The organism is Synechococcus sp. Cruz-7E5 (assembly GCF_024345995.1).
In the GTDB taxonomy this organism is placed as follows: Bacteria; Cyanobacteriota; Cyanobacteriia; order PCC-6307; family Cyanobiaceae; genus Regnicoccus_A.
The window spans coordinates 55606-110928 of record NZ_JAGQCE010000002.1 but is presented as its reverse complement, the minus strand read 5'-3'; the positions used below and the strand labels follow the sequence as shown (position 1 = coordinate 110928).

General features: G+C 67.8%; 55 protein-coding genes, 3 tRNA genes and 1 pseudogene (2 of these 59 cut by a window edge). 26 read left to right on the top strand and 33 right to left on the bottom strand.

Translation table 11 applies throughout. The annotated features are described in order from the left end of the window. A protein-coding gene (locus KBY77_RS03275; protein WP_255102447.1) for an AbrB family transcriptional regulator crosses the window boundary here: on the top strand, positions 1-234 show its 3' portion. Its footprint begins 159 nt before the window's first position; 234 of the gene's 393 nt are visible here — the last part of the coding sequence; its start codon lies off the left edge, out of view; it ends in the stop codon at positions 232-234. A gap of 27 nt (positions 235-261) precedes the next feature. Here KBY77_RS03275 and KBY77_RS03270 read toward each other — a convergent pair whose 3' ends face one another. Continuing rightward, positions 262-858 carry an HdeD family acid-resistance protein gene (locus KBY77_RS03270; RefSeq protein ID WP_255102167.1) on the bottom strand — a complete coding sequence of 199 codons (597 nt, stop codon included), beginning with the start codon at positions 856-858 and terminating at the stop codon, positions 262-264. 110 nt (positions 859-968) lie between these two features. Further along, positions 969-1619 carry a riboflavin synthase gene (locus tag KBY77_RS03265; protein WP_255102166.1) on the bottom strand — a complete coding sequence of 217 codons (651 nt, stop codon included), beginning with the start codon at positions 1617-1619 and terminating at the stop codon, positions 969-971. A 55-nt stretch (positions 1620-1674) separates the two neighbouring features. Between KBY77_RS03265 and KBY77_RS03260 the strand changes: the two genes are divergently transcribed. Together KBY77_RS03260 and KBY77_RS03255 are read left to right on the top strand one after the other, a co-directional pair. Further along, the gene (locus KBY77_RS03260) at positions 1675-2298 is read left to right on the top strand and encodes a bifunctional nuclease family protein (protein WP_255102165.1); all 624 of its coding nucleotides are present in this window, start codon (positions 1675-1677) and stop codon (positions 2296-2298) included. Next, on the top strand, positions 2264-3442 hold the full coding sequence (locus KBY77_RS03255) for an aldo/keto reductase (RefSeq protein WP_255102164.1): 1179 nt from the start codon (positions 2264-2266) through the stop codon (positions 3440-3442). The genes KBY77_RS03260 and KBY77_RS03255 overlap by 35 nt, the downstream gene beginning before the upstream one ends. On the opposite strand, the gene KBY77_RS03250 is transcribed toward KBY77_RS03255, so the two are convergent. From KBY77_RS03250 to topA, 5 genes are read right to left on the bottom strand one after another with little or no spacing between them, the layout of a single operon-like run. Further along, positions 3439-4506, bottom strand: a complete 1068-nt coding sequence (locus tag KBY77_RS03250; RefSeq protein WP_255102163.1) for a hypothetical protein — start codon at positions 4504-4506, stop codon at positions 3439-3441. The genes KBY77_RS03255 and KBY77_RS03250 overlap by 4 nt on opposite strands. 20 nt (positions 4507-4526) lie before the next feature. Beyond that, entirely contained in the window at positions 4527-5702 is a 1176-nt protein-coding gene (locus KBY77_RS03245) for a nicotinate-nucleotide--dimethylbenzimidazole phosphoribosyltransferase (protein WP_255102162.1), read from the bottom strand. A 6-nt stretch (positions 5703-5708) separates the two neighbouring features. Further along, on the bottom strand, positions 5709-6371 hold the full coding sequence (locus KBY77_RS03240) for a DUF2232 domain-containing protein (protein WP_255102161.1): 663 nt from the start codon (positions 6369-6371) through the stop codon (positions 5709-5711). A 10-nt stretch (positions 6372-6381) separates the two neighbouring features. Further along, positions 6382-6969 (bottom strand): hypothetical protein, encoded by a 588-nt coding sequence (locus tag KBY77_RS03235; RefSeq protein ID WP_255102160.1) that lies wholly within the window; start codon positions 6967-6969, stop codon positions 6382-6384. Then, complete coding sequence (topA, locus tag KBY77_RS03230) at positions 6969-9719, bottom strand: type I DNA topoisomerase (protein WP_255102159.1); 2751 nt, start codon at positions 9717-9719, stop codon at positions 6969-6971. The genes KBY77_RS03235 and topA overlap by 1 nt, the downstream gene beginning before the upstream one ends. Before the next feature lie 122 nt (positions 9720-9841). Between topA and KBY77_RS03225 the strand changes: the two genes are divergently transcribed. Continuing rightward, positions 9842-11407, top strand: coding sequence for an NAD(P)H-quinone oxidoreductase subunit N (locus KBY77_RS03225; RefSeq protein ID WP_255102158.1), 1566 nt, complete (start codon positions 9842-9844; stop codon positions 11405-11407). Then, positions 11404-12135 (top strand): ABC transporter ATP-binding protein, encoded by a 732-nt coding sequence (locus tag KBY77_RS03220; RefSeq protein WP_255102157.1) that lies wholly within the window; start codon positions 11404-11406, stop codon positions 12133-12135. Before KBY77_RS03225 ends, KBY77_RS03220 begins: the two co-directional genes overlap by 4 nt. 31 nt (positions 12136-12166) lie before the next feature. Here KBY77_RS03220 and KBY77_RS03215 read toward each other — a convergent pair whose 3' ends face one another. The 5 genes from KBY77_RS03215 to KBY77_RS03195 all read right to left on the bottom strand — a co-directional run bounded on the left by KBY77_RS03215 (position 12167) and on the right by KBY77_RS03195 (position 16566). Beyond that, a complete protein-coding gene (locus tag KBY77_RS03215; protein ID WP_255102446.1) occupies positions 12167-13348 on the bottom strand; it encodes a M23 family metallopeptidase in 1182 nt (393 codons plus the stop codon). Positions 13349-13415: 67 nt separating this feature from the next. Then, the gene (locus KBY77_RS03210) at positions 13416-14174 is read right to left on the bottom strand and encodes a biotin--[acetyl-CoA-carboxylase] ligase (protein ID WP_255102156.1); all 759 of its coding nucleotides are present in this window, start codon (positions 14172-14174) and stop codon (positions 13416-13418) included. Positions 14175-14181: 7 nt separating this feature from the next. After that, complete coding sequence (locus tag KBY77_RS03205) at positions 14182-15411, bottom strand: aminotransferase class I/II-fold pyridoxal phosphate-dependent enzyme (protein ID WP_255102155.1); 1230 nt, start codon at positions 15409-15411, stop codon at positions 14182-14184. Further along, positions 15398-15718: a thioredoxin domain-containing protein gene (locus KBY77_RS03200; RefSeq protein ID WP_255102154.1), complete on the bottom strand. Its 321-nt coding sequence runs from the start codon at positions 15716-15718 to the stop codon at positions 15398-15400. Before KBY77_RS03200 ends, KBY77_RS03205 begins: the two co-directional genes overlap by 14 nt. Positions 15719-15792: 74 nt before the next feature. Then, the gene (locus tag KBY77_RS03195) at positions 15793-16566 is read right to left on the bottom strand and encodes a PspA/IM30 family protein (RefSeq protein ID WP_255102153.1); all 774 of its coding nucleotides are present in this window, start codon (positions 16564-16566) and stop codon (positions 15793-15795) included. Positions 16567-16656: 90 nt separating this feature from the next. Between KBY77_RS03195 and KBY77_RS03190 the strand changes: the two genes are divergently transcribed. After that, on the top strand, positions 16657-17190 hold the full coding sequence (locus KBY77_RS03190; RefSeq protein ID WP_255102152.1) for a DUF721 domain-containing protein: 534 nt from the start codon (positions 16657-16659) through the stop codon (positions 17188-17190). Here the strand turns inward: KBY77_RS03190 and KBY77_RS03185 are convergent. The 3 genes from KBY77_RS03185 to KBY77_RS03175 all read right to left on the bottom strand — a co-directional run bounded on the left by KBY77_RS03185 (position 17184) and on the right by KBY77_RS03175 (position 21122). Further along, entirely contained in the window at positions 17184-18977 is a 1794-nt protein-coding gene (locus tag KBY77_RS03185; protein ID WP_255102445.1) for a glycosyltransferase family 39 protein, read from the bottom strand. The genes KBY77_RS03190 and KBY77_RS03185 overlap by 7 nt on opposite strands. An 85-nt stretch (positions 18978-19062) precedes the next feature. Next, entirely contained in the window at positions 19063-20154 is a 1092-nt protein-coding gene (locus KBY77_RS03180; protein ID WP_255102151.1) for a glycosyltransferase, read from the bottom strand. After that, complete coding sequence (locus KBY77_RS03175; protein WP_255102150.1) at positions 20151-21122, bottom strand: DMT family transporter; 972 nt, start codon at positions 21120-21122, stop codon at positions 20151-20153. The genes KBY77_RS03180 and KBY77_RS03175 overlap by 4 nt, the downstream gene beginning before the upstream one ends. 53 nt (positions 21123-21175) lie before the next feature. Between KBY77_RS03175 and sppA the strand changes: the two genes are divergently transcribed. The 9 genes from sppA to KBY77_RS03130 all read left to right on the top strand — a co-directional run bounded on the left by sppA (position 21176) and on the right by KBY77_RS03130 (position 27407). Beyond that, entirely contained in the window at positions 21176-21988 is an 813-nt protein-coding gene (gene sppA, locus KBY77_RS03170) for a signal peptide peptidase SppA (RefSeq protein WP_255102149.1), read from the top strand. Beyond that, on the top strand, positions 21985-22365 hold the full coding sequence (gene aroH, locus KBY77_RS03165; protein WP_255102444.1) for a chorismate mutase: 381 nt from the start codon (positions 21985-21987) through the stop codon (positions 22363-22365). The genes sppA and aroH overlap by 4 nt, the downstream gene beginning before the upstream one ends. A gap of 104 nt (positions 22366-22469) precedes the next feature. Next, the gene (locus KBY77_RS03160) at positions 22470-23102 is read left to right on the top strand and encodes a DUF2808 domain-containing protein (RefSeq protein ID WP_255102148.1); all 633 of its coding nucleotides are present in this window, start codon (positions 22470-22472) and stop codon (positions 23100-23102) included. A 53-nt stretch (positions 23103-23155) separates the two neighbouring features. Beyond that, the gene (rpmH, locus tag KBY77_RS03155; RefSeq protein WP_006170261.1) at positions 23156-23293 is read left to right on the top strand and encodes a 50S ribosomal protein L34; all 138 of its coding nucleotides are present in this window, start codon (positions 23156-23158) and stop codon (positions 23291-23293) included. Between the two features lie 25 nt (positions 23294-23318). Then, positions 23319-23708, top strand: coding sequence for a ribonuclease P protein component (locus KBY77_RS03150; RefSeq protein WP_255102147.1), 390 nt, complete (start codon positions 23319-23321; stop codon positions 23706-23708). Continuing rightward, the gene (locus KBY77_RS03145; RefSeq protein WP_255102146.1) at positions 23705-24133 is read left to right on the top strand and encodes a PH domain-containing protein; all 429 of its coding nucleotides are present in this window, start codon (positions 23705-23707) and stop codon (positions 24131-24133) included. Before KBY77_RS03150 ends, KBY77_RS03145 begins: the two co-directional genes overlap by 4 nt. A 120-nt stretch (positions 24134-24253) precedes the next feature. After that, complete coding sequence (yidC, locus tag KBY77_RS03140; RefSeq protein ID WP_255102145.1) at positions 24254-25390, top strand: membrane protein insertase YidC; 1137 nt, start codon at positions 24254-24256, stop codon at positions 25388-25390. Continuing rightward, on the top strand, positions 25390-25929 hold the full coding sequence (locus tag KBY77_RS03135; RefSeq protein ID WP_255102144.1) for a DUF177 domain-containing protein: 540 nt from the start codon (positions 25390-25392) through the stop codon (positions 25927-25929). Before yidC ends, KBY77_RS03135 begins: the two co-directional genes overlap by 1 nt. Then, complete coding sequence (locus KBY77_RS03130; protein WP_255102143.1) at positions 25926-27407, top strand: AAA family ATPase; 1482 nt, start codon at positions 25926-25928, stop codon at positions 27405-27407. Before KBY77_RS03135 ends, KBY77_RS03130 begins: the two co-directional genes overlap by 4 nt. On the opposite strand, the gene KBY77_RS03125 is transcribed toward KBY77_RS03130, so the two are convergent. The 3 genes from KBY77_RS03125 to KBY77_RS03115 all read right to left on the bottom strand — a co-directional run bounded on the left by KBY77_RS03125 (position 27352) and on the right by KBY77_RS03115 (position 31221). Then, on the bottom strand, positions 27352-28458 hold the full coding sequence (locus tag KBY77_RS03125) for an acetate/propionate family kinase (protein WP_255102142.1): 1107 nt from the start codon (positions 28456-28458) through the stop codon (positions 27352-27354). The two genes, KBY77_RS03130 and KBY77_RS03125, sit on opposite strands and share 56 nt — an antisense overlap. Positions 28459-28460: 2 nt before the next feature. Next, positions 28461-30848 carry a phosphoketolase gene (locus KBY77_RS03120; RefSeq protein WP_255102141.1) on the bottom strand — a complete coding sequence of 796 codons (2388 nt, stop codon included), beginning with the start codon at positions 30846-30848 and terminating at the stop codon, positions 28461-28463. A gap of 130 nt (positions 30849-30978) precedes the next feature. Further along, positions 30979-31221 carry a hypothetical protein gene (locus KBY77_RS03115; RefSeq protein ID WP_255102140.1) on the bottom strand — a complete coding sequence of 81 codons (243 nt, stop codon included), beginning with the start codon at positions 31219-31221 and terminating at the stop codon, positions 30979-30981. A gap of 201 nt (positions 31222-31422) precedes the next feature. Between KBY77_RS03115 and KBY77_RS03110 the strand changes: the two genes are divergently transcribed. Next, positions 31423-31581: a hypothetical protein gene (locus KBY77_RS03110; protein WP_255093049.1), complete on the top strand. Its 159-nt coding sequence runs from the start codon at positions 31423-31425 to the stop codon at positions 31579-31581. Between the two features lie 998 nt (positions 31582-32579). Beyond that, on the top strand, positions 32580-33773 hold the full coding sequence (locus KBY77_RS03105) for an aminotransferase class V-fold PLP-dependent enzyme (protein WP_255102443.1): 1194 nt from the start codon (positions 32580-32582) through the stop codon (positions 33771-33773). A gap of 116 nt (positions 33774-33889) precedes the next feature. Here the strand turns inward: KBY77_RS03105 and aqpZ are convergent, their stop codons facing one another. From aqpZ to yidD, 4 genes are all read right to left on the bottom strand, one after another. Further along, positions 33890-34609 (bottom strand): aquaporin Z, encoded by a 720-nt coding sequence (gene aqpZ / locus KBY77_RS03100; RefSeq protein ID WP_255102139.1) that lies wholly within the window; start codon positions 34607-34609, stop codon positions 33890-33892. Positions 34610-34732: 123 nt separating this feature from the next. After that, positions 34733-36259, bottom strand: a complete 1527-nt coding sequence (locus KBY77_RS03095; RefSeq protein ID WP_255102138.1) for a UDP-N-acetylmuramoyl-L-alanyl-D-glutamate--2,6-diaminopimelate ligase — start codon at positions 36257-36259, stop codon at positions 34733-34735. A gap of 51 nt (positions 36260-36310) precedes the next feature. Next, complete coding sequence (locus KBY77_RS03090; RefSeq protein WP_255102137.1) at positions 36311-36616, bottom strand: glutaredoxin family protein; 306 nt, start codon at positions 36614-36616, stop codon at positions 36311-36313. Then, on the bottom strand, positions 36613-36909 hold the full coding sequence (yidD, locus tag KBY77_RS03085; RefSeq protein ID WP_255102136.1) for a membrane protein insertion efficiency factor YidD: 297 nt from the start codon (positions 36907-36909) through the stop codon (positions 36613-36615). Before yidD ends, KBY77_RS03090 begins: the two co-directional genes overlap by 4 nt. A gap of 72 nt (positions 36910-36981) precedes the next feature. On the opposite strand from yidD, the gene rpsD reads away from it, so the two are divergent. Continuing rightward, positions 36982-37590 (top strand): 30S ribosomal protein S4, encoded by a 609-nt coding sequence (gene rpsD / locus KBY77_RS03080; RefSeq protein ID WP_094554269.1) that lies wholly within the window; start codon positions 36982-36984, stop codon positions 37588-37590. 73 nt (positions 37591-37663) lie between these two features. Here rpsD and KBY77_RS03075 read toward each other — a convergent pair whose 3' ends face one another. From KBY77_RS03075 to KBY77_RS03050, 6 genes are all read right to left on the bottom strand, one after another. Then, positions 37664-38800, bottom strand: coding sequence for a sialidase family protein (locus tag KBY77_RS03075; protein ID WP_255102135.1), 1137 nt, complete (start codon positions 38798-38800; stop codon positions 37664-37666). Between the two features lie 98 nt (positions 38801-38898). Further along, positions 38899-39783 (bottom strand): indole-3-glycerol phosphate synthase TrpC, encoded by an 885-nt coding sequence (gene trpC / locus KBY77_RS03070; protein WP_255102134.1) that lies wholly within the window; start codon positions 39781-39783, stop codon positions 38899-38901. A 63-nt stretch (positions 39784-39846) separates the two neighbouring features. Next, positions 39847-41295, bottom strand: a complete 1449-nt coding sequence (lpdA, locus tag KBY77_RS03065; RefSeq protein ID WP_255102133.1) for a dihydrolipoyl dehydrogenase — start codon at positions 41293-41295, stop codon at positions 39847-39849. Next, on the bottom strand, positions 41292-42164 hold the full coding sequence (locus tag KBY77_RS03060; RefSeq protein WP_261351793.1) for an RNA methyltransferase: 873 nt from the start codon (positions 42162-42164) through the stop codon (positions 41292-41294). The genes lpdA and KBY77_RS03060 overlap by 4 nt, the downstream gene beginning before the upstream one ends. After that, positions 42139-42387 carry a hypothetical protein gene (locus tag KBY77_RS03055; protein WP_255102131.1) on the bottom strand — a complete coding sequence of 83 codons (249 nt, stop codon included), beginning with the start codon at positions 42385-42387 and terminating at the stop codon, positions 42139-42141. The genes KBY77_RS03060 and KBY77_RS03055 overlap by 26 nt, the downstream gene beginning before the upstream one ends. A gap of 77 nt (positions 42388-42464) precedes the next feature. Then, positions 42465-42548: transfer RNA gene (locus tag KBY77_RS03050), tRNA-Leu, on the bottom strand. Between the two features lie 194 nt (positions 42549-42742). Here KBY77_RS03050 and murA point away from each other — a divergent pair. From murA to KBY77_RS03025, 5 genes are all read left to right on the top strand, one after another. Then, the gene (gene murA / locus KBY77_RS03045) at positions 42743-44044 is read left to right on the top strand and encodes a UDP-N-acetylglucosamine 1-carboxyvinyltransferase (RefSeq protein ID WP_255102130.1); all 1302 of its coding nucleotides are present in this window, start codon (positions 42743-42745) and stop codon (positions 44042-44044) included. A 32-nt stretch (positions 44045-44076) separates the two neighbouring features. Continuing rightward, positions 44077-44158 (top strand) — tRNA-Leu (locus KBY77_RS03040). A gap of 80 nt (positions 44159-44238) precedes the next feature. Next, entirely contained in the window at positions 44239-45426 is a 1188-nt protein-coding gene (locus tag KBY77_RS03035) for an aspartate aminotransferase family protein (RefSeq protein WP_255102442.1), read from the top strand. Positions 45427-45457: 31 nt separating this feature from the next. Then, positions 45458-46729 carry a folylpolyglutamate synthase/dihydrofolate synthase family protein gene (locus KBY77_RS03030; protein ID WP_255102129.1) on the top strand — a complete coding sequence of 424 codons (1272 nt, stop codon included), beginning with the start codon at positions 45458-45460 and terminating at the stop codon, positions 46727-46729. Between the two features lie 38 nt (positions 46730-46767). Further along, complete coding sequence (locus KBY77_RS03025) at positions 46768-47403, top strand: pentapeptide repeat-containing protein (RefSeq protein ID WP_255102128.1); 636 nt, start codon at positions 46768-46770, stop codon at positions 47401-47403. Between the two features lie 5 nt (positions 47404-47408). On the opposite strand, the gene KBY77_RS03020 is transcribed toward KBY77_RS03025, so the two are convergent. Genes KBY77_RS03020 through KBY77_RS03010 form a run of 3 tightly spaced genes read right to left on the bottom strand, consistent with a single transcriptional unit; the run spans position 47409 to position 50682 of the window. After that, positions 47409-48854, bottom strand: a complete 1446-nt coding sequence (locus KBY77_RS03020; protein ID WP_255102127.1) for an FAD-binding oxidoreductase — start codon at positions 48852-48854, stop codon at positions 47409-47411. A 53-nt stretch (positions 48855-48907) separates the two neighbouring features. Then, positions 48908-50239: an amidohydrolase family protein gene (locus KBY77_RS03015; RefSeq protein WP_255102126.1), complete on the bottom strand. Its 1332-nt coding sequence runs from the start codon at positions 50237-50239 to the stop codon at positions 48908-48910. Further along, positions 50233-50682: a DUF4359 domain-containing protein gene (locus KBY77_RS03010; protein ID WP_255102125.1), complete on the bottom strand. Its 450-nt coding sequence runs from the start codon at positions 50680-50682 to the stop codon at positions 50233-50235. Before KBY77_RS03010 ends, KBY77_RS03015 begins: the two co-directional genes overlap by 7 nt. A 42-nt stretch (positions 50683-50724) precedes the next feature. Between KBY77_RS03010 and KBY77_RS03005 the strand changes: the two genes are divergently transcribed. After that, positions 50725-50797, top strand: a tRNA-His gene (locus tag KBY77_RS03005). Positions 50798-50841: 44 nt separating this feature from the next. Here the strand turns inward: KBY77_RS03005 and KBY77_RS03000 are convergent. Together KBY77_RS03000 and KBY77_RS02995 are read right to left on the bottom strand one after the other, a co-directional pair. After that, a pseudogene (locus KBY77_RS03000) lies at positions 50842-51780 on the bottom strand (DUF1611 domain-containing protein); the annotation flags it as partial. A 71-nt stretch (positions 51781-51851) separates the two neighbouring features. After that, a complete protein-coding gene (locus KBY77_RS02995) occupies positions 51852-52991 on the bottom strand; it encodes a dipeptide epimerase (RefSeq protein ID WP_255102124.1) in 1140 nt (379 codons plus the stop codon). A 34-nt stretch (positions 52992-53025) separates the two neighbouring features. On the opposite strand from KBY77_RS02995, the gene miaB reads away from it, so the two are divergent. Both miaB and KBY77_RS02985 read left to right on the top strand, forming a co-directional pair. Then, a complete protein-coding gene (miaB, locus tag KBY77_RS02990; protein WP_255102123.1) occupies positions 53026-54456 on the top strand; it encodes a tRNA (N6-isopentenyl adenosine(37)-C2)-methylthiotransferase MiaB in 1431 nt (476 codons plus the stop codon). 50 nt (positions 54457-54506) lie between these two features. Next, positions 54507-55323 carry the 5' portion of a D-alanine--D-alanine ligase family protein gene (locus tag KBY77_RS02985; protein WP_255102122.1) on the top strand. It continues 305 nt past the right edge of the window, so only the first 817 of its 1122 coding nucleotides appear in the window; it begins with the start codon at positions 54507-54509; its stop codon lies beyond the right edge, outside the window.

The following is a 55323-nucleotide window of genomic DNA, read 5'->3' as shown; positions in this document are numbered from 1 at the left end:
GGAAGTGCGGCCAGCTCCGGGGCGAGCAAGGGGCGTCAGGCCGAGTTCCGCACCCGCGTGCATGGCAACGGCAACCTGCTGATCGGCCATGCCTACACCCGTCGCATGGGGTTGGAGCCCGGGCAGGAGTTTCACATCCAGATCCACCATGAAACCGGCTCTATCTGGTTGCTCTCCGTTGATGGCGACGCTGGAGATGCCGAAACCGGCCCTACATCACCGGCCCATCCCTGAAGATCGGGGCAGCAACCAGGCTGCGATTCAATCCTCGTCAGGATGGAATCCGGCGCCGAAGGCCAGCAGGTCGACACCGCTGAACAGGAAGCTCACCCCCACCAGGATCCCCAGCACCGAGAGCTGACCCCCCAGTTTCATCGACAGGATCAAGGCTCCGAGCACCAGGGTGACCAGGCCGTTGAGCAGGCCCCAGGCCCAGCCAGGCGCGCCCCGATGGCTGATCGCCACCAGCACCGCCACCAGACCTTCCACCAGAAAGACCACGCCTACTGCCAGGGAAAGGGCCGCCACCTGATCGGCCACCTGCAGCGGCCCTCCGCGGAACTGGGAGATCATCCAGCCGCCGGTCACCAGGAACAGGGTCGAAACCACAAGCCGCCAGAAGGTGTGGCGGCGGCTGAGCTGACGGGCCCTCACCAGGTTGTCGATCCAACCCACCAGACCACCCACCAGGAAGGCCAGGGCAACCATCGCCGTGATCCAGAAGGAGGCCACAACCGGAAACAGCAGCGCCAGCACCCCCAGCACCAGCATCAGCACCCCTTCGGCGATGGTGAAGGTGCGCAGGGCGGCCACCTGACGCTGATCGAGAGGGCGCAGGGGCGGGAGCGGCGTGGTCATGGTTGCCCAGTCAGCGTCGACGTCAATCAGGCTAGGGCGAGTCTCAGGGCCGACCAGCCTGAGCAGCGCCAGAAGCCCCGGGAACCCATGCCGGTCCTGGCTGCCCCTGTTCAGCCCCAACCATGCTCCGCCAGCCAGGACCGGTTCAGGGGCGGCGCCGAAGCCCGAGGGTGCGATTCATGCTGCAGCAAGCGTTCTGTGTACTTCGCCAGGAGATCCGCCTCCAGGTTGACCCGGTCGCCCACCTGCCGCTGCAGCAGGGTGGTGCTCCCCCAGGTGTGGGGGATGACAGCGATCCAGAAGCGCTCCCCGGCAGGGCTGCTGCCCGCCACCGTCAGGCTGATGCCGTCGACGGCCACGCTGGCTTTGTCGCAGACATAGCGGCCATAGGCGGGATCCTCCCAGGCAAGCTCCAGCCGCCAGGAGCCAGCGGCCTGCATCACCGCCAGCACTTCACCCACGCCATCGACATGGCCGCTGACCAGGTGCCCCCCCAAGCGATCCGAAAGCCGCAGCGCCGGCTCCAGATTCACGGCCGCACCGGCCTCGGCCTTGGCGGCCAGGGTGCTGCGCCGCAGCGTCTCCTCACTGACATCGGCTCGGAAGCCATCCACCATCAGGGCACTGACAGTGAGGCAGACCCCGTCCACCGCCACGCTGTCACCAAGGGCCAGGGGATCCAGGCCGCTCAGGCCCTCGATGGTCACGCCATGGGCGTGGCGCCGCAGGCGGCCCACCGCCTGAACCAGACCGGTAAACATTGGAGGTTGCGGCGCTGCTAGTCATAATCGGATAAAGGGCCAGCGCTTCAGGACAATGGTGGAGATGCGCGTCGCCGGAATCGCCCTGGATGCGGCCAGCCGCAGCCCGATCGTGCTGCTGCGGGACCCCTCCGGCCGCCGGCAGGTGCCGATCTGGATCGACCAGGCCCAGGCTCAGAACATTCTCGCGGGCCTGGGGGGAACGACTCCGCCCCGTCCCCTCAGCCACGACCTGATGGCCGCCCTGATGGCCGTGGGCGGGGTCAGCCTGGAGCGGGTGATCATCCATTCGATCGAGGACGCCACCTTCCGTGCCGTGCTCAAGCTCACCGACTCCGACGGCGAGGCCAGCGAACTCGACTGCCGGCCCAGCGACGCGATCGCGCTGGCCCTGCGCACCGGCAGCGGAATCTGGATGCTGGAAGAGGTGGTGGCCGACGCCTCGATCCCAGTGGATTCCGAGGCCGATGCCGAGGAAAAGGCCGATTTCCGCCGCTTTCTCGACCAGGTGAGCCCCGCTGAGCTGATCCGCAACCTCAGCCGGGCCCAGCGCCAGGACAACCCCGACAGTCGCGACGACGAGGCTGGCGACGACGAGCCGGGCCCAGGTGCTCCGGACAACGGTCCCGCCAACGGACCGATGGATGAACCTCCAGCCCCCTCCTCCAGCAACTCCTGAGGCCGGCGTGCCACCAGAGCGGCGTCCGTTCGGCTCCGGTCCTGGGGTTTCCCTGTTCACACTCGGCACGATGCGAGCCGCCGGCAGCCCCGAGCAGATGCTGGAGGTGCTGGAGGCCGCCCTTGACGCCTGCATCAACCACGTCGAGACCGCCCCGTCCTACGGACCGGCCGAGGCCTACCTGGGCCAGGCCCTGGCCAGGATCGCCACCAGCCGCCCCGGGGATCGCGACGATCTTGTGCTCACCAGCAAGATCCTCCCCGGCGCCTCTCTCGAGAGCGGCCAGGCCCAGCTGCTCGGCAGCCTGCAGCGGCTGGGGGTCCGCCGCCTCGACAACCTCGCTGTGCATGGGCTCAACAGGCCCGAGCATCTGGCGTGGGCCCTGGAAGGGGCTGGGGCGCGGCTGCTGGAGTGGGCCCTGGCGCAGGGGCTGGTGGGTCAGCTGGGGTTCAGCAGCCATGGCTCCACCCCCCTGATTGAGCGGGCCCTGGCCAGCGGGCGGTTCAGCTTCTGCAGCCTGCACCTGCACCTCTTCGATCAGGAGCGGCTGCCCCTGGCCCGGCAGGCCCTGGCCAGGGGCCTTGGGGTTCTGGCCATTTCGCCGGCCGACAAGGGCGGACGCCTCTACGACCCTCCCCCCGAGCTGATAGCCGACTGCGCGCCCCTGGAGCCTCTGCGGCTGGCATACCGATTCCTGCTGGCCGAGGGGATCAGCAGCCTGACCCTCGGTGCCGAGCAAAGGCAGGATCTTGAGCTGGCCAGGCAATTGAAGGCCGCCTCAGGCCCCCTGGACACCCAGGAGCTCCTTGCCCTCCACCATCTGGAGGCCAGCGGCCACGACCGCCTCGGTGCCGAGCGCTGCGGCCAATGCCGGGCCTGCCTGCCCTGCCCGAGCGGTGTCCCGATCCCCGAGCTGCTGCGCCTGCGCAATCTGACCCTGGGCCATGGCATGGAGACCTTCGCCAGCGAGCGCTACAACCTGATCGGCCGGGCCGGCCACTGGTGGGAAGCGCTCGATGCGAGTGCCTGTCGCAGCTGCGGCGACTGCCTGCCCCGCTGCCCCCATGGGCTGGAGATTCCCGCCCTTCTGGCAGACACCCACCGGCGCCTGGCAGCAGCCCCTAGGCGCCGGCTCTGGGGCTAGGAGCCGCTGCGGTCCCAGAGCGATTGCAACTCGCGGCGCTGCTCCTCCGCCAGCGGCGGCAGGGAGGTGCAGCGCGCCAGCAGGGCCGGCGCCGGATAGAGCAGGGCAGCCACCGCCGGCGGCCAGCTGGAGAGCGCAGCGGCCAGCAGGTCCCGACGCAGCGGCGGCACCCAGCCTGCCGCCAGCAGACGGTTGAGCAGGGGTCCTTCCCGGGCCTGCAGCAACCAGCGCAGCGGCGGAACCTCCCGGGTCTGGGCCGGGCGCAGCAGCAGGTTCCACCACAGGGCCGACCCGCTGGCGGGCAGCAGGGCGCTCAGGCGGGTGTCGCTGCGCAGCAGCGGCAGCACCCTCTGGCTTGGCAGCACGGCGGCCTCCACTTCGCCTGAGAGCAGCAGGTTGAGGCCATCGCGATCATCGAAGGCAGCGGCCTGGCGGCGCAGCCGGCTGAGCTGATCACCCAGGCGAGGGTCTCTGAGACTGGCCGGAGCATCCGGAGGCAACCCCAGCTGACGCAGGGCCAGATCGATCACCAGCCGCGGCGAGGAGGGCAGCAGCAGCTGACCTCGCAGGCTCGGGTCCAGCAGCAGCGCCCAACCCTCAGCCGCCCGGGCCACCAGGTCGCGGCGGTTGCGCAGCACCAGCAGCCAGGTCCCGAAGGACCAGGGGTAGGCCAGGGCGGGTGCCGGTTCAGGGCGGAACAGGCGGGTGAGCGGCTGGGCCTCGGGCGCCAGCCCCTCCCAGAGCTCAGCTGAGGCAGGGGAGCCCGCCGATACGAATGGTTGCCAGGCATCTGCATCCATCGTCTCCAGCCAGCCGTCCCCCAGCTGCACCAGGGCGGCAGCGCGGGCGGAGAGCACCGCTTCTGGGCCTTCCACGGCCTGGGCCCGCCAGGGATCCGGCAGTCGTTTTGCCCAGACGGCGGGCAACTCCCCACGCCCATACACCAGCTGCGCGCCGGAGCCCCGACCGCAGCCCCCCACCAGGCCCAGGCCTGCAAGGGCAGAGAGCTGCAGCAGCCTGCGGCGGCTCATGGAGCAGCTGAGAGGACGGGGATCGGCCTGCATGGCTGGACCCTAGGAGGCGATCAGATGCAGTCCTGCAGCTCCTCCATCGCCAGATCGCAGGCGGCAGCCAGGGCGCCTGGGGAGCGGCCGCTCAGCTCCCAGAGCAGGGCGAGCCCGCCGGCACCTACCCCCTCCTTGACGTACCCCCGCTCGTAATCGCGCAGGGCAACGCTGCGGCAGGCGCCAAAGCGCAGGGAACTGGCAAAGGCCATCGGCCTGACTCCCCAGCGCTCCCCGAGGCGCTCCAGCAACAGGCTGAGATTGCTGCCGGGCTCCTGGGCCACCCAGGCGGTGGTGGCGATGGCCCCGTGGTTCGCCAGACAGGATCGCTGGCTGGCCGGTGCCAGGGCCAGGGCCAGGGCCAGCACGGCGGCCATCTGGCTGCCCCCGGCCAGCAGCACCGGTACTCGCCGGCTGGCGATCCCCAGCAACAGTCCCGTCGCCAGGGCCTGCATCGGATCGCCCACGGCGGCCAGCACCGCCAGGGGATCGAGCGCCAGCAGCGCTCCGGGAACCGGGTGAGCCTCAGACAGCCCCAACCCCAGTCCCGCCGCCGCCAGCCCGCGAGCAGTGAGCTCACTCTTGAGCGCATGGGCCGGCTGGCGCAGGCTGCCGCTCACCAGACCCGCAGCTTCCACCCCCAGCCCAGTGAGCACCGCCTGAGCCGTGCTGGTGCCCCCCGGCACGCATTCGGCAATCAACACCGGGGGCGGCTCGCCCGTCGCGGTGTCGTGGTGGGCCGCACACCAGCGGGCTCCCCAGCGCTGGCCCAGACGCAGCAGCCGCTCCACCCGTTGCCTCGGCATCGCAGCTCCGCTGCTGAGGCAACGGGCCGGCGTGCCGCCCAGGCGCAGGTGGGAGACCGCCGGTGCCACGGCGCAGCCCAGGTCGGCCACCAGCGGCACCAGAGACAGCTCCCGGCAGACCACATGGGAAATCAGGGCCGGGCTGACCCCGGCGGGCAGAGGTGGCAGGGCGTGGGGCCGCTGCCCCGACGGGCCAAGCAAAAGCAGCTCCGCGTCGGCGGCGGCGGTGTGGAGACGCACCTCAGGGGTGGCTCCGGCAGCGGAGATGCCTGGCACCGCCGCTGTATCGGTACCGGCCAGCAGTAACAGGATCTGGCTGGCGGGCCAGTCGCGAGCCAGGCGCTCACACCAGCGGCGGGCCTGGTCCGGGTCACCGCAGAGGCTGATCAAGGGGAATCAGAGTGGATCGAGCGCCACCAGGGAACGCAACTGGGGCGGCGGCTCACTGATCGGGGCCTGCAACCGGGGGAAGATCCAGTAAGCCACTGCATGGAGCGCCAGCACGTAGATCAGGTTCTGCACCAGCACCAGAGCCAGGGCCATCAGCTGCACCTGCAGCAGATCGGGGCCGACCCCCAGGTTGAGCAGCGAGCTGAGGCGCTCGAGCACACCGGCGGCAGCGGCAGTGATCAATACCCAGAGGTTCTCCCCCAGCAGGAGCGAGAGAACTGCCACCCGCACCAGAAAGCCACCACTGCCGATCAGCAGGCCCACACCCCAGGTGAGCCACCAGCTGCGCCGGGCACCCCAGCCCCAGCCAAGCCACAGGGCCAGCAGTCCGTAGGGGAAAAGCACCAGGGGCCCACGGATCGGGCCCATCAGCGCCACCAGCAGCAGAGACGCCACCACAGCCCCCTCCCAACCGGGCCTCCAACCCTGACGCACCTGCAGAAGGGCCAGTGGCAGGGGCAGGGCCAGTCGAAACAGGGCTCCACCCACGGGCAGGTAGTAGAGGCCCGCCCAGAGCAGGGCGGTGGCAGAGGCCAGATAGGCAGTTTCCACCAGCTGGCGGGCCTGGCGGGGGCTGAGGCTGGTGGTGGGGGGAGACGAGGGAGGCATTGCAGCAGGCTCAGCGGGGGGCCGGGGCAGGGCTGGAGGCCGGGGCGACCGCGTTGGAGCCCCCAGGAGCGGTGGCACGGCCGCCATCTGATGGCATCCGCTCGATCGTCTCCACCTCGAAACTCACCCCCGCGGCCCGCAGGGCCTCGGTGACTACCTCGGCGGGGGCGGAGGGATCAGCCACGGGCAGCTTGATGGTGATTCGGTAAGCAGCAGAACTGGCGGGGGAGCGAGGGGCAGAACCAGCCGCCTGGGAGCTGGCGACGGGCTTGGCAGGCTTGGTGGCAGCCGCCTCACCAGGCTTGGCAGATCCGCTCGCCCCGGCCGTGCCTGCCGGCGAGGTGGGCGAAGGGGACGGGAGCGGCGCGGCGGCTTTCCCGGCAGCGGAGCTGGTCCCTGCCGCTCCAGTGGCATTGCCGGCGCCGGCCTCTGATCTGGTGTCTGTGGAACTCCCCGGAGCAGCTGCAGGGGTTGCCGGTGCTCCAAAACTGCCGGCAAGACGATCACCGAGAGGAGTGCCGCTGCAGGCGGACAGGGCAGCGAGCAGAACGGCCGCCAACCACGCCAGGCTGAGGCCATGGATCAGGGGGCGGGCCATCAGCCCGAGCCAGCCTGGATGATGCGCACCGAGCTGGCCCTGGGGCGGCCCGTCTTGGTGGTGGAGGGGATCTTGGGCTTGCTGGCAGCAGCTGCCTTGGGCTGGGCTTTGGGTTTGGCCTTTGACGAGCCGGCCTTGGAGGCGGCAGCCTTGGTGGCGGCAGCTTTCGTCGCACCGGCTTTACCGGTCTTGCTCTTGCCGCTGGCTGCCTTGGCCGCCAGCAACTCGACGGCCTGTTCCAGGGTGACGGCCTCGGCGCCGGTGCCCTCGGGCAGGGAGGCATTGACCTTGCCCTGCTTCACGTAGAGGCCGTAGGGGCCATCGAAGACCTGGATGGCTTCGCTTGCGCCTTCGGGGGTGCCGAGATCGCGCAGGGCGGTGCGTCCACCCCGACCGCGCTTGGGCATGGCCAGCAGCTCCAGGGCCCGCGACAGGTCCACTGCCAGCACGTCGTCCTCAGCCTTAAGCGAACGGTAATCCTTTTCGCCTTTGCCCTTGTCGTGCACCACATAGGGGCCAAAGCGCCCCAGACCCGCCTGAACCTTGCCACCGTCCGGGTGCTCCCCGAGCTGGCGCGGCAGCCGCAGCAGGCCAAGGGCATCTTCAAGGCTGAGCTCCTCCGGTTTGACGCCCTTGGGCAGGGAGGCCCGTTTCGGTTTGGGGACCTCATCGCTCACCTGCCCCCGCTGCAGGTAGGGCCCGTACTGGCCGAAGATCAGGTAGATGGCTTCGCCGGTTTCTGGATCGACACCGATGGATTCCGGTCCTTCGCTCTTCTGGCGCAGGATCAGCTCGGCCTGCTCGCTATCGAGTTCTCCCGGGGTGATCTCCTGGGGAAGGGTGGCCTTGATCAGCTCCTCGTTGCCGTCGTCATCCACCCGCTTGGCCTCGAGGTAGGCGCCGAAACGGCCGATCCGCACCACACAGGGGAGGCCCTCCAGCTCGATCGTGCGCGAGACGGTGGGGTCGATGTCGTCCTCCCGCTGCTGCACCTGGGTTTCCAGGCCCTTCTCCCCCTTGTAGAACTCGGTGAGATAAGGGAGCCACTCCAGCTTGCCGGTGGATATCTCATCCAGGCTCGACTCCATCCGGGCGGTGAAGCTGGTGTCAACCAGGTCGGGGAAATGGCCCTCCAGCAGGGCGGTCACGGCGAAGGCCGTGAAGCTGGGGGTGAGGGCGTTGCCAGAGAGCGTGGCGTAGCCACGGTCGACAATCGTGCCGATGATGCTGGCGTAGGTGGACGGGCGACCGATGCCCTCCTTCTCCAGCATCTTCACCAGCGCGGCCTCGCTGTAGCGCGCCGGCGGCTGGGTCTGATGGCCGAGGGCCTCCACCCCGGAGCAGGCGGGCCGGTCATCGACGGCGAGGGAAGGCAGGAGCACTTCCTGGCCTTCAAGAGCGGCGTCGGGATCGTCGCTGCCCTCCACGTAGGCCCGGAAGAAGCCGGGAAAATCAATGCGCTTGCCGCTGGCTCGGAAGCTGGCCTCCGCCACCTTCAGCTCCACGCTCAGCATGGTCAGCCGTGCCTCTGCCATCTGAGACGCCACGGTGCGCTTCCAGATCAGCTCGTAGAGGGCCAGATCCTTGCCATCAAGACCACTGTCTCTGGGGGTACGGAAGGAATCGCCAGATGGGCGGATCGCCTCGTGGGCCTCCTGGGCATTGCGGGATTTGGTGCTGAATTGCCGCGGCGCCGGACTGAGGTACTCGGGCCCGTACTTCTCACTGACACAGGCACGGGCGGCGTTGATCGCCTGATCGGAGAGATGCACCGAGTCGGTGCGCATGTAAGTGATGAAGCCGCGCTCGTAGAGCCCCTGGGCGGTGCGCATGGTGTCGCGGGCGGAGAGGCGCAGCTTGCGGTTGGCCTCCTGCTGCAGGGTGCTGGTCGTGAACGGCGGCACCGGCTTGCGCGTGGTGGGCTTGGCCTCCACCTCAGCGACACGCCAGGGTTGACTGAGCACCGTTTCCCGCAGATTTCGGGCTTCCGATTCCTCCAGCAGACGCACCTTGCTGCCGACCTTGAGCGCGCCGGTGGTTTCGTCGAAATCAGAGCCGCCGGCGATCCTTTCAGCACCGACATGGGTGAGCCTGGCCTCGAACTCACTGCCGCCGTGCTCCAACCTGGCCTTGAGATCCCAGTAGGAACCACTGCGGAAGGCCCGGCGGGCTCGCTCACGCTGCACCAGCAGCCGCACCGCCACCGACTGCACCCGACCGGCGGAGAGGCCCCAGGCCACTTTCTTCCAGAGCAGGGGGGAGAGGGTGTAACCCACCAGCCGATCCAGGATCCTCCGGGTTTCCTGGGCATGGACCAGCTCCATGTCCAGATCACGGGTCTCCTCAAGGGCGCGGCCGATCGCCTCCTTGGTGATCTCGTGAAACACCATCCGCTTGACGGGAACCTTGGGATTGAGCAGCTCCTGCAGGTGCCAGCTGATGCTCTCCCCCTCCCGATCCTCGTCCGTGGCCAGCAGCAGCTGATCGGCACCCTTGAGGGCCTCCTTCAGCTCCTTGACAACCTTTTTCTTGTCCTTTGGAACCACGTAGAGCGGTTCGAACTGGTGGGCCGTGTTGACGCCGAGGTTGGCCCACTTCTCCCCTTTGTGGGCAGCGGGAATCTCACTGGCGTTGTTGGGCAGGTCACGCACGTGTCCCATGGACGCCTCGACCCGGAACTCCTTCGGCAGGTAGCCGCGGATGGTGCGGGCCTTGGTGGGGCTCTCGACGATGACCAGCGTGTGCGCCACAGGCAGGCATGAACCGGTTCCCTCTTTATCGCATCGGGGGGCCGCACTGCCAAACAAGCTGCCAAACAAGCCCTGCCATCGCGGCTACAGTCCGCAGCATCACGACCTGCCGAAGACCAGTGATGACGGTGTTTTGCGCCTTGACCGCTGGGGGAGCTCCAGCCATCACGGCTCTGCAGCTCAACGCCGGTGCCATTGCTCCTGAAAGCGCCGTACTGGTTGCCCTGCTGGTCTGTCTTCTGGTCGATCTGGCCGGTGAGGAAGCCGCCAGCCGCTGGGTGCCGCCCATCTGCTACGCGGGGCTGGGCACCGCCCTGGTGCTGCTGGCCCTGCAGTGGAACGCACCCCTGGAGCCCTCCTTCATGGGATCGTTCCTGGCCGACAATCTCGCGATCGCCTTCCGCGGCGTCGTAGCCGCCTCCACCCTGCTCTCCCTGCTGATCAGCTGGCGCTATGTGGAGCGCAGCGGCACGCCGGTTGGGGAGTACGCAGCGATCCTGCTGGCGGCCACACTGGGGGCAATGTTCCTTTGCGGCGCAACCGATCTGGTGAGCATCTTTATCTCGCTGGAAACCCTGTCGGTCTCGAGCTATCTGCTCTCCGGGTACATGAAGCGGGATGCCCGCTCCGGGGAAGCCGCCCTCAAGTACCTCCTGGTGGGTTCAGCAGCCGCGGCGGTGTTCCTCTATGGCGCCTCCCTGCTCTACGGCCTCACAGGTGGCGAAACAAGCCTGGAGGCGGTGGGTCTGGCCCTGCAGACCAGCGCCACCCCCGTGACGGCCCTGGCCCTGGTATTCGTTCTGGCCACGGTGGCCTTCAAGATCGCGGCGGTGCCCTTCCACCAGTGGACACCGGATGTCTACGAGGGCTCGCCGACCCCTGTGGTGGCCTTCCTCTCGGTGGGCTCGAAAACAGCAGGCTTCGCCCTTGCCCTGCGACTGCTGGTGGGCTGCTTCGAGAGCTTCGATGCCCAGTGGAAGGTGCTCTTCACGGTGCTGGCCATCCTGAGCATGACCCTGGGCAACGTGGTGGCCCTGGCCCAGACCTCTATGAAGCGGATGCTGGCCTATAGCTCCATCGGACAGGCCGGATTCGTGATGATCGGTCTGGTCTGCGGCACCGAGGACGGCTACGCCGCCATGGTGCTTTACATGGCGGCCTACCTGTTCATGAATCTGGGTGCTTTCGCCTGCATCATTCTCTTCTCCCTGCGCACCGGCAGCGACCGCATCTCCGATTACGCCGGTCTGTACCAGAAGGATCCCCTGATCACCCTGGGCCTGAGCCTCTGCCTGCTATCCCTGGGCGGAATACCTCCGATGCTGGGATTCTTCGGCAAGATCTATCTCTTCTTCGCCGGCTGGGCCGATCAGCAATATCTCCTGGTGGTAGTCGGACTGATCACTTCAGTGGTGTCCATTTACTACTACATCTCCGTGATCAAGATGATGGTGGTGAAGGAACCCCAAGAGGCCTCCGATGTGGTGAAGGCATACCCGGAGATCAGCTGGAACCTCGCTGGAATGCAACCCTTGCGGACCGCGCTGGTGGGCTGTGTGCTGGTGACGGCCATCGGTGGAGTCCTCTCCAATCCGTTGTTCACCTGGGCCAATGCCGCCGTGGCCGGCACGCCGATGCTCCAGCGTGCGATCGCGGCCAGTGAATCCGCCGCCGCGGCCCTGGGATGAGCGGACTGAGCGCCCCAGCCTCTTCAACTCGCCCCGGTGCCAGTCAGGTGGCTGATCAGGAACCGGTCGCTCGCCTCGAGCACATCACCAAGATCTACGGGTCCGGTGATACGGAGGTGAGGGCCCTCGATGACCTCTGCCTCACGGTCCAACCAGGTGACTATCTCGCGGTGATGGGCACCTCCGGGTCGGGCAAAAGTACAGCCATGAACATCATTGGCTGCCTGGATCGCCCCACCTCCGGCAGCTACCTGCTGCGGGGAACTCCAGTGGAGCAACTCGATGACGACGCCCTTGCGGATTTGCGCAACCGCAGTCTTGGCTTCGTGTTCCAGCAGTTCCACTTGCTGCCCCAGATGAGTGCGCTCGACAATGTGATCCTGCCGATGGTGTATGCCGGCATCCCCGCCAAGGAGCGCCGTGAGCGTGCCGTGGCTGCACTGGAGAGGGTGGGGCTGGCCCAGCGCCTGCGCAACAAGCCCAACGAACTCTCAGGAGGCCAGCAACAGCGGGTGGCGGTGGCCAGGGCGATCATCAACCAGCCGGCCCTGCTGCTGGCCGATGAGCCCACCGGTGCTCTCGATTCCCACACCACCCAGGAGGTGCTGGAGATCTTCGACGACCTCCATCGTCAGGGAATGACGGTGGTGCTGGTGACCCACGAAGACGACGTGGCCGCACGGGCCCAGCGGGTGGTTCATTTCCGCGACGGCCGCATCGCCGACTGAGCCACTCATCCAGGATCAACCAGCACCAGGATCAGCCTGCCGCCTGGGTTGGGGGCACAGGCCGCTCCAGGCTCTGCAACAGCTGGCCCATCAGCAGAGCGATGGCATCGGGGCCACCGACCGCCGAACCGCCGGGATCGAGCATGCCGGGGTCCACAGCCACCCAGCCGCCGTTCTCAGGCAGCCGCAGTTCGAAATGGAGGTGAGGACCCGTACTCAGGCCAGTGCTGCCCACCCGTCCGATCACGGCGCCCTGCTTCACCTGTTCGCCTTCCTTGACGTAGAGCTCAGAGAGGTGCCCATAGAGGGTGCGGCGCAGGGGATTCCTGTGCTCGATCTCCACCGCCAGCCCGTAACCGCCGGCCACACCGCTGCTCACCACCCGCCCGGCGAGAGCTGACACCACGGGGGTGCCTTCCGGAGCTGCCAGATCCTTGCCGGCGTGCATCAGCCAGCTGCCCAGCACCGGGTGCAATCGCCAGCCGAAGCCGCTGGTGGTGACCGCGGAGCCGATCAGGGGAAAGAGCAGGCCCCGGTTGCCATTGCCCGCCAGGGGAGCTGGGCGGGGGGTCACACCGAAGACGTCACTGAGGCGAAAACTGCCGCCGGCCCCGGAGAGCAGAGCCGATACGGGCACGGTGATCGGAGGGAGGGGCAGGCCGTCGCTACCGAAGCGGCCCATGCCGGCCATGAGCGTTCCACTGGTCTTACCGCCGTTGTCGAGGCGCTCCTCCTCCAGGGGATTGCGCCCACGCCAGCGCACGGACACGCCGGTGCGGCACTCCTGCTCTGAGAGAGCGCCATTGCTGCATGCCTGTTGGTGGGCAGGCAACTCCCCGGGCCGCAGGGCACCGGAGGATTGAACCCGGCTGCGCTCAGCAGGGGTCACGACCCCCTGGCGCACCAGTTCGTCAAGCGACTGATCAAAGCGGCGGGGCTGGCCCTGGGGAACCTGATCAAAACCCGGCTTCAGCGGCGCCGGGAGATCGTTGGCCAGGCGAGGTGAAAGGGCGCGGGGAGCTGGCGCCGGTGGGGGCACAGCCGGAGCAGCCAGGGTCTTGGGTGCGGCCGGTGCAGCAGGCTCAACAGGGGCCGTCAGCTCTGCCGGAGGCTGCAACTGAGCCAGGCTGAGGGGAGCTGACACCAGCACCAGGGAGCCCAGCAGCAGGCGGTTGTACCAGGAGTAGCGACGCAAACCGGAATCAGAGTTGATTGGCAGGAGCATAAGAAACCCTGCCTGTGTTCAGCCACACAACTGACCCCCTCGGCAAGTGGGCCCCTCAGAAGCTGCGCCTGAGCACAATCCGCTTTCCAGCGCGGCTAAGCAGCAGGCCGCCATCCACGCTCAGGCCCTCCACCTGCCAGCGTTCCTGGCGGTAGGTCATCCCCTCGACGGGCACCAGCAGGCGGCGCTCAGCCAGGCGGCGCACAAGTTCGGGGCTGGTGCTGCGGAACACCGCCCACTCCAGAGCGGCCAGCACGCGAGCCGTCAGGACGGGCACATCGCTGGCCGTGGTCTGACGGCCGAGAGCCTCGCGCAGGCTGATGGCACCGGCCGGCGCCCGGTTGCGGCCATTGAGACCGACCCCCACCCTGGCCAGGCGAATCGCTGGCCCCCGCAGGCTCAGGCGCGGCAGCAGGCCAGCCAGCTTGCGCCCGTTCACCAGCAGATCGTTCGGCCACTTGAGCTGAACGGTCAGACCGAGTGCCTCCAGCTGGAGGGCCAGGCCCACCGCCACGGCCAGCCCCAGCGCCGAGCTGCCACCAGGCTCCGCCGGCCAGGGCAGGGCCGCGCTCAGCCACACCCCACCCGGTGGAGAGATCCAGGGCCGCCCCTGTTGGCCATGACCGAAACGCTGGTGGCCGGCCAGCACCGCCAGCGGTGGCTGGCCTCCGGAGGCCAGTTCCCGCTCCAGCCGCTGCTCGGTGCTGCCGCAGCAGGGCCACCACATAAGCCGCCAGGGCAGCCGCGGCGCCGGCAAGTCCGGACCCAGCGTGGCGCCTGCTTGACGTCGCGCCGCCTGAACCTTGCCGATCACGGCTTTCTCAATAGCTGGGGCTCAGTGCACCATCGAGGCGGCGCAGCCACTCGCCAATCCGCTCGGCGCCCGCCTCCAGCTCCTCCACCGGGTGCACCAGCGCCAGTCGCATCCAGCCCTCGCCGCTGGGGCCAAAGCCGTTGCCGGGGGTCAGCGCCACGCCGGTGGCCTCCAGCAGGGCCGCGCAGAACGACTCCGAATCGAGACCCCGGGCCCGGGCCACCTCCGGCAGGCCCAGCCAGAGGTAGAGCGCCATCGAGGGCCGCTGCAACGGCCAGCCCTGGGCCTCCAGGGCCGCCGCCATGCGGTCGCGGCGCAGCCGGTACACGTCCCGCAGCTGCGCCGGCCACTGGGGCGCCTGCTCCAGGGCAGCGATCGCCCCGGCCTGGAGGGCCAGCGACTGGTTGAAGTCCACCACGCCCTTGAGCTGGCGCAGGGCTGTGATCAGGGGCTCGGCGCCGATGGCGAAGGCCAGGCGGAAGCCTCCCAGGCACCAGCTCTTGGAAAAGGAAAAGAACTCGATGCCGCAGCTGCGCCAGTGGGGATTGAGCAGCAGCGCCGGCGCCTGGCCTTCAAGGGCCAGGTCCACATAGGGGTTGTCATGAGCGAGCACGAAGCCATGGCGCCGGGCCCGCGCGACGGCCTGATCCAGCCACTGCTGCTCTCCCACCGTGGCGGTTGGGTTGTGGGGAAAGCCGAGGACCATCAGCTTCAGTTGGTCCCAGACGGCCGGGGAGATCGCCTCGAACTGGGGCTGCCAGCCCTGGTCGACGCGCAGTGGCAGCAACTCGGTGCGGGCTGAGGCGAGCTGCAGCCCACCGTGGTGAGAGGGGTAGTAAGGATCAAGCAGCAGGGCGGGCTCGCCGGGGTTCAGCACTGCCAGGGGCAGGTGGGCCGTGCCCTCCTGGGAGCCCACCAGCAGCAGGACCTCACCCTCAGGGTCAACGGCCACGCCGAAACGTCGCTGGGCCCAGGCCGCCACAGCCTCCCGGAACGGCAGGGTGGCGCCGTGGAGGCAGTAAGAGGCACTGCTGGGCAGTTTCATGGCCGCGGCCATGGCCTCCAGTGCCACTTGCGGAGGGGGCAGGTCGGTGGAGCCGAGGGAGAGATCCAGCAGAGGTGGCCTCCCGGGGGGCAGCTCCGGGTTCAGCAGACCCTCGCTGTAGGCGATCTTGCGCCGGTCGTTGCGCGCGAAGACACCCTGACCCAGGCGGGTGACCCGTTCAGAGATGGGCATCCAGGAAGGCCTTGAGCTGGGGTTTGGCCATGGCGCCCTCGTGGCGAGCCAGTTCCTTGCCGTCGCGGAACAGGATGAGGGTGGGAAGACCCTGGATCTTGTGGCTGTCGCGGACGCCGGGATTCGGATCAGCTTCGAGTTTGCCCACCTGCAGCCGCCCGCCGTACTCAGCCGCAGCCCAGTCCATCAGGGGGGACATCAGCCTGCAAGGGCCACACCAGCTGGCCCACACATCAACCAGAACCGTGCCGGGGGCGGCAAGCACGTCAGCCTCGAAGTTGGCATCGGTGAAAACAGCAACGGCCACAGACCCGGTTCAACTGGAGGGATTGTATGGAGCCGGCCGGGGTCGCCAGGGAGATCAGATCCTCCTGGCTGAACTCAGAGCTTGTCGATCGAGCGTTTCAGTTCCTCAAGCTCGGCGTCCACCTCAGCCACCTTCACCGGTTCGAGCTGGGGAACCGGGCCGTTCTCGACCGGCAGGGCGATCGGATGGGCTCCGCCCTCGAGGCGGGTCTTCAGAGCGGCGAGCTCGTCGTCAACGTCGGTGCCTTCAAGGGCCGCAAACTGACTTTCGAGATCGGCGCCGGCCAGCTCGGCAGCCGCCTGGCTGCGGGCCTCCTGCTGCAGCACCTTCTCCTCCATCTGCTCGAAGGCGGCCATGGCGTTGTTGGTGCCCAGACCGCTCACGGCGCTCTGAAGCTGCTCCTGAGCCTGGGCTGCCTGGGAGCGGGCCTTGAGCATGTCCTTCTTGGTCTTCGCCTCGGCGATCTTTCCCTCAAGGGCAGTCAGGCTCTTCTTGAGCGTTTCCACCTGACCGGCCTGGCTGCTGAGCTGGGCGTTGAGAGCCGTGGCAGTGTCCTGGTAAGTCTTGCGGCGGCTTAGGGCCTCACGGGCCAGATCCTCCCTGTTCTCCTTGAGAGCCAGCTCGGCCTTGTTCAGCCAGGCTTTGCTCTGGGAGTCAGCCTGCTCCGCCTGGTTCTGAAGCCGTTTCTGACTGGCGATCGCGGTTGCCACGGCCTGGCGCAGTTTCACCAGGTCGGACTGCATGTCCGCCACGGACTGATCCAGGATCTTGGCGGGATCCTCGGCCTTGCTGACCAGATCGTTGAGGTTGGCCCGCAGCAGGCGGCTGAGCCGGTCGAAGAAGCCCATGGGTCGTGGTGGGGGCAACTCGGAGGGTAGCCGCTGTGGCTCACCGGAACACGGACGGTTGCCCGCACCCTCACTCCCTAATCTCAGGCCATGGCCAAGGCTCCGCAGGATCAGGTGCGCCGGATCGGCAACGTGAGCGTGCTGATGCCGGCACCTCCGGCGCCGATCGTTGCAGTGGGCTCCTGCCTGGAGAAGATCCAGCAGGAGTGGCGGCGGGCCGGCAGCCTGGCCGCCCTTTGGCAGGCCTGGCCTCGGATCGCCGGCGACCAGCTCGCCCCCCACTGCCGCCCTCTCAGCCTCCGCGGCGGAGTGCTGACCGTTGGCGCCCAGCATCCCCAATGGCTGCAGGCCCTCCGCTACAACCGCCATCAGTTGCTGGGCGCCTTGCGGGGGTCCGGTTTTCCCGTCCGCGACCTGCGCTTTCGTCAACACCAGTCCCATGCCGCCGGGCTGCCGGGCAGTGAGGACATCGCCCAAGTCTGGGCTGCCCATCCCAGTCGGGTGGACGTGCACGGGCTCGGACTCTGCCCGGCCTGTTGCAGCCCCGCCCCAGCAGGTGAACTGGCCCGCTGGGGCCACTGCGGCCTCTGCCACCGCAACCTGGAGGAGGCCGGAAGTCAGTAACGCTCGGGCACCGGCCGCTGCCAGGTGGGCTCCACTCCACCGGCCCGCAGCTCAGCGGCCCGTCGCTGGAGCCGGCCCCGATCGAGGCGCCAGAGCCGGTACAGCCCAGAGCGGCCCAGCTCGACTGGAGCCAGGCCCTGCCAGTGGGGCTTCCTGGCCGTGCCCTGATCGATCACCACCAACACAGTGGATTGAACCTCAGCGGAACTGGGGCTAAGACCCAGCCGGTGTTCCCGCTCGAGGCGATCAGCCAGGTTCACCAGCGCGGTGCGGGATGTTCCCTCGTAGAGGACCACCTGACGGGTGTAGTAGTGCAGCGACGGCTTGAGGATTCCCACCATCGCCAGGGGCTCGGAGCCCAGGCGCTGCAGCCGAACCTGCTGGGCCACCGTCCGTACCGGCAGCCCCCTCACCCGGTCCCCGAGGTTCCACATCGGCAGGACCGCCAGCAGGTGAAACAGCAACAGGGCCAGCTGGGCTGGCACCAGCCCCCAGGGACGGGGCTTCGGCCTCCAGCAGAGCCAGAGCCCGGCCAGAGTCGCCAGGGCAAAACAGACCGCCGCCCGCAGCACCAGGCCACTGGCCAGCAACTCCGCCGGCAGGGTGGGCATCTCCGGATCGTTGATCAGGGGAATCCAGAGGGGCGAGAGCGCCAGGACCAGGGTGAGCGCTGCCATCAGTGCCACGGAAGCCCCCAGGGCCCAGCGGCTGGCCCGGCCCCCTTCGGCGGCGGTGAGGGCGATCAGCAGGCCGGCGGCCGGCGTGGCGGGCAGCCAGTAACTGGGAAGTTTCGTGGCGGCCAGGGTGAAGAAGATCAGCACGGCCAGCAGCCAGCAGGCGGCGTAGCTGGCCAGGGAGCCGGCGGGATCGGGCAGGACGGCACCGGGGGGCACCGGCCCACGCCAGCGGCGCCAACAGCGGCCCAGGGCCCTGAACAGGCCGAGCAGGAGCAGGGGAGTGAAAGGAAGGCCGGCCAGCAGCAGTACCGGCGCGAAATACCACCAGGGCTGGAGATGCTGGTTCACCACAGAGGTGAACCTCTGCACGTTGTGATAGCCGAAGAAGCTGGCCCAGAACGGCTCGCCTTCCAGGGCCAGAGCCGCCAGATACCAGGGGAGGGCCACCAGAGCGGTGATTGCCAGACCCGGCAGGGGCCGCAGGCGTCGCCAGAGCTCCCCGAGGCGGCGCTGGCTGAGCCCGAACCCCAGCAGGGTCAGGGCCGCAAGGGCCAGGGCCACCGGCCCCTTGGCGAGCACCGCCAGGCCGAGCACGATCCAGGCGGGCCAGACCGCTCGGCGGGGCTCAGCCCAGCTCTGCCAGAACAGCAGCAGCGACACTGCAAGACAGCCGGTGAGCAGGGCATCGCTGACGGCGATCCGCCCCCAGAGCAGGATCAAGGGCGAGAGGGCAAAGGCCAGAGCAGCCCCGAGGGCGGTGCAGGCGGCGCGCAGCCCACCGCCCGACTGTGGCCAGCGCAGCAGGGTGTACCCCAGGCTGAGCATCACAGCGATCACCGACAGGGCCGAGGGCAGTCGAGCGGCCCAGGTGCCCAGGGGGTTCCACTGCTCCTGGCCGGGGATCGCATAGCCCACTCCCATCAGCCAGTAGATCAGCGGCGGCTTGTCGTAGCGCGGCAGTCCATTGACGTGGGGAATCAGCCACTGGCCGGTTTCGGCCATGGCCCGGGCGGAAGCGGCGAACAGGGGAGGTGTCTCATCAACCAGCCCTGTGGCGCCGAGCTGCCAGAGAAACAGGGCGATGCCCAACACCAGGATCAGGCCGAGCACCGCCCAGCGACCAGTGGCACGTTGACCCCCATCCGGGGAACGGGAAGGGGACGGGGACACGGGTGGAGCCTGAGTCGCTGCGAACTTAAGCCGGGCGCAGACCCTCCCGGATCCAGGTCTCGATCCGCTCGGCGAAGGCCTCCCTGGAGGCGTGGCGCTCCACCCAGCGGCGGCAGGCGGAGCGCTCCAGTCCCGCCGCGCCCCGAGCCGCCAGCGTCAGGGCGGCCACATCGTCGGGGGGCACCAGCACCCCGGTGACACCCGGCACGATCAGTTCGCCGGGGCCGCCACGGGCGTAGGCCACAACAGGCACGCCACAGGCCATCGCCTCGACCACCACATTGCCGTAGGCCTCGTTCCACTTCGGAGTGTTCAGCAGCAGCCGGCAGCGGCCCAGCTCCGCCTGCAGGGCGCTGGTGGGCAGGAAACCACGCCATTCGATGGTTCCTGAGGGCACCGAAGCCTCCACAGCGGCGGCGTAGGTCGGGTCCTCACGCACCCCCCAGACCAGCAGCCGCTCACCCAGGCTGGCCGCCACCGCCGCAGCGTCCTCCAACCCTTTCTCAGGCGCTATCCGGCCAGCCCAGCCGAGCAGGGGCTCGGGATCCGGCCGCTCGCGGAAGCTGTAGGCCGACAGGTCGAAGCCATTGCCCACCACCAGCGGCGGGGCGGGCAGGCGGAAGTCGCTGGCCTGGGCCCTGCTGTGAAAGGCCAGCCGGCGCTGGTCACTCAGGGCCACCGCCTCGATCACTTCATCCATCACCGTCGCCACCGAGCCCATGCTCACCAGATGGAACAGCGGCGTGGGCAGCAGGGGGGTGAGCCAGAAGGGCAGCCAGTCGTAGGCAAGATTCAACACCGCATCGAACTCCCCCTGGCGAGCATGCACCTGCTGCCAGAAGGCCGGCAGCAGACCGGCAGCGGGAATCTGAACGGGGGCGTCACGGAGCTGGTGCTGCCAGCTGGGCTGATCGACGCCGGCCGCCGTCCAGAGCCGGGCGGCCTGGCAGCTGCTGGAGAGCCGCGACCCCTCGGCGGCCAGCACCGTGAGCTGGTGACCACGGCCCAGCAGGCCGGCCACCAGGCTCTCGAGCGTGAGCTCCACGCCGCCGCCAGCTCCTGAGCCGAGCGTTCCCACCGGCGTGCTCACCACGAGCAGGCTCAAGGGGGCCGTCATGGCGACAGGCCAGGCGGTTCCGGTTCGGGCAGCGCCGGGCGCCAGAGCCGCTGGCGTTGGTTGATCAGCAGCACCGAGCCAAGCGCCAGGACCGAGCCGAACCACTGCAGCGGCCGCAGCCGTTCCTCCAGCAGCAGCAGGCCGCAGAGCAGGGCGAACACGGGCGTGAGAAAGGTCAGCGCAGTGAAGCCGGTGAGATCGCCGCGGCTGGCGAACCAGAAGAACAATCCGTAAGCCAGGGCGCTGCCCAGCAGGCTGGCATAGGCCATCAGCCCCCACTCCAGGGGGCTCCAGGCAGGCCAGAAGGGCGCCGCGGCGGGATTCAGCCGAGTGACGCCCAACGATCCGATCAGCAGGGGCACCCCACCGATCAGCATGTGCCAGCCGGTGACGGCCACCGGATCGCTGCCGCGACTGGCGTAGCGGCAGAGCACGGTGCCCACCGCCATGGCCACCGCCGCCCCCAGCATCCAGGTCTCGCCATGGCTCCAGGGATGCAATCCCAGGGCCTCCGGTCCATCCAGCCACCAGTGCCGCAGCAGCGGCGCCGGCAGGCCCAGGCAGGCGATGCCGGCCAGGCCCAGCAGCAGACCCGACCAGCCCACCGGATTGATGGCCTCACCAAAGAGGCTGCGGGCCAGCAGGGCCACCAGCAGGGGCTGGGAATCGATCAGCACCGAGCCCAGGCCCGCTCCGGTGCTCTCCAGACCCCGGGCCAGCAGCCCTTGAAACAGGGTGCCGTCCACCAGGGCGAACGCCAGCAACCAGAGGCGATCAGAGGCCGCCACCGCCAGGGAACGCCCCTGCAGCCGCGCCACCACCAGCACCGCCAGGGCTGCCGGCAGCAGGCGCATCCAGGCGATCGTGAGCGGGCCGGCTGACTCGAGCAGGGGTTTCATCGCCGCCATCGCCGTGCCCCAGAGGGCGAAGGGCAGCAGCATCAACAGCCATCGCAGCTGGGGCGTCATCGAAACGGTCGTCGGTGACCTTTTTAAGATCCAGCGACATCGATCTGCATCGCATGCCCTGGCCCTGGCGCCGCAAGTCCCGCAAGAGCATGGCGAGGATCGTGATTGAGGGGGCGATCGCCGGCCCGACCCGGGAGCGGGTGGTCAAAGCCCTCCGGCAAGTGGAGGACAGGGAATTCCCGGCGCTGCTGCTGCGCATCGACAGCCCCGGCGGCACCGTGGGCGACAGCCAGGAGATCCATGCGGCCATCGGTCGCCTGCGCAGCAAGGGCTGCCACGTGGTGGCCAGCTTCGGGAATATCTCCGCCTCCGGAGGCGTGTATGTGGGGGTGGCCGCCGAAAAGATCGTGGCCAACCCGGGCACGATCACGGGTTCGATCGGCGTGATCCTGCGCGGCAACAACATTTCGAAGCTGCTGGAGCGGATCGGCATCAGCTTCGAGACCGTCAAGAGCGGCCTGTACAAGGACATCCTCTCGCCTGACCGGGCCCTGACCGCCGACGAACGGGAGCTGCTGCAGGGTCTGATCGACTCCAGCTACGGCCAGTTCGTCGAGGCAGTGGCCCAGGGCCGCGGACTGAGCGACAGCGAGGTGCGCGGCTTCGCCGACGGACGGGTGTTCAGCGGTGCCCAGGCCATGGCGCTCGGGTTGATCGACGAACTCGGCGATGAGGAACACGCCAGGCGGCTGGCCGCTCGACTGGCTGGTCTGGATGAGGAGAAGACCCAGCCGGTGATGTTCGGCAAACCCCAGAAGCGGCTGGCAGGCCTGATCCCCGGCCGCAACCTGCTGGGAGGTCTGCAGCAGGCCCTCAGCCTGGAGCTGGCCTGGTGCGGTCAACCGCTGTGGCTCTGGCGGCCATGAGCGAGGCCCGGGAGTTGCGGGCGCTGAGGGGCGCCACGACCGCCACATCCAACACCACGGCCGCCATCGATGAGGCGGTGAGCGAACTGCTCGCCAGCCTGATCGACGGCAACGGCCTCAGTGGAGCGTGGGTTTTGTCGGTGACCTTTTCAGTGACCGCCGATCTGGACGCCGGGTTCCCGGCGGCCATCGCCCGGCGGCAGCCCGGCTGGGACGGAGTGGCGCTGCTCGACTGTCAGCAGATGGCCGTGGCGGGCGACCTGCCCCGCTGCATCCGCCTGCTGGCACACGCCTGGATGGAGCCGGGCCGGCAGCCCCTGCACCCTTACCTGAGGGAGGCGGCCCGGCTGCGGCCGGACAGATCCGGTCACAACTGACAGCTGCGCCGCTGCCCCCACGAGGGGCTGGGCCCGATGGCGCCGGCCGACAATCCAGATAACACCCGGGCCCGCTTGCGCTGGCCACCCCTGATCCGCTCTCCATGACCCTTCCGAACCTGCAACAAAGGCTGCGCCGGCTGACGGCCTCCCTGCCCAGGCGCACAGGCCTGCTGATGGCTGCCGCGGGCGTAGGCCTGGGGGCCGTGATGGCCGGCGCTGGCGCCGGAATCGCTCCGGTGGCAAGCCTGGCCCAGGGCACCCCCGGGCTGCTGGAGTTCCGCTGGGACAACAACAAGGACTACCGGCGGCTCTATTTCTTCATGACCGACACCTCGCGGCTGAAGCGATCGGATTACTACCTGATCCTGAGGCCAAAGGATCGCAAGACGGCCATGCTCAAGCTCACCATTTCGGTTCCCGATAACTTCGACGCAAAAATCGATCCCAAAGACATCAAGCTCTGCATGATGAAGGAAGGTGGGATGCTCTCCCGCACCCGCTGCAAGGAAACGATTCCTGCCGTTATTGAAGTGAATGCCAACGGCAAGTCAATCGAGATCTTCCCGGAACGGCCCGTGCCCGTTGATGGCACCATCGGAGTGTTCATGTCGATCTTCAATCCGTTCAACATCGGCATGTACCAGTTCAATGCTCTGGCCCAGGCACCTGGCGATGTGCCCTTCGGCGGCTACCTGGGCAGCTGGCTGATCCAGATCGATCCTGGGATCGATTGACCCCTGGCTGGTAAGTTGACCGATCGAGAACAGGCCAGACGCCGAGACGCACCATGACCAAGCGAACCCTGGAAGGAACGAGTCGCAAGCGCAAGCGGGTGTCGGGATTCCGCGTACGGATGCGTTCCCACACCGGCCGCCGCGTTATCCGCACCCGCCGTCGCCGCGGCCGTGCTCGCCTTGCCGTCTGAGGCCTGAAGGGAGCTTCCGCGCCCCATGGCCCTGCCCAGGGATCTGCGCCTGCGGGGCGACAAAGCCTTTGATCACCTCTACCGCAAGGGCCGCCGTTTTCACGGCACCTACCTGGTGCTTCGCTCCGTGGTCGGCGAGCCCTCGCTCCTGCGTGCCCCGCTGGGCCAGGTGCCGCTCCAGGGTTGCCGCTGCGCCGTCGTGGTGAGCACCAAAGTGAGTAAGCGCTCAGTACGGCGCAACCGGCTCAGGCGCCTGCTGCATGGCTGGCTGAACGAGCAATGCGGTCACTGGCCCGCCGACCCCAATGGCCTCTGGCTGCTGCTCAGCCTCAAGCCCGGCTGCGTTGAGGCCAGCCCCGAGGCCTTGCTGGGAGAATGTTCAGAGCTGTTCCGCAAGGCAGGCCTGAGTCGATGACCATCGAGGTGACCGAGACCACGTTCTACGAAGGGGGACCTGCTCGCGGAGATCTGCTGTTCAACCTGCTCTTCGGCCTCACCCTGATCGGCATCCCCTTCGCGGTCGGTGCGATCGTGCGGGCCCTCTGGCTGCGCTTCCGCATCACCAGCAGGCGGATTTCGGTCAGCGGTGGCTGGCTGGGCCGTGACCGGACCCAGGTGGTCTACAGCCAGGTGCGGGAGGTGCGCTCGGTGCCCCGGGGCTTCGGCGCCTGGGGCGACATGGTGCTGGTACTCAGCGACGGGGCCAAGCTCGAGATGCGCTCCATGCCCCGTTTCCGTGAAACCGAGGCTTACATCCTCGAGCAGATGGCCCTCCGTGGCGGTGCCAAGACCCCAGCCGACAACAAGGGATTCGCCGACTCCCAGGCGGCCAGTGCCTGACCCCCAGGACCAGTCAGCCAGTTCAAGCTCTCCGGACGGGATTTGCCCTCATCGGCGGCACTCCGATCGGCTGCTCGGGCACACTGTTCCAAACCCTCACCCTTCCGCCGCCTCCCCGCTGTGATCGGCTACATCTCCGACAACCTGCTGCTGCCCATCCTCGACTTTTTCTATGGGCTGGTGCCGAGTTACGGGCTGGCGATCATCGCCCTCACCGTGGTGATCCGGCTGGCCCTCTTCCCCCTGAGCGCAGGCTCGATCCGCAGTGCCCGGCGCATGCGCATCGCTCAGCCCGTGATGCAGAAGCGTCAGGCGGAGATCAAGAGCCGGTACGCCAGCAACCCCCAGAAACAACAGGAGGAACTGGGCAAGCTGATGAAGGAGTTCGGCAGCCCCCTGGCCGGCTGTCTGCCCCTGCTGGTGCAGATGCCGATCCTGTTCGCCCTGTTCGCCACCCTGCGCGGCTCACCCTTCGCCGATGTGCCCTACACCCTCAATCTGAAGGTTTTACCAGCAGATCAGATCGCTGCGGTGGAGATCAAACCGTTCAACAGTGCCAGTCACTCGATCTTCATCACCGAAACCAGCCATGTGCCCGTCGTTGCCAGCCTCGAGGCCGGCACCAAGCTGGGCATCGGCGACTCAGCCCAGGTCAACCTGCACACCAAGGACGGGCAACCCTTCAGCAGCGTGCTGGAGGGCGTGGAGAACGGTTCGAAGTACACCCCGGCCTGGCGGGTGAGCAAAGGCGAGGGCGTGGTGCGGGTCAGCGAGTCAGGCTTGATCGAGGCGATCGCCCCTGGTGATGCCACGGTGGAAGCAACGGTGCCCGGCCTGGCGGCCCGCAGTGGATTCCTGTTCATCAAGGCCCTTGGTCAGGTGGGCTTCTATACCGACGGCGCGATCAACTGGGACATCGCCATCCTGGTCGGGGCCTTCGGAGCCAGCCTGTTCATCTCCCAGATCCTCTCGGGGGCTGGGATGCCGCCGAATCCTCAGCAATCAACGGCCAACAAGATCACTCCGGTGATGATCACCGGCATGTTCCTGTTCTTCCCTCTGCCCGCGGGGGTTTTGCTCTATATGGTGGTCGCCAACATCTTCCAGGCCCTCCAGACCTTCCTGCTCAGCCGCGAGGCCCTGCCTGAGAACCTTCAGGACATCCTCGATCAACAGCTCGCCCAGCAGACGGTGGCGGTTGCCGCCAGCTCCGGTGGGTCTGAGAGACTGCCCTTTGAGCCCAAGGGCAAGAAGTGATGTCGCGGCGTCCCTCGCCGTTGCCTGAACCATCCCTGCTGCGGCCGGTGCCCCTGCAGGAGCTCCGCCTGCTGCAGGAACCACGTTTGTGGACTGTCGACCAGCAGCTGGAGGATCTCGATAGCCTCACGCCGGTGAGGGGTTGGTTGAGCGTCCGCCACGGCGAGCCCGTGCTGGAGGTGGAGGGGGAAGCCGAAACCATCGTCACCCTCTGCTGCGACCGCTGCCTGAGCACCTACAACCACACCCTGCACTTCCAGGGGGAGGAGCGACTCTGGCTCGGAGAGGCCGATCAACTCGGCGATGACCTCGACGCAAGCGAGCTGATCGAGGCTCTCGATCCCAGCGGCAGCTTCGATCCGGCCCGGTGGCTGTTTGAGCAACTCAGCCTTCAGCTGCCCCTGCGGAACGACTGCGGCCCGGGCTGCCCCGGACCGGACCTGCCAGAGCAACCTGAGACCAGACAGGAAGCATCCTCCACGGCCGGCGGGGGAGACCCCATCGATCCCCGCTGGTCGGCCCTGCGCCAGTGGCGATGAGCGAGGAGTGGGCCGACCAGCTTGATCTGCTGATACGTGCCCGTGCGCCGATCCTCTGGATCCGCAGCCCCGAGGAGGAGCGCATCGCCGCCCTGCTCCAGCGCGCCGCCCAGCGCCTTGGCCAGCGCACCTTGCTGCGCTGGGATTTCGTCGAGGGGCTCCAGGGGCTGCCTAACCGCGAGGGTGAGGCCACCCGCAATCCAATGGGAGCACTGGAGGCGATCGATAGCCTGCCCCCGGATCAGGCGGCGATCCTGCTGCTGCTCGATTTCCACCGCTATTGCGACGACCCCGGCATCGGCCGCCGGCTGCGCAACCTGGCCACCAGCCTGCGCCAGAAACCGCGCACCCTGGTGATCACCGCCCCGGAATGGCAGGTGCCCCGGGAATTGGAAGAGTGCCTCACGATCCTCGACCTGCCCCTGCCCGATGCCGCTGAGATCAGCTCTCTGCTGGAAAGCATCGCTCGGGCCTGCGGCCACCCCCTGAGCCCCGGTGTGCTCGAGCAGCTCACCCACTGCTGCAGCGGCCTGAGCGAACAGCGCATCCGTCAGGTGGCGGCGCGGGCCCTGGCTCGACGCGGCCAGCTGGGGGAGCCCGATCTGGCAGAGGTGCTGGAGGAGAAGCGCCAGGCAATCGCCCGCAGCGAGCTGCTGGAGTATTGCCCCACCGAGGCCAGCCCCGCCGACATCGGCGGGCTGGAGGCGCTCAAGCACTGGCTGGAGCAGCGGCGACTGGCCTTCAGCGATGAGGCCGCCGCCTATGGCCTGCCACTGCCACGGGGAGTGTTGCTGGTGGGTCCCCAGGGAACCGGCAAGTCACTGACCGCCAAGGCGATCGCCCATAGCTGGGCCATGCCGCTGCTGCGCCTGGATGTGGGGCGGCTGTTCGCCGGCCTGGTGGGCGCCAGCGAAGCCCGTACCCGCGACATGATTCGCCGCGCCGAAGCCATGGCACCCTGCGTGCTCTGGATCGACGAAATCGACAAGGGATTCGGCGGTGACAGCCGCAGCGATGGCGGCACCAGCCAGCGGGTGCTGGCCAGCCTGCTCACCTGGATGGCGGAGAAGCGCTCTGCGGTGTTCGTGGTGGCCACCGCCAACGGGGTGGAGAGCCTGCCGCCGGAGCTGATGCGCAAGGGTCGCTTCGATGAGATCTTCCTGCTGGATCTGCCCGATGCCGCCGAACGGCGCACGATTCTCGACCTGCAGCTGCGGCGTCGCCGCCCCGACCACCGCATTCCCCTCGAGGTGCTGGTGGACCGCACTGCGGGATTCTCCGGCGCCGAACTGGAGCAGACGGTGGTGGAGGCGATGCACCTGGCCTTTGCCGTGCACCGGGAATTCGGCGAGGCCGATCTGATCGCCGCCGCCAGTGACCTGGTTCCCCTCTCGCGCACGGCCCGCGAGCAGCTCGATGCGCTCAAGCAGTGGGCCAGCAGCGGCCGGGCCCGGCCTGCATCCCGCCTGCTGCGCTGAGGCACTCGCGGGCGATCAGGCCCTCCTCATCGGCGGGGACCCGCACCAGCTCAATGGGCCCGAGCCAGCCCAGGGACGACTCAAGATCCGCCAGCAGGGCTTGATCGTGCTCACCGATGCCGCCGCTGAGGGCGATCACATCCACACCACCCAGGTTTGCCGCCATCGCCCCGATGCCCTCCAGCAGGCTGTGGCGAAACACAGCAAGGGCGAGGCGGGCGCCGTCGTGGCCGTCGCTGGCGGCCTGGCGGAGCTGGCGCATGTCGGAGCTGAGACCACCGGAGAGCCCAAGCAGGCCACTCGCCCCCTGCAGCCCCTGCTCCAGTTGCTCTGGAGTAAGCCCTTGCCTCAGCAAATGCAGAAGCAGACCGGGATCGATCGAGCCGCTGCGGGTGGCCATCACCAGACCCTCCAGGGGCGTGTAACCCATGGTGGTGGCCACACTGCGCCCATCCCGGATGGCGCAGAGCGAGCAGCCGGCACCCAGGTGGCAACTGATCAGCCGCAATGGCCGAGTAGGGGACTGGCGCTTGTCAGACCAGCGACGGCTGACGGTTTCACTCACGTGCTGATGGTTGAGGCCGTGAAAACCGAAACGGCGCAGACCCAGCTCCCGCCAGGCCGCCGGCAGGGCATAGGTGCGGGCCTCCGGCGGCAGGGTGCTGTGGAAGGCCGTGTCAAAGCAGGCCCACTGGGGCAACAGGGGATTCCAGCGGCTCAGCCAGCGCATCACGGCCAGGGCAGGTCCGTTATGCAGCGGTGCCAAAGCGATCATGGCCTCCAGAGCATCCAGCACCGGGGAGCTCAAGAGGGTGGGGGCTGTGAAGCGCTCACCGCCATGGACCACCCGGTGGGCCGCCAACAGCGGTTCCCCATTCCAGGAATCCAGGGCCGCCGGCAGCCAGCCGTCGAGCACCTCCTCCATGGCGCCGGAGGCCGGCTGCCAGCTGCGTTGCTCGCGCCACTGGCAGCTGCCATCCGCCGCGAACAGCCCCGCCTTGAGACTGGAGCTGCCCGCGTTCAGCACCAGCACCGATTCCAGGGAGTTCATCCCTAGTGCGGGCTGGGCAAGGACCAACGCCAGCCGGTCACATCAGGAGAATCCATGCCGTGGGTGTGGGCATAGCGGCGGTGGCCGAGGATCGCTTCCTTCATCCGCTCCTTGACATGGGCGGCGCGAGAGCCGAGGCCAGGCACCCGGTCGATCACATCGATCACCAGATTGAAGCGGTCAATCTGGTTGTTCATCGCCAGCTCCAGCGGCGTGTTGATGTTGCCCTTCTCCTTGTAGCCGCGAACATGGATGTTGGAGTGGTTGGTGCGGCGGTAAGTGAGCCGGTGAATCAGCCACGGGTAGCCGTGGAAGTTGAAGATCACCGGTTTGTTTTTGGTGAACAGGCTGTCGAAATCCCGATCCGAGAGGCCATGGGGGTGCTCGCTCGGCTCGGTCAGGGCGAACAGCTTCACCACATTGAGCACACGGATTTTGAGCTGGGGAATCTCCCTCCGCAGGATCTCCACCGCCGCCAGCACCTCCTTGGTGGGGATGTCGCCGGCGCAGGCCATCACCACATCGGGTTCATCGGGTTCATCTCCTTGGTCGTCGTTGCTGGCCCAGCCCCAGAGACCGATGCCCTTGGCCACGTGACTGCGGGCCTCCTCGAGGGTGAGGTACTGGAGATGCTTCTGCTTGTCGGAAACGATGATGTTGCAGACGTTCGTTTCCACCAGCGCTTCCTCCGCCACCGCCAGGAGGCAATTGGCGTCGGCTGGCAGATAGACCCGCACCACCTCACCGCTCTTGTTACCGGCCAGGTCGATGAAGCCAGGGTCCTGGTGGGTGAAGCCGTTGTGATCCTGGCGCCAGACGGTGGAGGAGATCAGGCAATTCCAGGGGCCGATGGGTGCCCGCCAGGGGGCGTGGTGGATGCAGGATTCCAACCACTTGGCGTGCTGGTTGAACATCGAGGCGATCACATGAGCAAAGGCCTCATAGGTGTGGAAGAAGCCGTAGCGCCCGGTGAGCAGGTAGCCCTCCATCATTCCGACCAGGGTGTGCTCGGAGAGCATCTCCACCACCCGGCCGTCCCGGGCCAGTTCACTGCCATTGAGGTCTTCGGGCAGGAACTCCTCCATCCAGACCTTCTTGCTGACCTCATAAATGGCCTGCAGCCGGTTGGAGGCGGTTTCATCAGGGCCGAACACCCGCAGGGAGTCGGGGTTGCGCACGATGGTGTCGCGCAGCAGGGCCCCCAGGGGTGCGGTGTTCTCGTGCTCACTCTGGCCTGGCCGCTCGACGTGCACGGCATGGTCCTCGATCGGTGCCAGCCGCAGGCTGCGGCGCAACCGGCCGCCATTGGCGTGAGGGCTTGAGCCCATCCGCCGCGCGCCCGTCGGGGAGAGGGCCTGCAGCTCGGGCCTGAGGGTGCCCTCGGCGTCGAAGAGCTCCTCGGGACGGTAGCTGCGCAGCCAGTCCTGGAGCAGGGTCAGTTGCTGGGGATCCTTGTTCGGTGCCGGCAGGGGCACCTGGTGGGCACGCCAGAAGTTCTCCAGCTTCTTGCCGTTGAGCTCCTTGGGACCTGTCCAACCCTTGGGGGAGCGCAGCACGATCATCGGCCAGGCAGGCCGTACGGCCTCGCCGCTCTGGCGGCACTCCTGACGCACCCGCTGGATGGTGGCGATGGCCTGGTCCATGGCGGCGGCCATGGCGCGGTGCATCTCCGCCGGCTCGCTCCCTTCCACAAGGATCGGATCCCAGCCATAGCCACGCATCAGGTTCACCAGCTCCTCCCTGGGGATGCGAGCCAAGAGGGTGGGGTTGGCGATCTTGTAGCCGTTGAGGTGCAGCACCGGCAGCACGGCGCCGTCGCTGATCGGGTTGAGGAACTTGTTGATGTGCCAGGAGGTGGCCAGCGGGCCGGTCTCGGCTTCGCCATCCCCCACGCATGCCAGAGCGATCAGATCGGGGTTGTCGAAAACGGCGCCGCAGGCATGGGAGAGCACGTAGCCGAGTTCACCGCCCTCATGGATCGAACCCGGAGTTTCGGGGGTGCAGTGGGAGCCGATGTGGCCCGGGAACGAGAACTGCTTGAAGAACCGCTTCATCCCTCCAGCATCCTGCGACTTGTCGGGATAGACTTCGCTGTAGCTGCCATCGAGGTAGGTGGGGCCAAGCACGCCGGGGGCTCCATGCCCAGGCCCCGACAGGTAGATCATCTCCAGATCGTGGTGGCGGATCACCCGGTTGGCATGGGCCCAGATGAACGCCTGGCCAGGGCTTGATCCCCAGTGCCCCAGCAGACGGGTCTTGATGTGCTCAGGCCGGAGCGGCTCGGCCAGCAGGGGGTTCTCCCGCAGATAGATCATCCCCACCGCCAGATAGTTGGCGGCACGCCACCAGGCATCAAGGAGCTGGAGCTCCTGCTCGTGATCCATACCCATGCCTGATGCCCATCACCTGTTCAGTGCAGGCTCACACGAGCCTTCGGCTTTGCCAACGTGAGGTGTATTGACCCTGACAGCAGCGAGTCAGCTCAGCGACGACAGGCCAAAGCCTGGCCCAGGGTTGATCTCATTCCCAGTCGAAGGTGAGCAGGCGCCGACCCGGGACAAGGGCACGGGCCTCTTCAAGCACTGCCTGGATCACCTCCAGACTGGCATTGGGATGAAGGCGCAGGCCTTCAACGATGTGGCGGACATCGTCGCTGGTGAGGCCGACGCTGAGCACCCGTTCGTTCAGTTTCTGGCGAAATTCCTGCAACAGCGCCTGCTCCTCGGAAGTGAGGGGTTGGCGGTCGGGATGGTTGATCTCCATGGGCCCTCGGCGGGTCTCACCATGGCAAGCATGCCCAACACCCCCGAGAACGCCACCATCCGTCAGCGAACCTGGTTGATCCCGCGGCGCCCGGACGATTTCGCCCTGTTACGAAGCCCAACCCCCGGTAACGAAACCCCTGATCCCCGCTGGTGCCTTCGAAAGGGCTCCCTACGTTGCTCATCAGTTGTGCCCTGTCCTGTGGATCGTCCCTCAACCGCCACCCAGATCGTCGTCGCCTGCCTTGGGGCTGGTGTCGTCACCAGCTTCGCCGTGGCCCAGGGACAGAATCCCCTCACCGCCCTCGGCATCACCCTCTTCTCCGCCGTAGCAGCGGTGATGGTGGGCCAGGTGCTCTGACAGGCACAGATTTCGTCAAAGCACCAAGCATTCAATAGCCCTCTCGGAACTCCGGGCGGGCTTCACAGTGGGATGGGGCAAACCATCCTCGCGGCCTGCTGAGGCCATCGCCGTTGGTGTCGAATTGCTTGAGCCGCTCCGTGAGGAATCAGTCAGCCCCAGACCCGTCGATGGAAAACATCGTGGCAATCGCTGCAACCCGTTTCCATCCGCTCCTGACGAATCTGCAATAACGAATCTGCAATCTGGAGTGGCCATTTTAGGCCCATGAGCCGACCACAGAGGCAAGCGTGAGAGTCGCAGCAGTCCACCGACCCAGAAACAGTTCATTCGCGCAGAATCTGTTCAGCCAGGCAGGCGGCCTGCGCCAGGGACTACTCCCCTATGGTGGAGGATCTCCGCAGGTTGATCATGCGGCTCCCGAGAGCTCGATGTCTGAACTTGCTGTTCAGTCTCATGGTCAGCATCTTTCTGCTTGGCTCGATGGATCTCAGCTTCGGTCAACAGATTGAGGGAGGAGCCCCATTCTTAAATGACTCCTGCTCATTAACTTTGCCTCCAGAAAGCACGGAGGAACTACAGGAATCAATGCCGGAGTTGCAGCTCTTTCCACCTCAGAACCCTTCCCAGGCTCTGCCTTCTCTCGGCGAAGTCCTTGGGTCTCCTTAGCTCTGAGAACAAGACCCCTCTGCCTCTGCTTCGTTCAGGGTGCTTGATCCACACTCAGCCGTTCAGGACCCTCACACTCAAGGACGTCATTGTTTTCACTGCGGCGAGACAATGCGGGCGTGGACGATGCCCAGAGCGACTGGCGCAACGACATCAACGAAGAACTTCTGCTTCGGCAGTTGATCAGCCAGATGGGACCCCTGGCCGTGAGCTGACTGATCAGGCGTCCTGTTCCGGCTGCGATGCTTTCAGCCCATCACCTCCGACCTGTGACGAGCGACCACAATCCAGCCCGGCAGGCCTTCGGCCCAGCGCAGCTGCGAGAGCTGATGCCCGCCCTGGCCAACAAGACTTACTTCAACTACGGAGGCCAGGGGCCGCTGCCCACGCCCTCGCTGCAGGCGATCACCGCCAGCTGGGAGCGGATCCAGGAGCTGGGGCCCTTCACCTCTGACATCTGGCCCTGGCTGGAGCAGGCGACAGGGGGGCTGCGGGGTGCGCTGGCCGCGCTCTGCGGGGTGCCGCCCGAGCGCCTGGCCCTCACCGAGAACGTCACCAGTGGCTGTGTGCTGCCCCTGTGGGGCTTGCCCTGGCAGGCGGGCGATGAGCTGCTGATCAGCGATTGTGAGCATCCGGGCGTTGTGGCCGCCTGCCGTGAGCTCGCCCGCCGCGAAAAGCTGACGATCTCCACCCTGCCGGTGAAGGCCCTGCGGGGCGAGCTGACCAGCAGCAATGCCTCCGTGCTGGAGGCCCTGGAGAACAGCCTCACACCAACCACACGCCTGGTGGTGCTCTCCCACCTGCTCTGGAACACCGGTCAGTTGATGCCGATTGCGGCTGTGGCCCAGCGGCTGGGGGAGCACCCGCGTCGGCCCTGGCTGCTGGTGGATGCGGCCCAGTCGGTGGGCAGCTTGCCGCTGGCCGAGCTCGGGGCTGAAGCCTTCGGCGCTGGTGCGGCATCCGTGGCTGACATCTACGCCTTCACTGGCCACAAGTGGTGCTGTGGCCCCGAGGGGCTGGGCGGTGTGGCGCTCTCGGAACGCCTGCTCAACGAGTCGCAGCCCACAATGGGCGGCTGGCGCAGCCTCGCCAACGAAAACATTGCCGGGGGCAGCGACGCCAGCAGTGCCTGGCACCTCGATGCCCGGCGCTTCGAAGTGGCCACCTCCTGCGCTCCGCTGCTGGCGGGCCTGACACGGTCCCTGGAGCTGCTGGAGGCGGTGGCGCCGGCGCCGCAACGGCTGGAGCTGATCCAGGAGCGCAGCAACCGGCTCTGGCAGGAGCTTGGCCAGCTGCCGGGGGTGCACCCCCTTCTGGACGTGCCGCCACCGGCGGGACTGGTGAGCTTTACGGTGAATGGGCCCACGCCGGAGGCGCTGGTGCAGAGCCTGGGGGCACGGCGCATCTGGCTGCGCAGCCTCGACGACCCCCACTGCGTGCGCGCCTGCACCCACATCACCACCACCGACGCCGAGCTGGATCAGCTGGTTACCGCGCTTGCAGAGCTGATCCCACAACCGTGATTGAACAAAAAAAGGGGCCGAAGCCCCTGAATGTTGATTGGATAGCTCCTGATTGGATTGCTCAGGCGTGACCGTGGTAAATGCCAGGCCCAGCGGAGTGCCGGGTCGGCAGGGATTCAGGCCTCGTCGCTGAGCAAGTTGGTGTACACCCATCCGGCGATCAGGGCCCCGACGATCGGCGCCAACCAGAACAGCCAAAGCTGGCCCATGGCGTCGCCGCCCACCCACAGCGCCACACCGGTGCTGCGCGCAGGGTTCACCGAGGTGTTGGTGACGGGGATGCTGATCAGGTGGATCAGGGTGAGCGCCAGGCCGATGGGTACACCGGCGAAGCCGCCTGGGGCGAGCTTGTCGGTGGCACCGAGGATCACCAGCAGGAAGAAGAAGGTGAGCACCACCTCGATCACCAGAGCAGCCCAGAAGCCATAGCCACCGGGGGAGTTGGCACCGAAGCCGTTGGTGGCCAGGGCATTGGCCCCCTCGATCACGAAGCCGGGGCGGCCGCTGGCCACCAGCTTGATCACCCCTCCGGCGATCACGCCGCCGATCACCTGGGCCACGATGTAGGGGAGGAGTTCTCCACCCTTGAAGCGTCCACCGGCCCAGAGCCCGAAGCTCACCGCCGGATTGATGTGACAGCCGGAGATATGTCCGATGGCATACACCATCGTCAGCAGGGTGAGACCGAAGGCGAGGGAAACCCCGAGAAAGCCCAGACCCAGGGGGTTGGCAGCGGCATTGTCATAGGGGAAGTTGGCGGCCAGAACGGCACTGCCGCAACCACCCAGAACGAGCCAGAAGGTGCCGATCAGTTCGGCGAGGAACTTCCTCGACATGGGCACAGGCGAAGCCATAGGAAGGCGGAACGAAGAGCTGAAACCTGGCCAAGGTACGGGGCAGGACGCCTGGTGGGATCCCTGAGCGGCCACTTCCAGGTGCTGCTCTTCACTTCCCTCCCCTCAGCCCAGCCTGGAGCGCAGGGCCTTTTCCGCCTCTTCCCGGTCGTCGAAGTGGATCTTGGTGGTGCCCAGGATCTGGTAATCCTCATGGCCCTTGCCCGCGATCAGCACCAGATCGGCCGGGCCAGCTGCAGCGATGGCCGCCTCGATCGCCGCGGCCCGATCCACCTCCACCAGCAGCTCGGTACCGGCCGGAATGCCCGCCACCACGTCGTCAAGGATGCGCTGGGGATCCTCGGTGCGGGGGTTGTCGGAGGTCACCACCACCCGGTCGGCCAGCCGCGCGGCGATCGCGGCCATCTGGGGGCGCTTGCCCCGGTCGCGGTCGCCGCCGCAGCCGAACACACAGACCAGCTCGCCCTGGGCGAAAGGCCGGCAGGCCGCCAGGGCATTCTCCAGACCATCGGGAGTGTGGGCGTAGTCGACCAGCACCGCTGGCAGCTCAGCGGCCTCTGGGAGCACCACCCGCTCCATCCGTCCGGGCACGCCCCGGAAACTGGGGATCGCCTCCAGCAGCTGATCCAGAGGCAATCCCTGCTGCTGCAGCACCCCTACCGCCTGAAGCAGGTTCATCAGGTTGAAGCGGCCCACCAGGGGGGAGCGGAATGTCCCGCGCCCCAGGGGCGTGATCAGGCTGCCGCTCACCCCATCGGCCGCGAAGACCAGGTCTTCAAGCCGTAGCTCGGCCAGATCCTCAGGGCGCACTCCAGCACCAGGCGCAGCAAGGGAACTGCGCCAGAGACCCTCCCCAAGCGGCCCCGAGAGCCGCTCGGCCAGCCGCGCGCCCCAGGGGTCATCGATATTGACCACCGCCGTGCCATCCAGGCGCTCCGGCGAGAACAGACGCGCCTTCGCCTCGAAGTAGGCCTGCATCGAGGGGTGGTAGTCGAGGTGGTCCTGGGTGAGGTTGGTGAACACTGCACCGGCGAAATGGCAGCCGGCCACCCGGAGCTGGTCGAGGGCGTGGGAGCTCACCTCCATGGCAGCCAGCTGGGCACCGGCCTCCACAGCACTGGCCAGCTGGCCCTGCAGCACATCGGCGAAGGCTGTGGTGTGCGACGCCGTGACGCTGTGACCCGGCCAGCGGTTGATCAAGGTGCCGAACAGGGCCGTCGCCTGGCCGCAGCCGGCACTGAGGTGCTCGATCAAGTAGGTGGTGGTGGTCTTGCCGTTGGTGCCGGTGACACCGATCAGTACCAGCCGCCGGCTGGGGTCGTGCCAGAACGAAGCCGCCAGCCGGCCGGCCCATTCCGCCACCGGCTCCTGCAGAACCAGCACAGGATCGGTTGGGCCCGGGGGGCACTGGGCCGCCGCCGCCGGCCCGATCAACGCCGCCACTGCTCCCTGCTTCAGCGCTGCTGGCCAGAAGCTGCCCCCATCCACCTGCCCCCCCGGCAGACCGATGAACAGCGTGCCGGCCGCGACGCTGCGGGAATCACAGCTCAAGCCGGTGACAACGGCATCAGGCAGCTGGGCAGGAATCGCCACAGCACAGTCCTGAAGGAGGGAATGGAGCAGCTGGGGCATCAGGAGGTCGTCCCCAGGGACGGGGGCCGGCGCGGTTGGAGTTGGGCTGTTTTAGGCGCGGGGGGGCATGCCAGGCAGCTCCACCAGACACTTCCGCAGCCAGCGCTGCAGGCCATCGCCCGCCAGCCGCGGCCCCACCCTCGGCAGGAGCTCAGGCCGCCCCTGCCGCACCACCGCCAGCAGTGGCACCTCCAGGCCGTAGCGGGCCTGGAGCTGGGGATCGTGATCCACATTCACCACCTCCAGTGGCGGAGGTGGCTCCAGGGCTCTCAGGCGTTCTTCCAAGCCATCGCACAGGCAGCAGCCGTCTCGGCTGTAGAGCAGCAGAGCCGGCCAGGGGGGCACGGGCAGGTTCACTCGGGCACCGGATCGCAACCACAGGGGGTGAAGGGATGGCAGCGCAGCAGACGCCTCAGGGTGAGCCAGCCACCCCGCCAGGGGCCATGGCGCTGGATCGCCTCAAGGCCATAGGCGCTGCAGCTGGGAATGAACCGGCAGCGGGGACCCAGCAGGGGCGAGAGCCAGCGGCGGTAGCCAGTGATCAGGGCGATCAGGGCAAACTGCAGCGCCTGGCTGAGGCCTGCGATGCCAACGGATAAGATCGACAACTGGCGTTGCACGACCGGAAGCCTGGAGGACGCCTCCAGCATGCTCCCCGGCAGGTCCGGCCCACGGGCTGGCCTGCGCTTCGTTCCAGAACCCCGTCCTCTGTTTCTGTCTGCATGTCTCGCTACCGCGGTCCTCGCCTGAGGGTGACGCGGCGCTTGGGAGACCTTCCCGGTCTCACCCGTAAGTCCGCCAAGCGGGCTTATCCCCCCGGTCAGCACGGCCAAGCCCGTCGCAAGCGCTCCGAATACGCCATCCGCCTCGAAGAAAAGCAGAAGCTTCGCTTCAACTACGGCATCTCCGAGCGCCAGCTCGTGCGCTACGTGAAGAAAGCGCGCGCCCAGGAGGGTTCCACCGGAACCAACCTGCTGAAGCTGCTGGAGAACCGCCTCGACAACATCTGCTTCCGCCTCGGCTTCGGCCCCACGGTGCCAGGTGCCCGCCAGCTGGTGAACCACGGCCACATCACCGTGAACGGCCGTGTTGTCGATGTGCCCAGCTACCAGTGCCGTGCCGGCGACGTGATCGTCGTGCGCGAACGCAAGGCCAGTCGCCAGCTGGCTGAAGGCAACCTGGAGTTCCCAGGCCTGGCCAACATCCCCCCCAACCTCGAACTCGACAAGAACAAGTTCACCGCCAAGGTCAACGGGCGGATCGAGCGCGAATGGGTCGCCCTGGAGATCAACGAACTGCTGGTTGTTGAGTTCTACAGCCGCAAGGTCTGAGTTCACCCCGCGTCTGAATCCGGCCCCTGGCTATGTGCCGGGGGCTTTTTCATGGCCCTGTTCCTGGCCCGCTTTATGTTCCGGTGATTGGCACCAACGCTGCCTCGATGTAGGAGTGCGGCCTCAGATCGGTGGCCAGGTAGTAGAGCACCAGCAGCTCCCCCCGGTGATTCTCGACCATCTGGGGATAACCCATGTCGTAGCTGAAGGGGTTGGCGCGGATCACCACCTCGGGTCCCCAGGTGCGGCCAAGATCGCCGCTGAGGCGCAGCAGCAGCTGCTGCTGGCTACGGTTCGCATAGGCGCAGGCCAGGCGTCCGTCGCGCAGCCGCACCAGTGCGCCGGGATTGCCGTTGTGGATTCCCGTCTGTGCGACACGGCCGAGCGACGACCAGCTGCTGCCGGCATCCTCGGAGGAGTAAGCCTCGATCCAGTTGGGCTTGTCCTCGCCGGCGCGTGGATCCTTGCGTCGCAGCACAGTGATCAGCGCGCCGCCACCCAGAGACACCAGTGACGGCATCACGGCGCGGTAGGGATCGCTCCAGGGAACCACCCAGGCGACAAAGCTGAACCGGCGACCACCGTCCTCGGTACTGGCCACGAAGGTCTTGTCGAGACGGCTGGCATGGCGGCCCAGCCGTGGATCCTGGGCGGAGAGCAAGACCTGGGCCGAGCGTTCGCCGGTGATCCGGTAGCAGGTGCGGGAGGTGAGCACCAGCCCCTTGAGCGCGGGCTCGCTCTCGAGGCCCTTGAAAGGGAACGGCCCGCGCCAGGACAGGCCACGATCCGAGGACACGAAAAAGCCGCCCAGCCGCTCCTCGCCTGAGCCGGAGTCTCCCGCCACCATCCGCAGCGCCAGATCCTGATCATCGAAACGGATCGGGGCTTCCAGCTGTTGCGGGCCGCCGGCTCGGCCCACGAACGGGGTCGGCGTTTCCGACGCCCAGCTCAGGCCTCCATCGCGAGACCGGGCCAGCCGGTTGATCTGGGGGCTGCCGATGCGGTGCCCCTCCTTCTCAACCCAGGGCACCTCGTTGTAGCCCACCAGGACTTCGCGGCCACCGTCCCATGACCAGCAGCCGTTGTTGGCCGGCCAGGCCAGAAAACGGCCCTCCTCACCGGCCGCCATGGCAAAACGGATGCCGGCGTCCCCCATGGATGTGCCGGTGGACCGGGGCTGGGCCCCGAGCCGGGGGGAAAACGCCAGCATCGACCCGACCGTCAGGCCACCAAGCCTGCGCAGCAGAACCCTCCTGGACAGAATCCCGCCGCTACCGGCGGAAGTGTCGCGCCGCGCTGACATAGGCCTCAGATCCCGATCAGGGCCTCCAGGGCAGCTGTCACATCGGCCTGGCGCATCAGAGCCTCGCCCACCAGCACAGCATCGGCACCGGCGCCCATCACCCGATCGAGATCATCCCGGCTGCCCAGCCCCGACTCGCTCACCAGCAGGGCGCCCTTCTGGCGCAGACGCTCCCCGTAGCGGGCCATCAACTCCTCGGTGGTGGCCAGGTCGGTGTGGAAGCTGGTGAGATCGCGGTTGTTGATGCCGACCATCTTCACCCCCTCAAGCGCCAGCGCCCGCTCCATCTCAGCGCCGTCGTGCACCTCCAGCAGCACCGCCAGGCCCAGGGCATGGGCCACCTTCAGCAGATAGGAGAGGTCCTGGTCGGTGAGGATGGCGGCGATCAGCAGGGCGGCATCGGCCCCGGCGGCGCGGGCCTGATACAGCTGGTAGGGGGTGAGGATGAAGTCCTTGCAAAGCAGGGGCAGCTCCACCGCCTGGCGCACCTCAACCAGCACCTCGAAGCCCCCCTGGAAGAAGGCCTTGTCGGTGAGCACCGAAAGGCAGCTCGCCCCGCCGGCCTGGTAGGCCCGGGCGATGGCCACGGGATCGAAGTCTTCGCGGATGACCCCCTTGCTCGGGCTTGCCTTCTTGACCTCGGCGATCACGGCCGGCTTGCGGCAACTGGAGCGCAGGGCCGCCACGAAGTCGCGGCAGGAGGGGAGATCGGCCACCTGCTGCTTGAGCTTCTCGAGGGGCACGCGATCGCGCGAGGCGGTCAGCTCACGATCCTTCTCCCAGAGAATCTCCTCGAGGATGTGGCGCGGGGCCGCCTCCTCATGGGGAATGCCGAATTGCAGGTGGGCCACCCGCACGGGCGGATTGGGCGGGCGACGACGGATCTCCAAGGACTGGCGGCAGTGGGCGCATTGCAGCGATCGTAGGAGCGGCGGGCCGTCAGACCGGGTTGATCAGACCAGGGTCGCGGCCGCCTGCTTGTAGGCCACCTCGACCACTTCACTCAGGGTGGGGTGGGTGTGCACCTCATGGGCCAGCTCGCGCACGCTCTGGCGGCGGGCCACGGCATTGGCGATCTCCTGAATCAGGTCGGCGGCATGGAGTCCGTAGATATGGGCTCCGAGCACTTCACCGCTGGAGCGGTTGAACAGCAGTTTCATCAGACCATCGCTTTCGAGCTCCGCCAGCGCCTTGGAATTGGCCTTGAAATAGCTGCGCACCAGCCCGAGCTCAAAGCCATCGGCGGCAGCGAGCTCCTTGGCGTCGGCTTCACTCAGGCCCACGGAGCTGATCTCAGGATGGGTGAAGGTGGCCGCCGGAATCGAGCGGTAATCGATCAGGCGCTGGTGGCCCAGGATGTTGTCCACGGCCACGCCCCCCTGGGCGGCGGCGGTGTGGGCCAGCATCATCTTGCCGGTCACATCGCCGACGGCCCAGAGATGGGGCACTGGGTTGCCATCCACCAGCACGCGCATCGCCTCATCCACCGGGATGAAGCCGCGGTTGGTGGTCACACCGACGCTGGCCAGGTTGAGGTCCTTGCTCACGGGCACGCGGCCGGTGGCCACCAGTACCGCATCCACCTCCAGGATCTCCACCGGCTCGCGGCTCGCCATCTCCACCAGCTCGATCCTCACCGGCGATCCAGGTGTGACCGACTTGGCGAGCACGCCTGAGCGGGCGTCGATATCGCGGCCATCGATCAAGTTACGGGCGGCGATCTTGGCGATGTCGGGATCGAAGGTGGGCATCACCCGATCGAGGGCCTCGATCATCGTGACCTCACAGCCCAGGGCGGTGTAGACGTCGGCGAACTCCAGACCGATGTAGCCGCTGCCGATGATCGCGATCCAGCGCGGCAGCCATTGCAGGCTGATGGCTTCATCGCTGGTGAAGACGGTGCGCCCGTCGGTTTCGATGCCGGGGGGGACGAAGGGGTCGGAACCGGTGGCGATGATCACGTCACGGGCGGAATACACCCGCTCGATGCCGCTGGCTTCTCGCACCGCCACACGCTGGGATCCCTCCAACCGTCCCTTGCCACGCAAAATCGTGGCACCGGCCCGCTCCAGTGTCTTGGTGAGGTTGGTGCGGATCGTGGCCACCAGCTGGTTGGCGTGGTCGGCGATCTTCTGGCGCTCGAAGCGCACCGGAGCCGCATGGATGCCGAAGCCGCGCAGGTGCTCGGCGTCCGCCAGTTCCCGCACCCGGCCGCTGGCGGCCAGCAGGGCCTTGGAGGGCACACAGCCCCGGTTCACGCAGGTGCCGCCCATGTCGCGCGACTCCACGATCGCGGTGCGCAGGCCATGGTCGGCGGCGTGCTTGGCGGCGTCAAAGCCGCCATAACCGGCACCGATCACGATCAGATCGAAGTCAAAGCTGGCTGCGCTGGCGTCGCTCACCTGGGCTGCTGCGGTTGTTGCCCCGCATTCTCCCCCGTCAGCTGACGCCAGCGCTCCAACAACAGCGGTGCGGCGGCCACCGCCACATTCAGGGATTCCACCGCCGCACTGTGGGGAATGGTGACCCGGTGGTTGCTGACCGCCAGCAGGTCTGGAGCGAGGCCCGCTCCCTCATTGCCGAGCAGAAGCACCGTGGGACGGGTCCAATCGAGCTGCCAGTAGGGCAGCCCGCCGGCAACCACCGAGGCCACCACCTGGGCGCCGCCCATGCGGGCGGACTCCAGACGCGGCAGCAACCGCTCGAACCGGCGGCAGGGCATGGCCAGGGCCGCGCCGGCCGAAGCGCGCAGCACCTTCGGCTGAAAGGGATCAGCGCCCTCCGCCAGCCAGATCTCCTCCACCCCGGCCGCCAGGGCAGTGCGCATCAGGGTGCCGAGGTTGCCGGGGTCCTGAAGGCGATCGAGCGCCAGCACGAACTCGACACGGGGGGAGGGCGGCAGCTCCGGCCACGGCAGCGTCAGCAGCACCCCATCGGGATGGGCGGTGGTGGCCATCGCCTCCAGCACCGGCTCAGCGACCGGTTGCAGCACGGAGGCCAGCCGGGGGTGGGCCTCCAGAAGCGAGCGGTGACGCTCGATCCAGCCAGGAGTGGCCAGCACCTGCCGGGGTGGCAGGTCCAGGCGCAGGGCCTCCTCCAACAGATGGGTACCCTCCAGCAGCAGCAGGCCCTGATCCCGGCGGCCGCGGGGCTGATGAAGGGCGCGACAGCGACCCACGAGTGGGTTACGGCGGCTGGTGATCAGCTCAGCTGTCCGGGTCACAGCAGCGGTCCCTTCGCTGGCCTCAGAACGACTGACGGCGGCGCACATGCATGGGGGCCTGGATCAGGATTCCGGCCTCCTCCAGATCGATGCCGCGGATCGAAGCCACCTCACCTTCGATGCCCTCGCTTCTGAGGTTGTCCACCAACCGACTCACCACAATGTCTTCGATGGTGGATTCATCCATGCCATCGGGGGTGAGACTTTCCAGAAATTTGCCGATCTTCTTGGCTACCACCTCAGAAGAATTAGTGATCTTGATAACAATCATGGGTGATGCGACACCACGGCTGGAAACACTGGCCCCGGCAAGGGGAGAGGGAAGCGTGGGCTGAACTGGGGGGAAAGTGCGGATGGGGAGACTTGAACTCCCACGACATTGCTGCCACTAGTACCTGAAACTAGCGCGTCTACCAATTCCGCCACATCCGCTGGCAGTGCCGCCAAGGCGACCAGAAGATCTTAAATCACGGAGGGCCGCCCTTCCTGCTCCAGGCCCTGAGCCGGAGGCGTCTTGTCGTGATCAGCCAGAGTTGCTACCAACCATGACAGTTCCTCGGGCGGACACCTAGACGGTCGCCGTCTTGGTTGTCAAGATTCTGGGACCAAAAGTCGGACCGAGCGCCATGACACTGACCGTCGTACCGACACCCATCTCCATTGTTGCCCCTCAGTTGGAGATCACGGGTGGACGACGGTTGTCCGGTGAAGTTCGGGTCAGCGGAGCCAAGAACTCCGCCCTGGTGCTGATGGCGGCCTGCCTGCTCAGCCGCGACACCCTGCGGCTGACCAACGTCCCCCCCCTGACCGACATCGCCGGCATGGGCGAGATCCTCACCGCGCTGGGTGTGCGCGTCAGACGGGGCCCAGACTGGGTTGAGCTCGACGCCAGCCACCTGAGCCAATCGACTCCCCCCTACGAGCTGGTGAACAGCCTGCGGGCGAGCTTCTTCTGCATCGGCCCCCTGCTGGCCCGGCTGGGCATGGCCAAGGTGCCCCTTCCAGGCGGCTGCAAGATCGGCTCCAGGCCGGTGATCGAGCATGTCAAGGGCCTCAAGACCCTGGGTGCCCAGGTGAGCATCGAGCATGGGGTGGTCTCGGCCGCAGTGCCGGGCCGCAGCCAAAGGCTTACCGGTGGACGCATCCACCTCGAATGCCCCAGCGTCGGCGCCACCGAAACACTGATGATGGCGGCTGCCCTGGCCGATGGCGAAACGGTGATCGAGAACGCCGCCCTCGAACCTGAGGTGGTGGATCTGGCCGGTCTGCTCAACGCCATGGGCGGACGAGTCCGGGGTGCCGGCACCCCCACGATCGTCATCGATGGGGTCGAGCGGATGCACGGCGCTGATTACGCCGTGATCCCCGATCGCATCGAAGCCGGCACCTTCCTGCTGGCCGCCGCCATCACTCGCTCTGCCCTGCGCGTCACCCCGGTGGTTCCCGAACATCTCGGTGCCGTGCTCACCAAGCTGGTTGATGCGGGCTGCGAGCTGATTCCCGACGGCGAAGGCATGACCCTGCGCGCCACGCACATCCAGGCCGTGGACCTGCGCACCCAACCCTTTCCCGGCTTTCCCACCGATCTGCAGGCCCCGTTCATGAGCGTGCTCGCCACCGCCCAGGGCACCAGCATGGTGGTGGAGAACATCTTCGAGAACCGCCTCCAGCACGTGGCTGAGCTGCAGCGCATGGGCGCCGACATCCGCATGCAGGGCAACACCGCCCTGGTGGAAGGGGTGGCCCGCCTCAGCGGCGCTCCCGTGCAGGGCACCGACCTGCGCGCCTCGGCCGCCATGGTGCTGGCCGGCCTGGCCGCCGATGGCATCACCACCGTTCAGGGCCTGGAGTTCCTCGATCGGGGCTACGCCGATTTCGAAGGCAAACTCAACGCGGTCGGCGCCTCGATCCGGCGCCTGGAGCCTTGAGCCTCTTCCTGCCCAAGTAAGCTGACTCCCGCGGGAGCGTGCCGGAATTGGTAGACGGACTCGACTCAAAATCGAGCGCCCTCGGGCATGTGGGTTCAAGTCCCACCGCTCCCATCACCCTGCCTCGGGCCAGCCAGCCGGCACACGAGTCGCAGAGTCCGCTGACTGTGTCCCACACCCCGCTTTCAGCGGTGATGGACACCTACGCCCGCCTGCCCCTGGAGCTTGTCAAAGGCCGGGGGGTGTGGGTGCGCGACCGGCAGGGGCGCCGTTACCTCGACTGTGTGGCCGGGATTGCCACTTGCACGCTCGGCCACAGCGATGGGGTGATGCGCCGGGCCCTCAGCAAACAACTGGGCCGACTTCAGCACGTCTCCAACCTCTACCGAATCCCCGAGCAGGAGGAACTGGCCCGCTGGATCGTGGGGCGCAGCTGCGCAGATCGCGTCTTCTTCTGCAATTCCGGCGCCGAAGCCAACGAAGCCGCCATCAAGCTGGCCCGTAAGCACGGCCATCAGGTCCGCGGAATCGAGCGCCCGCTGATCCTCACGGCCCAGGCCAGTTTTCATGGCCGCACCCTCGCCACCGTGAGCGCCACCGGCCAGCCCAAGTACCACCAGGGCTTCGAGCCGATGGTGGAGGGGTTTCACTTTTTCCCCTACAACGACACCTCCGCCTTTGAAGCGCTGCTGAGCCGCAGCGAAGCCGACGGTCCCCGCGTGGCGGCCGTGATGCTGGAGCCCCTGCAGGGAGAAGGGGGCGTCAACCCCGGTGATCCGGCCTTCTTCCAGCGGGTGCGCCAGCTCTGTGACCAGCACCGCATCCTGCTGATCTTCGATGAGGTGCAGATCGGCATGGGCCGCAGCGGTTGCCTCTGGGGCTACGAAAAGCTGGGCGTCGAGCCTGATGCCTTCACCACGGCCAAGGGACTGGGCGGGGGCTTCCCGATCGGCGCCCTGGCCGTGAAGCAGGCCTTCGATCACTTCCGTCCCGGCGACCACGCCAGCACCTTCGGGGGCAACCCCCTCGCCTGCCGTGCCGCCCTCACCGTGGCCCAGGAGCTGGAGCGGCGACTGCTGGTGCCCCACGTGCAGCGGATGGGCGAGCTGCTGCAGCAGTTGCTGGCTGAGCTGGTGAGCCGCCACCCCCAGCTCCTGGAGGGGGTGCGCGGCTGGGGCCTGCTCCAGGGCCTGGTGTTGCGCCCGGAAGCACCGACCGCCCCCCAGATCGTGCTGTCGGCGATCGAGAAGGGCTTGCTGGTGGTGCCCGCTGGTCCAAGGGTGGTGCGGCTGGTGCCGCCCCTGGTGATCAAGCCCCGCCAGCTTCGCCAGGCCGTGGCGCTGCTGGAGCACTCCCTGCTGGCACTCAGCCAGAACATCTGAGCTCAGGCCGCCTGGACCAGCCATCGATCCGGTGCCAGCTATCGATCCTTTGGGAGCCATCGATTCATTCGCCGACCTGATCGAGCCGTTCAGCCGCCATGGCGTTGATCTGGGCCTGGAGCGCATGCGCAGCGCCCTGGCGGAACTGGGCCATCCCGAGCGCCGCTTCGCGGCGGTGCAGGTGGCGGGCACCAACGGCAAGGGATCAATCTGCACCTTGGTGCACTCGGCCCTGCTGGCCAGTGGCCTGTGCGCCGGGCTTTACACCTCTCCTCACCTGGTTAGCTGGTGCGAGCGGATCCGGTTGGGTGACCAACCGATCGCTGCCCCAGAGCTGCGCAGGCTGCTGAGCGATCTGCAGCCCCTGGCCCGCCGCCACGATCTCACCCCCTTCGAGCTGGTGACCGTGGCGGCCTTCCAGGCCTTCGCCGACGCCGGGCTCGATCTGGTGGTGCTGGAAGTGGGCCTGGGGGGAAGGCTGGATGCCACCACAGTCCATCCCGAGCGCCAGGTGCTGGGATTCGCCGCGATCGGCATGGACCATGCGGAGGTGCTCGGCTCCACCATCGCGGCCATCGCCGCGGAGAAGGCGGGGATCCTTAGCCCAGGCAGCCTGGCAGTGAGCGGCCCCCAGGAGCCAGAGGCCGCTTACGTGCTGCGCCGGCGCGCCGTTGAAAGCGGCAGCACCTTGCTCTGGGTCGACCCGCTCAGCACGAACGAAGGGGATCTGGTGGCAGGCCAACTGCGCTGGCGCAGTGGCCTGCCCGGCCTGGTCCAGCGCCACAACGCAGCTGTGGCTCTCGGCCTGGTGCGGGGCCTGCGCCAGCGGGGCTGGAGGATCCCAGATCAGGCGATCGTTGAGGGGTTTGAGAACGCCCGCTGGCCGGCGCGGCTGCAAGCGGTGCTCTGGCAGGGGCACCCCCTGCTGCTGGATGGGGCTCACAACCTGCCGGCAACCCAGGCCCTGCGGCGGGAACTGGATCAGGCCGAGGCCGCCGGGCACCGACGCTGCTGGGTGCTGGGGGTGCTGGCCAACAAGCCGGCGCCAGCGATGGTCCGGGCCCTGCTGGCCCCATCCGATCGGGCCTGGCTGGTCCCGGTGCCTGAGCATCCCTGCTGGAGCCTGGAGGCGCTGCTGGCAGCGGCACCCGAGCTGAGCGGACGCCTGGAGGCGAGCGCCTCTCTGACTGAGGCCCTTGGCAACGCCACAGCCAATGCCGGCGGACGGACGGTGGTCGTTGCGGGATCGCTTTACCTGATCGGTGCCCTGATCCGTTCAGGCAGCCTCCAGGAATCGGGGTGATCCGGGAGAGAGTGGAGAGAGCATCCCGCAGCAGCGTCATGACCCCTGCCACGCGCCTGATTCAGCCCCGGGGGATACACGACCAGCACGACCAGCACCACCAACAAATCCAGCACCGACGCCACCAACGCGGCTGGCCTGGGGCTCTGACTCTTGTGGCGCTGGCCCTGCTGGCGACCTCACTGCTGGGCGGCTCCTGGATCTCTGCCGCCTTCGCCCTCGAGTCGAGCGCGGGAGGGGGAGTGCAGGATCTCGCCCTGGTTCAGGACCGGGTCGATTACACCCTCACCAATCAGGACGGCAAGGATTTCAGCGGACAGCAGCTTGCCAACAGCTCCTTTGCAGGGGTGACGGCCCGGGATGCCGATTTCAGTGGCGCGGATCTTCACGGGGCGATCCTCACCCAGGCCTCCTTTCTGCGCTCAGACTTCAGCGGTGCCGATCTCTCCGATGCCCTCATGGATCGGGCTGACTTCAGCGGCACCGACCTGAGCGGAGCCCTGCTGCGGGGCGTGATAGCCGCCGGCAGCAGCTTCAGCGATGCCGTGATCGATGACGCTGACTTCAGCGATGCCCTGCTTGATCGCTCAGATCAGCGGATCCTCTGCCGCCGGGCCCAGGGCACCAATCCCACCACGGGAGTCAGCACCCGCCTGAGCCTCGACTGTCCTTAGACCATTCAGCGTTCGCTCCAGCCCCGCAACTTGCCGGGGTTGAGCAGACCCGCCGGGTCATAGGTGTGCTTGGCCGCCACCTGGTCGGCGTCGATCACCCCCAGACCCCCGTCCTCCACCGTGAACACGTGGGGGTTGAACAGCAAGGCCCCCAGCTGCCGCGCCTGCTCCATCAACTCCAGCAGCGCCTCGGGGCCGCGCCAGCGCACCAGAGGCAGGGCTGCAAGCCGCTGGCAGCCCTGCTGGCGGACGGCTTCAAGATGCCAGAGCAGATCATCCCCCCAGTTTTGCTTGAGGGCTTCGAGCGCCGGGGCCTCCGGTTGGGGGAGGAGCATCTGCAGGTAGGTCCAGCCGGGGTCATGGGCCCGCATGTGCAGGGTGGTGTGGTTCCAGCAGAGTTCCCGCAGGGGCACTCCGCGGCATCCCCGCTCAGGCGCCTGCCAGACCAGCCGCCCGCCCATCGCCCGAAGCAGGGGCTCCAGGGCCGGCAGGGCGTCGGGTGCAGCCAGCAGCAGCAGGCGATGGCCATGGCCCTCCGGGCAGGGCAGATTCCTCGCCACCGCCGCTTCCAGCAGGCAGAGGCCGTTCAGGAGCAGGGCCGTGGCGGGCAGGGCGCGGATCGCCGCAACCGCCGCCGTCCAGCTGCTGAAGTCGATCACCAGCTGCTGCCAGGGCACCGCCGGGGCCGTGGCCACGGTCACCGCCGTGAGAATTCCGTTGCTGCCGTAGGCATGGTTGAGGGGGGCACTGGCACTGGCATCGAGCTGCAGCAACCTGGGCTCCGGCTCCACCGTGACCACCTCCAGGCCCAGCAGATTGCCGGGGTCGCGCAGGAAACCCCAGCGCACCGAGCCGATGCCGCCTGAACCTCCGGCGATGAACCCTCCCAGGCTGGCGCTGCGGCGGGTGCTGGGGGTGAGGCGCAACTCCCGCCCATGGGGGGCGAGCTGCTGCTCCAGGTCGGCCAGCAGGCAGCCCGCCTCCGCGGTCAGCACCCCACTGAGGGAATCCAGCTGCCGCACCCGCTTGAGGCCGCTGAGGTCGAGCACCACCCCCCCGGCCAGGGGGACGCACTGGCCGTAGTTGCCGGTGCCGCTTCCCCGCAGCGTGATCGGCACACGATGACGGGCGCAGGCTCCTGCCACCAGTTGCACCTGCTCGGTGCTGCTGGCCTTGACCACCAGTTGGGCCAGCCTGTCCTGCAGCAGGGGCGTCAGCACCGGGGAGTAGCTGAAAAAATCCCGGGAGAGCCGCTCCAGCTCAGACCCGGAGCGAATCAGCACCAGCCCCTTGCCGGCTTCCCCGGCAGAGGTGGCAGAGGCGGCGGCCGCGGAACTCAGCTCGGCCACCAGAGCCTCGAGCTGGGCTTGCGTGGGCGGCGCAGGGAGATCGTCTGGCAGCTGGGTGGCAATGGCCAGGGCAGGTTGCCTGGTGACTGGATCGAGGGGCAAAGCGACCGAAGCGGCGAACGGCAGGCAGGGGACCTCACCTCCATCCGGTCTACTCAGCCCCGCCGGGCACAGCCACGGCCATGGCCTCCAGCCATCATCTCCAGCTGTGCTGCCAGCTCCGACGGCGCCGGAGCTGGCAGCCACTGGCCAGCGCGCAGCACCCGCCGCTGGGGAGAACGGGCCAGCAGCTCACTCCAGCTGCCGGCGGCGATCACCACCAGATCAGCGGGTGCCCCGGGGCGCAGCACCCCGTCCCACTCCAGACCCATCAATCGGGAGGCAGATGTGGTGAACGGGGCCAGCCCCTGCCGTTGCCAGGGGGCCAGATGGGCCGCCGGCAGGCAGAAGCGCAACAGCTCCAGCGGGTCGAAATCCCCGCCCGGATGCCAGGGGTCCTGAACGTTGTCGCCCCCCACCGCCACCGTGACGCCGGCGCGCTGCAGCTGGCGGATCGGGGCCAGGGGCCGGGTGGCCGGGGTGTCTTCAGCGTGATGCCCCAGCAGCCAGAGGTTGGTGGGGGGCAGGGCCACCACCGAAAGGCCCGCGTCCGCCATGGCGTCTGCGAGCCGGCGCAGGCGCGGAGCCCTCAACTGCGACATCGAGCAGCTGTGACTGCAGGTGACCGGCACGCCGATGCGGTGCCGCCGCACCAGCCTGGCCACCAGAGCCACTCCCGCCCCGCCCCCCTCGCCGCTTTCATCGACGTGCAGATCCACCGGAGCCCCCAGGCTGTCCGCCAGCTGGAGCAGGGCCAGCAGCCCTTCCCCATCGGCACTGCTGGGGGCCTGGGGGGCGCCCAGCACACCCCCCAGCAGCACCGATCCCCGCGGACCGCGGCTGACGAGCCAGCGGGCCAGGGCGCCTCCCGCGGCCGTGCCCCAGTGCCGCACCGGCACCAGAGCCACCAGCTGCAGCGCCAGCCGTGGCGCCCAGCGACGTTGCAGCTGCAGCAATCCCTCCCATCCCGGCTCGGCGCCGGGACCGAGGCTGTCGATGTGGCTGCGCACGGCTCTCAGGCCGTAGCGCCAGGCCCGCTCCAGGGCTCGCTCACCCCGCTCCAAGACCTGCTTGAGGTTGCGTTCCTGGTGCTCGGCCAGGTTGGCCGCCAGAGCCCCTTGCATCGTGCCCGCCGGGTTCGGATGCCGCTCCCAGCTGAAGGCCTTGTCGAGGTGGGCATGGGGCTCCACCAGGGGGGTCAGTGCCAGCGGCAACTGCTCCCCATCAGCGCGTAGATGGGTCTCGATCGCCGTGATCCGCCCATGCTGGTGGATCAGACGCACGGCCACCAGACCACCCGCATCTGCCGGGGGCAGATCAAGCCGCTGGGGATCGATCAGGGCACGCGGCAGCAGCAGTGGCGGCAGCGACTCGGCCGCGCTCACCACGGCCCACGATCAGATGGGGCGCTCTCAGGGTCGTTGTCGCTGGAGGTGCTCAGGATCTTGAAGCGCCCGGCGGCCGCCAGCGTGAGCACGCGATAGATAGGGAGCTCGAGAAACGGCAACACCGAAGGGCCTCCGATCTGGGTGCGGTAGAGGCTGAACAGTCCGAAGTTCTGCCGCCGGGTGCTGCGCCGGGCCAGGTCACCAAGCACCTTGTGCTGACTGCGAATCAACTCAGGACAGTTCTGGATCGCCAGTTTGAGGGGCATAGGCAGGCGATTGACGCAGACCTCCTCCACCGCCAGTTCAGCCAGCTGGTCACCCGCGAAGCTCTCGAACTCATCCAGCCCGGGATTGGTGAAGACCAGGGCAACCCCGCTGACCCCTCCCGCCACGGCCAGAGCGGTGCACCAGCGGGCAAGGCGAACTGAGGAGGCGGGCCGCAAGGCGAGGGTGCAAGGCTGCTTGATACATTGGCAAAGACCACGGCGGGCGTCGCCAAGTGGTTAAGGCAGCGGCTTGTGGTGCCGCCATCCGGGGGTTCGAATCCCCTCGCTCGCCCTGATTGAAGCCAGTAGTCGATCGGCTGCTGGCTTATTTCTCACCGGATCGGCGCAGGGGAGGCCCAGGGAGTCGCTGATCTCTCCACAGGCCCTGGCGGCGCTGTCCTCCGCCAATCCAGCGGTGTTCAGGGCCACGGCCCTTACCCGGGGCGGTGGAGTGCCCTTCGGCCGGCCAAGGGCCGCCAACCCTTCCAGAACGCCGACCAGCTCTGCCAGGGGCGGCACCGCCACCTGGGGATGCTTGTTCACATGGCACTGGCCAGCCCGATGGACCAGCAGCAGTGCCGTGGGCTGGCTGCCGCGGATCAGGGGGAGGGTGGCGGTTGAGCCGGGATGACAGAGGGAGCCCTGACCTTCCACGAACAGCATGCTCGCCTCGGTGCAGGCTGGATCTGAGGCCGCCTCCAGCAGGGCCCGCTCCACCGCACCGGCGGCGTAGTCGACCCGGACCGCATCCAGGGGGACACCCCTGCCGCTGATCAGGATGCCGGCCTGGCCGGTGCCGACGAACCGACCATCCAGCCCGGCCCTGCGGGCGGCCGCGGTGAGCTCAAGGCAAGCGCTCATCTTGCCCACGGCCATGTCGGTGCCCACCGCCAGCAGCCGCTCGCCGAGCAGCGCTGCCGCACGGGCCGCGGCCACCTGCAGGCCAGGGGGCTCCTGACGCAGGTCCCAGATCCACTGCCCTGGCCCCCGCAGGGCAGCCAGCTCCGGATCGGAGGCCAGGGGGGTGTGCAGACCGCTGGCCAGATGGAGCCCGGCCCGCAGGGCAGCCGCCAGATCAGCCTTCAGCTCCGGTGGCAGCTGCCCGCCGGATGGGGCCAGCCCCACCACCGCCACCTCCGGCCGGAAAGCCAGCGCGGCGTTGAGGTCGGCCACGATGGGCACCGACCGGGGGATGCCGGTGATGGCCTCCAGCTTGGCGCCTGCATGGGCCGGATCCACCACGGCCACCACAGGACCGTGCCGATAGCGCAACATCGCCAGGCCCGTCTTGCCTGAAAGGTTGTCGAGGCCGCCGTGGAGCAGCAGCACCACTGGCGCATCGGCGCTCAGCACGGGGCAGGCGCAGCAGCGGGGCCGGACAGCTCGATCACCCCCAGGCCGGGACGGCCGGAAGGCAACAGCCTGTCGCCCTGGAGTTCGGGGCCCTCGAAGGGGTCGTCGACCAGGTTCAGGTGGCTGTCGAGGTCGGGCCAGCGCACCAGCGGCAGCAGCTGGGAGGCAGCTCCATTGAGCAGGGCGCTGTCGGAGTAGCAGCCCAGCATCAGATCAAGACCGAGGCTCCGGGCGGTCTGGGCCATCAGCAGGGCCTCAGTCAGGCCGCCGCTCTTGAGCAGCTTGATGTTGACCGCATCCACGTGGGGGGCAAGGCGCAGCAGGTCGGCCAGGTTCCAGCAGCTCTCATCGGCCACCAGGGGAATCGGGCAGCTCAGATCAAGGGCCTCGAAGCTGGCTGCATCGGCGTCGGGGTCGAGCTGGGCGGGCAGCGGCTGCTCCACCAGCACCACCCCCTGCTCCGCCAGCCAGGGGATCAACTGCTGAGCTGTGGCCAGGTCCCAGCCGCCATTGGCATCCACCTGCAGCTCACTGACCGTGCCGGCGGCCTCCCCGCGGCCGGCCTGCTCCTGCAACCGCCGCCCCACCGCCGACACCAGGGCACGGTCGTGGTCTGGGCCATCAGGACTGCCCAGTTTGAGTTTCACCCGCCGGGGCCAGCAGCCCAGGCGCTCCTGCCACAGATCCAACCTGGCCAGCACCCGCTCCAATTCGCCAAGGCCGAGGGTGACGCTGGTGGGACTGCAGGCGGCCCGATCCAGGCCCCAGAGGCGCCAGAGGGGCTGGCCCAGCTTCTGGCCCCACCAGTCGTGCAGGGCCAGGTCGATGGCGCAGCGGGCCGGTGGCGACAGTGGGGCAAGCCAGGGCTCAAGGGCCTGAAAGGCCGGCAGGTCCTCGCTGAGGGCCAGACCCTCGGCTGAGGCGAAGCGCGGCAGCAGTGCCTCCAGCTCAGCCGCGACAGCCTCGATGGCGTAGGCCCGGTGGCCGGTCTCGAAGCCACCGGTTTCGCCGCGCCCCACCAGCCCCTCGTGCTCCAGCTCGACCACCAGCCGCCGCACCGATGCCGTGGTGCCCCGGCTGATCGCCAGGGGCACCGCTTTGGTAAGCGTGATCCAGTGAAGGCGTGCCTGCATGCAACAAGTTTCGGCCATGGTCGAAACTTGTGGGATGAGCGTGACCACCACAACGGCGAGTGCCACAGCATCGGCATCGGCCCCGGTTCTGGCCGGGCGGCGCGGCAGCTACTGGATCACCACCTTCGGCTGCCAGATGAATAAAGCCGATTCCGAGCGCATGGCCGGAATCCTCGAGAGCATGGGCTACCAGCCCGGAAGCGATGAGCACAGCGCCGATCTGGTGCTCTACAACACCTGCACGATTCGCGACAACGCTGAGCAGAAGGTGTACAGCTACCTGGGTCGTCAGGCCCAGCGCAAACGGACCAATCCCCACCTCACCCTGGTGGTGGCGGGTTGCGTGGCCCAGCAGGAGGGAGAGTCGCTGCTGAGGCGGGTGCCCGAGCTCGACCTGGTGATGGGTCCCCAGCACGCCAACCGGCTGGGCACCCTGCTGGAGCAGGTGGCCACCGGTCAGCAGGTGGTGGCAACCGGTGAGCACCACATCCTCGAAGACATCACCACCGCCCGCCGCGATTCCCAGGTGTGCGCCTGGGTGAACGTGATCTACGGCTGCAACGAGCGCTGCACCTATTGCGTGGTTCCCTCGGTGCGTGGCGCCGAACAGAGCCGTCGCCCCGAGGCGATCCGGCTGGAGATGGAGGGGCTGGCGGAGCGCGGATTCAAGGAGGTCACCCTGCTGGGCCAGAACATCGATGCCTATGGCCGCGACTTGCCCGGCATCACCCCGGAGGGCCGCCGTCAGCACACCCTCACCGACCTGCTTCAGCACGTCCACGACGTGGAGGGAATCGAGCGGATCCGCTTCGCCACCAGCCATCCCCGCTACTTCACCGAGCGCCTGATCGAGGCCTGCGCCGAGCTGCCCAAGCTGTGCGAGCACTTCCACATCCCCTTCCAGAGCGGTGATGACGACGTGCTCAAGGCGATGGCGCGCGGCTACACGGTGGAGCGTTACCGGCGCATCCTCGAGCGCATCCGCAGTCGCATGCCCGATGCGGCGATCAGCGCCGATGTGATCGTGGGCTTCCCCGGCGAAACCGACGCCCAGTACCGGCGCACCCTGGCGTTGATCGAGGAGGTCGGCTTCGACCAGGTGAACACCGCCGCCTACTCGCCCAGGCCCCATACCCCCGCCGCCGACTGGCCCGATCAGCTGAGCGAGGCCGTGAAGGTGGAGCGGCTCCAGGAGATCAACGCCCTGGTGGAGCGCACAGCCCGCCTGCGCAGTGAGCGTTACCTGGGGCGGATCGAGCAGGTGCTGGTGGAAGGCAGCAACCCCCGTGAACCCAGCCAGTGGATGGGTCGCACGCGCACCAATCGGCTGACGTTCTTCCCCGCCCATGCCCCCGCCAGCCACTGCGGCGAACCCCAGGGCGGCGCCATCCAGCCGGGGGATCTGGTGAACGTGCGGATCCAGGAGGTGCGCGCCTTCTCCCTCACCGGCGTTGCGGTGGGCTGAGGCGTGGTGGCGCTGATACGTTTGGCGCCGATCCGGATCTGACCGACACCATGCCCAGCTCCCCCCGCTGCGTCGGCCTGGTGTTCGGGGGGGCATCCGATGAGCACGCCGTTTCGATCCGCTCGGCCATCACCGTGGTGGCAGGCCTCAGGCACGACGAGAACCTCCTGCGCTATCGGGTTCGGCCGTTCTACATCGATCGCCATGGCCGCTGGTGGGGGCCCGAGCTGGCCGAGACCGTTCTCTCCAGCGGTGAACCAGCCTCCGATGAGCAGCTGCTCGACGCCGCCACTCATCGCCCCCTGGAGGGGACTGGCTTCAAGGGCCTGCCTCCCCAGGCCACTGGCGTTGACGTGTGGTTTCCGGTGCTGCACGGGCCCAACGGCGAGGACGGCACCATCCAGGGTCTGTTCACCTTGATGCAGGTGCCCTTCGTGGGTTCGGGCGTGCTCGGCTCGGCCCTAGGCATGGACAAACAGGCCATGAAAGCCGCCTTCGCCGCCGCAGGCCTGCCCCAGGTGCCATACGCGGGCGTGCAGGCGGCAGACCTGCGCCATGACCCGGAGGGGCTCCTGCAGCGCCTGGAGCGCGATCTGGGCTACCCCTGCTTCGTCAAACCGGCCAACATGGGCTCCTCGGTGGGCATCAGCAAGGCCAGCGACCGCTCTTCCCTGCTGCAGGGGCTTGAGCTGGCTGCTGACCTCGATCCACGGCTGGTGGTGGAGCAGGGGGTCACGGCAAGGGAACTGGAGTGCGCCGTGCTCGGTCAGGGGCCAGGAGGCCGGGGCGGCCTGCAGGCCTCAGTGGTGGGGGAGATTTGCTTTTCTGCTGACTGGTACGACTACGAGACGAAATACACAGCGGGGC

Bases quoted from the DNA above. Each gene is read 5' to 3' on its own strand.
- murA (WP_255102130.1), top strand. From the start codon at position 42,743: ATGACACTGACCGTCGTACCGACACCCATCTCCATTGTTGCCCCTCAG.
- KBY77_RS03075 (WP_255102135.1), bottom strand. From the start codon at position 38,800: ATGCTGGCGTTTTCCCCCCGGCTCGGGGCCCAGCCCCGGTCCACCGGC.
- KBY77_RS03265 (WP_255102166.1), bottom strand. From the start codon at position 1,619: ATGTTTACCGGTCTGGTTCAGGCGGTGGGCCGCCTGCGGCGCCACGCC.
- KBY77_RS03160 (WP_255102148.1), top strand. From the start codon at position 22,470: ATGACCCTTCCGAACCTGCAACAAAGGCTGCGCCGGCTGACGGCCTCC.
- KBY77_RS03235 (WP_255102160.1), bottom strand. From the start codon at position 6,969: ATGGCCCGCCCCCTGATCCATGGCCTCAGCCTGGCGTGGTTGGCGGCC.
- KBY77_RS03125 (WP_255102142.1), bottom strand. From the start codon at position 28,458: ATGAACTCCCTGGAATCGGTGCTGGTGCTGAACGCGGGCAGCTCCAGT.
- KBY77_RS03025 (WP_255102128.1), top strand. From the start codon at position 46,768: ATGACCCCTGCCACGCGCCTGATTCAGCCCCGGGGGATACACGACCAG.
- KBY77_RS03105 (WP_255102443.1), top strand. From the start codon at position 32,580: ATGCCCGCCCTGGCCAACAAGACTTACTTCAACTACGGAGGCCAGGGG.
- KBY77_RS03130 (WP_255102143.1), top strand. From the start codon at position 25,926: ATGAGCGAGGAGTGGGCCGACCAGCTTGATCTGCTGATACGTGCCCGT.
- KBY77_RS03035 (WP_255102442.1), top strand. From the start codon at position 44,239: ATGGACACCTACGCCCGCCTGCCCCTGGAGCTTGTCAAAGGCCGGGGG.
- KBY77_RS03055 (WP_255102131.1), bottom strand. From the start codon at position 42,387: ATGATTGTTATCAAGATCACTAATTCTTCTGAGGTGGTAGCCAAGAAG.
- aqpZ (WP_255102139.1), bottom strand. From the start codon at position 34,609: ATGTCGAGGAAGTTCCTCGCCGAACTGATCGGCACCTTCTGGCTCGTT.
- sppA (WP_255102149.1), top strand. From the start codon at position 21,176: ATGCCCTGGCCCTGGCGCCGCAAGTCCCGCAAGAGCATGGCGAGGATC.
- KBY77_RS03095 (WP_255102138.1), bottom strand. From the start codon at position 36,259: ATGCCCCAGCTGCTCCATTCCCTCCTTCAGGACTGTGCTGTGGCGATT.
- KBY77_RS03145 (WP_255102146.1), top strand. From the start codon at position 23,705: ATGACCATCGAGGTGACCGAGACCACGTTCTACGAAGGGGGACCTGCT.
- KBY77_RS03270 (WP_255102167.1), bottom strand. From the start codon at position 858: ATGACCACGCCGCTCCCGCCCCTGCGCCCTCTCGATCAGCGTCAGGTG.
- yidD (WP_255102136.1), bottom strand. From the start codon at position 36,909: ATGCTGGAGGCGTCCTCCAGGCTTCCGGTCGTGCAACGCCAGTTGTCG.
- rpsD (WP_094554269.1), top strand. From the start codon at position 36,982: ATGTCTCGCTACCGCGGTCCTCGCCTGAGGGTGACGCGGCGCTTGGGA.
- KBY77_RS03260 (WP_255102165.1), top strand. From the start codon at position 1,675: ATGGTGGAGATGCGCGTCGCCGGAATCGCCCTGGATGCGGCCAGCCGC.
- KBY77_RS03225 (WP_255102158.1), top strand. From the start codon at position 9,842: ATGACGGTGTTTTGCGCCTTGACCGCTGGGGGAGCTCCAGCCATCACG.
- KBY77_RS03150 (WP_255102147.1), top strand. From the start codon at position 23,319: ATGGCCCTGCCCAGGGATCTGCGCCTGCGGGGCGACAAAGCCTTTGAT.
- KBY77_RS02995 (WP_255102124.1), bottom strand. From the start codon at position 52,991: ATGCAGGCACGCCTTCACTGGATCACGCTTACCAAAGCGGTGCCCCTG.
- KBY77_RS03220 (WP_255102157.1), top strand. From the start codon at position 11,404: ATGAGCGGACTGAGCGCCCCAGCCTCTTCAACTCGCCCCGGTGCCAGT.
- KBY77_RS03175 (WP_255102150.1), bottom strand. From the start codon at position 21,122: ATGACGCCCCAGCTGCGATGGCTGTTGATGCTGCTGCCCTTCGCCCTC.
- KBY77_RS03115 (WP_255102140.1), bottom strand. From the start codon at position 31,221: ATGGAGATCAACCATCCCGACCGCCAACCCCTCACTTCCGAGGAGCAG.
- KBY77_RS03120 (WP_255102141.1), bottom strand. From the start codon at position 30,848: ATGGGTATGGATCACGAGCAGGAGCTCCAGCTCCTTGATGCCTGGTGG.
- KBY77_RS03240 (WP_255102161.1), bottom strand. From the start codon at position 6,371: ATGCCTCCCTCGTCTCCCCCCACCACCAGCCTCAGCCCCCGCCAGGCC.
- KBY77_RS03060 (WP_261351793.1), bottom strand. From the start codon at position 42,164: ATGTGCGCCGCCGTCAGTCGTTCTGAGGCCAGCGAAGGGACCGCTGCT.
- KBY77_RS03135 (WP_255102144.1), top strand. From the start codon at position 25,390: ATGTCGCGGCGTCCCTCGCCGTTGCCTGAACCATCCCTGCTGCGGCCG.
- miaB (WP_255102123.1), top strand. From the start codon at position 53,026: ATGAGCGTGACCACCACAACGGCGAGTGCCACAGCATCGGCATCGGCC.
- KBY77_RS03255 (WP_255102164.1), top strand. From the start codon at position 2,264: ATGAACCTCCAGCCCCCTCCTCCAGCAACTCCTGAGGCCGGCGTGCCA.
- KBY77_RS03180 (WP_255102151.1), bottom strand. From the start codon at position 20,154: ATGACGGCCCCCTTGAGCCTGCTCGTGGTGAGCACGCCGGTGGGAACG.
- KBY77_RS03205 (WP_255102155.1), bottom strand. From the start codon at position 15,411: ATGCCCATCTCTGAACGGGTCACCCGCCTGGGTCAGGGTGTCTTCGCG.
- aroH (WP_255102444.1), top strand. From the start codon at position 21,985: ATGAGCGAGGCCCGGGAGTTGCGGGCGCTGAGGGGCGCCACGACCGCC.
- KBY77_RS03195 (WP_255102153.1), bottom strand. From the start codon at position 16,566: ATGGGCTTCTTCGACCGGCTCAGCCGCCTGCTGCGGGCCAACCTCAAC.
- rpmH (WP_006170261.1), top strand. From the start codon at position 23,156: ATGACCAAGCGAACCCTGGAAGGAACGAGTCGCAAGCGCAAGCGGGTG.
- KBY77_RS03190 (WP_255102152.1), top strand. From the start codon at position 16,657: ATGGCCAAGGCTCCGCAGGATCAGGTGCGCCGGATCGGCAACGTGAGC.
- KBY77_RS03250 (WP_255102163.1), bottom strand. From the start codon at position 4,506: ATGCAGGCCGATCCCCGTCCTCTCAGCTGCTCCATGAGCCGCCGCAGG.